This window comes from Streptomyces rubellomurinus, assembly GCF_000961885.1.
GTDB classification, from domain to species: domain Bacteria; phylum Actinomycetota; class Actinomycetes; order Streptomycetales; family Streptomycetaceae; genus Kitasatospora; species Kitasatospora rubellomurina.
Genome location: NZ_JZKH01000027.1, coordinates 1 through 57,671, shown reverse-complemented (window position 1 = coordinate 57,671; position 57,671 = coordinate 1). Strand labels below are relative to the sequence as shown.

Annotated in this window: 45 protein-coding genes and 3 tRNA genes (1 of these 48 running past the window's edge); 37 read left to right on the top strand and 11 right to left on the bottom strand. The window is 73.4% G+C overall.

The features are described 5' to 3' along the window. Together VM95_RS15420 and VM95_RS15415 are read right to left on the bottom strand one after the other, a co-directional pair. Nucleotides 1-336 carry the 5' portion of a hypothetical protein gene (locus VM95_RS15420; protein ID WP_045696863.1) on the bottom strand. It extends 441 nt beyond the left edge of the window, so the window shows 336 of its 777 coding nt (coding positions 1-336); it begins with the start codon at nucleotides 334-336; its stop codon lies beyond the left edge, outside the window. Between the two features lie 24 nt (nucleotides 337-360). After that, a complete protein-coding gene (locus VM95_RS15415; protein WP_045696862.1) occupies nucleotides 361-1,164 on the bottom strand; it encodes a flagellar basal body-associated FliL family protein in 804 nt (267 codons plus the stop codon). A 191-nt stretch (nucleotides 1,165-1,355) separates the two neighbouring features. On the opposite strand from VM95_RS15415, the gene VM95_RS15410 reads away from it, so the two are divergent. Together VM95_RS15410 and VM95_RS15405 are read left to right on the top strand one after the other, a co-directional pair. Then, complete coding sequence (locus VM95_RS15410) at nucleotides 1,356-3,995, top strand: valine--tRNA ligase (RefSeq protein WP_045696861.1); 2,640 nt, start codon at nucleotides 1,356-1,358, stop codon at nucleotides 3,993-3,995. 301 nt (nucleotides 3,996-4,296) lie between these two features. Next, nucleotides 4,297-4,821, top strand: coding sequence for a hypothetical protein (locus tag VM95_RS15405; RefSeq protein ID WP_045696859.1), 525 nt, complete (start codon nucleotides 4,297-4,299; stop codon nucleotides 4,819-4,821). Between the two features lie 22 nt (nucleotides 4,822-4,843). Here VM95_RS15405 and VM95_RS15400 read toward each other — a convergent pair whose 3' ends face one another. The 3 genes from VM95_RS15400 to VM95_RS15390 form a co-directional block, all read right to left on the bottom strand. Continuing rightward, on the bottom strand, nucleotides 4,844-6,382 hold the full coding sequence (locus VM95_RS15400) for a chitinase (RefSeq protein ID WP_045696857.1): 1,539 nt from the start codon (nucleotides 6,380-6,382) through the stop codon (nucleotides 4,844-4,846). Nucleotides 6,383-6,562: 180 nt separating this feature from the next. Further along, complete coding sequence (wecB, locus tag VM95_RS15395) at nucleotides 6,563-7,702, bottom strand: non-hydrolyzing UDP-N-acetylglucosamine 2-epimerase (RefSeq protein ID WP_045696855.1); 1,140 nt, start codon at nucleotides 7,700-7,702, stop codon at nucleotides 6,563-6,565. Nucleotides 7,703-7,737: 35 nt separating this feature from the next. Then, on the bottom strand, nucleotides 7,738-9,171 hold the full coding sequence (locus VM95_RS15390; RefSeq protein WP_244178779.1) for an XrtP-associated glycosyltransferase: 1,434 nt from the start codon (nucleotides 9,169-9,171) through the stop codon (nucleotides 7,738-7,740). A 184-nt stretch (nucleotides 9,172-9,355) separates the two neighbouring features. Between VM95_RS15390 and folC the strand changes: the two genes are divergently transcribed. From folC to rodA, 8 genes are all read left to right on the top strand, one after another. After that, nucleotides 9,356-10,747, top strand: a complete 1,392-nt coding sequence (folC, locus tag VM95_RS15385) for a bifunctional tetrahydrofolate synthase/dihydrofolate synthase (protein ID WP_045696923.1) — start codon at nucleotides 9,356-9,358, stop codon at nucleotides 10,745-10,747. A 1-nt stretch (nucleotide 10,748) separates the two neighbouring features. Then, on the top strand, nucleotides 10,749-11,105 hold the full coding sequence (locus tag VM95_RS15380; protein ID WP_045696853.1) for a DUF4233 domain-containing protein: 357 nt from the start codon (nucleotides 10,749-10,751) through the stop codon (nucleotides 11,103-11,105). Between the two features lie 110 nt (nucleotides 11,106-11,215). Beyond that, complete coding sequence (ndk, locus tag VM95_RS15375) at nucleotides 11,216-11,629, top strand: nucleoside-diphosphate kinase (RefSeq protein WP_045696851.1); 414 nt, start codon at nucleotides 11,216-11,218, stop codon at nucleotides 11,627-11,629. A 323-nt stretch (nucleotides 11,630-11,952) separates the two neighbouring features. Beyond that, a complete protein-coding gene (locus VM95_RS15370; protein ID WP_045696920.1) occupies nucleotides 11,953-12,978 on the top strand; it encodes a rod shape-determining protein in 1,026 nt (341 codons plus the stop codon). Nucleotides 12,979-13,076: 98 nt separating this feature from the next. Then, complete coding sequence (gene mreC, locus VM95_RS15365) at nucleotides 13,077-14,030, top strand: rod shape-determining protein MreC (protein ID WP_078859940.1); 954 nt, start codon at nucleotides 13,077-13,079, stop codon at nucleotides 14,028-14,030. 3 nt (nucleotides 14,031-14,033) lie between these two features. After that, a complete protein-coding gene (mreD, locus tag VM95_RS15360) occupies nucleotides 14,034-14,678 on the top strand; it encodes a rod shape-determining protein MreD (RefSeq protein ID WP_045696848.1) in 645 nt (214 codons plus the stop codon). Nucleotides 14,679-14,723: 45 nt separating this feature from the next. Beyond that, the gene (gene mrdA, locus VM95_RS15355; protein WP_045696845.1) at nucleotides 14,724-17,027 is read left to right on the top strand and encodes a penicillin-binding protein 2; all 2,304 of its coding nucleotides are present in this window, start codon (nucleotides 14,724-14,726) and stop codon (nucleotides 17,025-17,027) included. Then, on the top strand, nucleotides 17,024-18,223 hold the full coding sequence (gene rodA / locus VM95_RS15350) for a rod shape-determining protein RodA (protein WP_045696843.1): 1,200 nt from the start codon (nucleotides 17,024-17,026) through the stop codon (nucleotides 18,221-18,223). The genes mrdA and rodA overlap by 4 nt, the downstream gene beginning before the upstream one ends. A gap of 92 nt (nucleotides 18,224-18,315) precedes the next feature. Here the strand turns inward: rodA and VM95_RS15345 are convergent, their stop codons facing one another. Next, nucleotides 18,316-19,602, bottom strand: coding sequence for a M14 family zinc carboxypeptidase (locus VM95_RS15345; RefSeq protein WP_045696841.1), 1,287 nt, complete (start codon nucleotides 19,600-19,602; stop codon nucleotides 18,316-18,318). A gap of 446 nt (nucleotides 19,603-20,048) precedes the next feature. Here VM95_RS15345 and VM95_RS15340 point away from each other — a divergent pair, with 446 nt between their 5' ends. After that, nucleotides 20,049-21,992: a TIGR03960 family B12-binding radical SAM protein gene (locus tag VM95_RS15340; protein WP_045696839.1), complete on the top strand. Its 1,944-nt coding sequence runs from the start codon at nucleotides 20,049-20,051 to the stop codon at nucleotides 21,990-21,992. Between the two features lie 153 nt (nucleotides 21,993-22,145). Here the strand turns inward: VM95_RS15340 and VM95_RS15335 are convergent, their stop codons facing one another. After that, nucleotides 22,146-22,565 (bottom strand): hypothetical protein, encoded by a 420-nt coding sequence (locus VM95_RS15335; protein WP_045696837.1) that lies wholly within the window; start codon nucleotides 22,563-22,565, stop codon nucleotides 22,146-22,148. A 142-nt stretch (nucleotides 22,566-22,707) separates the two neighbouring features. Then, complete coding sequence (locus tag VM95_RS15330) at nucleotides 22,708-24,270, bottom strand: glycosyltransferase family 39 protein (RefSeq protein WP_167352926.1); 1,563 nt, start codon at nucleotides 24,268-24,270, stop codon at nucleotides 22,708-22,710. A 386-nt stretch (nucleotides 24,271-24,656) separates the two neighbouring features. Here VM95_RS15330 and VM95_RS15325 point away from each other — a divergent pair, with 386 nt between their 5' ends. The 5 genes from VM95_RS15325 to obgE all read left to right on the top strand — a co-directional run bounded on the left by VM95_RS15325 (nucleotide 24,657) and on the right by obgE (nucleotide 31,834). Continuing rightward, nucleotides 24,657-25,457: a TIGR03936 family radical SAM-associated protein gene (locus VM95_RS15325; RefSeq protein ID WP_045696833.1), complete on the top strand. Its 801-nt coding sequence runs from the start codon at nucleotides 24,657-24,659 to the stop codon at nucleotides 25,455-25,457. Nucleotides 25,458-25,854: 397 nt separating this feature from the next. Then, nucleotides 25,855-29,415 carry an Rne/Rng family ribonuclease gene (locus VM95_RS15320; RefSeq protein ID WP_045696830.1) on the top strand — a complete coding sequence of 1,187 codons (3,561 nt, stop codon included), beginning with the start codon at nucleotides 25,855-25,857 and terminating at the stop codon, nucleotides 29,413-29,415. Between the two features lie 229 nt (nucleotides 29,416-29,644). Continuing rightward, nucleotides 29,645-29,962, top strand: a complete 318-nt coding sequence (gene rplU, locus VM95_RS15315) for a 50S ribosomal protein L21 (RefSeq protein WP_045696828.1) — start codon at nucleotides 29,645-29,647, stop codon at nucleotides 29,960-29,962. A gap of 14 nt (nucleotides 29,963-29,976) precedes the next feature. After that, a complete protein-coding gene (rpmA, locus tag VM95_RS15310) occupies nucleotides 29,977-30,234 on the top strand; it encodes a 50S ribosomal protein L27 (protein WP_030058248.1) in 258 nt (85 codons plus the stop codon). A gap of 121 nt (nucleotides 30,235-30,355) precedes the next feature. Next, on the top strand, nucleotides 30,356-31,834 hold the full coding sequence (obgE, locus tag VM95_RS15305; RefSeq protein WP_045696824.1) for a GTPase ObgE: 1,479 nt from the start codon (nucleotides 30,356-30,358) through the stop codon (nucleotides 31,832-31,834). A gap of 107 nt (nucleotides 31,835-31,941) precedes the next feature. On the opposite strand, the gene VM95_RS43725 is transcribed toward obgE, so the two are convergent. Next, nucleotides 31,942-32,694 (bottom strand): hypothetical protein, encoded by a 753-nt coding sequence (locus VM95_RS43725; protein WP_208615459.1) that lies wholly within the window; start codon nucleotides 32,692-32,694, stop codon nucleotides 31,942-31,944. A gap of 294 nt (nucleotides 32,695-32,988) precedes the next feature. Here VM95_RS43725 and proB point away from each other — a divergent pair, with 294 nt between their 5' ends. The 5 genes from proB to VM95_RS15275 all read left to right on the top strand — a co-directional run bounded on the left by proB (nucleotide 32,989) and on the right by VM95_RS15275 (nucleotide 38,104). Continuing rightward, complete coding sequence (gene proB / locus VM95_RS15295; RefSeq protein ID WP_045696820.1) at nucleotides 32,989-34,125, top strand: glutamate 5-kinase; 1,137 nt, start codon at nucleotides 32,989-32,991, stop codon at nucleotides 34,123-34,125. A gap of 189 nt (nucleotides 34,126-34,314) precedes the next feature. Next, nucleotides 34,315-34,833, top strand: a complete 519-nt coding sequence (locus VM95_RS15290) for a hypothetical protein (RefSeq protein WP_045696818.1) — start codon at nucleotides 34,315-34,317, stop codon at nucleotides 34,831-34,833. 101 nt (nucleotides 34,834-34,934) lie between these two features. Then, a complete protein-coding gene (locus VM95_RS15285) occupies nucleotides 34,935-36,257 on the top strand; it encodes a glutamate-5-semialdehyde dehydrogenase (protein WP_045696816.1) in 1,323 nt (440 codons plus the stop codon). A gap of 101 nt (nucleotides 36,258-36,358) precedes the next feature. Next, nucleotides 36,359-36,931 (top strand): SCO2584 family spore wall biosynthesis protein, encoded by a 573-nt coding sequence (locus tag VM95_RS15280; RefSeq protein ID WP_244178782.1) that lies wholly within the window; start codon nucleotides 36,359-36,361, stop codon nucleotides 36,929-36,931. Between the two features lie 102 nt (nucleotides 36,932-37,033). Next, nucleotides 37,034-38,104 (top strand): SCO2583 family membrane protein, encoded by a 1,071-nt coding sequence (locus VM95_RS15275; protein ID WP_045696812.1) that lies wholly within the window; start codon nucleotides 37,034-37,036, stop codon nucleotides 38,102-38,104. Nucleotides 38,105-38,225: 121 nt separating this feature from the next. On the opposite strand, the gene VM95_RS15270 is transcribed toward VM95_RS15275, so the two are convergent. After that, on the bottom strand, nucleotides 38,226-39,293 hold the full coding sequence (locus tag VM95_RS15270) for a M48 family metallopeptidase (protein ID WP_045696810.1): 1,068 nt from the start codon (nucleotides 39,291-39,293) through the stop codon (nucleotides 38,226-38,228). A gap of 349 nt (nucleotides 39,294-39,642) precedes the next feature. On the opposite strand from VM95_RS15270, the gene VM95_RS42575 reads away from it, so the two are divergent. From VM95_RS42575 to VM95_RS15240, 8 genes are all read left to right on the top strand, one after another. After that, the gene (locus VM95_RS42575; RefSeq protein ID WP_157882112.1) at nucleotides 39,643-39,789 is read left to right on the top strand and encodes a hypothetical protein; all 147 of its coding nucleotides are present in this window, start codon (nucleotides 39,643-39,645) and stop codon (nucleotides 39,787-39,789) included. A gap of 164 nt (nucleotides 39,790-39,953) precedes the next feature. Next, nucleotides 39,954-40,109, top strand: coding sequence for a hypothetical protein (locus VM95_RS43270; RefSeq protein ID WP_167352925.1), 156 nt, complete (start codon nucleotides 39,954-39,956; stop codon nucleotides 40,107-40,109). 124 nt (nucleotides 40,110-40,233) lie between these two features. Continuing rightward, entirely contained in the window at nucleotides 40,234-40,866 is a 633-nt protein-coding gene (nadD, locus tag VM95_RS15265) for a nicotinate-nucleotide adenylyltransferase (protein ID WP_045696808.1), read from the top strand. A 15-nt stretch (nucleotides 40,867-40,881) separates the two neighbouring features. After that, complete coding sequence (locus tag VM95_RS15260) at nucleotides 40,882-42,756, top strand: LytR C-terminal domain-containing protein (RefSeq protein ID WP_045696805.1); 1,875 nt, start codon at nucleotides 40,882-40,884, stop codon at nucleotides 42,754-42,756. A gap of 180 nt (nucleotides 42,757-42,936) precedes the next feature. Continuing rightward, nucleotides 42,937-43,395: a ribosome silencing factor gene (gene rsfS, locus VM95_RS15255; protein WP_045696802.1), complete on the top strand. Its 459-nt coding sequence runs from the start codon at nucleotides 42,937-42,939 to the stop codon at nucleotides 43,393-43,395. Continuing rightward, nucleotides 43,392-44,039, top strand: a complete 648-nt coding sequence (locus VM95_RS15250) for a histidine phosphatase family protein (protein WP_045696801.1) — start codon at nucleotides 43,392-43,394, stop codon at nucleotides 44,037-44,039. Before rsfS ends, VM95_RS15250 begins: the two co-directional genes overlap by 4 nt. A gap of 182 nt (nucleotides 44,040-44,221) precedes the next feature. Further along, nucleotides 44,222-44,294: transfer RNA gene (locus tag VM95_RS15245), tRNA-Ala, on the top strand. A 51-nt stretch (nucleotides 44,295-44,345) separates the two neighbouring features. After that, nucleotides 44,346-44,418: transfer RNA gene (locus tag VM95_RS15240), tRNA-Ala, on the top strand. Between the two features lie 100 nt (nucleotides 44,419-44,518). Here the strand turns inward: VM95_RS15240 and VM95_RS15235 are convergent. Next, entirely contained in the window at nucleotides 44,519-45,418 is a 900-nt protein-coding gene (locus VM95_RS15235) for a helix-turn-helix transcriptional regulator (RefSeq protein WP_045696798.1), read from the bottom strand. A gap of 103 nt (nucleotides 45,419-45,521) precedes the next feature. Between VM95_RS15235 and VM95_RS15230 the strand changes: the two genes are divergently transcribed. The 8 genes from VM95_RS15230 to VM95_RS15195 all read left to right on the top strand — a co-directional run. Beyond that, nucleotides 45,522-46,997: an MFS transporter gene (locus tag VM95_RS15230; RefSeq protein WP_052707385.1), complete on the top strand. Its 1,476-nt coding sequence runs from the start codon at nucleotides 45,522-45,524 to the stop codon at nucleotides 46,995-46,997. A 137-nt stretch (nucleotides 46,998-47,134) separates the two neighbouring features. After that, a tRNA-Ala gene (locus tag VM95_RS15225) sits at nucleotides 47,135-47,207 on the top strand. A 108-nt stretch (nucleotides 47,208-47,315) separates the two neighbouring features. Then, nucleotides 47,316-48,608, top strand: a complete 1,293-nt coding sequence (locus VM95_RS15220; protein ID WP_045696796.1) for an NsdA family TPR-like regulatory protein — start codon at nucleotides 47,316-47,318, stop codon at nucleotides 48,606-48,608. Between the two features lie 289 nt (nucleotides 48,609-48,897). Next, the gene (gene leuS, locus VM95_RS15215) at nucleotides 48,898-51,780 is read left to right on the top strand and encodes a leucine--tRNA ligase (protein WP_045696794.1); all 2,883 of its coding nucleotides are present in this window, start codon (nucleotides 48,898-48,900) and stop codon (nucleotides 51,778-51,780) included. A 344-nt stretch (nucleotides 51,781-52,124) separates the two neighbouring features. Next, a complete protein-coding gene (locus VM95_RS15210) occupies nucleotides 52,125-52,907 on the top strand; it encodes a hypothetical protein (RefSeq protein ID WP_045696792.1) in 783 nt (260 codons plus the stop codon). Between the two features lie 90 nt (nucleotides 52,908-52,997). Next, the gene (locus VM95_RS15205) at nucleotides 52,998-53,843 is read left to right on the top strand and encodes a DegV family protein (protein ID WP_045696790.1); all 846 of its coding nucleotides are present in this window, start codon (nucleotides 52,998-53,000) and stop codon (nucleotides 53,841-53,843) included. 141 nt (nucleotides 53,844-53,984) lie between these two features. Then, the gene (locus tag VM95_RS15200) at nucleotides 53,985-54,959 is read left to right on the top strand and encodes a ComEA family DNA-binding protein (protein WP_244178778.1); all 975 of its coding nucleotides are present in this window, start codon (nucleotides 53,985-53,987) and stop codon (nucleotides 54,957-54,959) included. A gap of 93 nt (nucleotides 54,960-55,052) precedes the next feature. Next, a partial coding sequence (locus tag VM95_RS15195) for a ComEC/Rec2 family competence protein (protein WP_052707384.1) occupies nucleotides 55,053-57,671 on the top strand: 2,619 nt, incomplete at its 3' end.

Sequence of the window (57,671 nt, the reverse complement as noted above, 5' to 3'; positions counted from 1 at the left end):
GCGGGTGGTGTCCTTGAAGTTCGCCGGGAGGACGATCTTCTGGGTGCCCGCGTTGCTGGTGGCGTCGTAGACGAAGTACGCCAGCGCCCCGCCGCCGATCACCACCACGGCCCCGATGGTGCCGAGCGTGATCCACAGGCCCTTGCGGGACCGCTTCGGCGGCGGCACCGGGGCGTACGCGCCGCCGTAGCCGGGGTAGGCACCCGGGTAGCCGGGCTGCTGCGCGGCGTCGTAGCCCGGCTGGGCCGGAACGCCACCGTAACCGGGAGCGGCCGGCGGCGGGGTCGCCGGGTACCCCGGCTGCTGGGGCGCGCCGTAGGGGTTCTGCTCGGACACGGGTGTCCCTTTCTGGGTGACGGGTTACTTCGCGACCTTCATGGCGTCGCGGATGGCCCGGGTCTTGTCCGCGGCCTGGGCGGCGGTGAGGCCCTGGCCGCCGGCGCTCTTGGAGAAGCTGACCCGGCCGTAGGTGGAGTTGTCGGCCCAGACGCAGATGGTCGGGCCGGGCTTGCCGATCACGCTGGTGACGCCGCAGGCGAGCCGCCCGGACGAGCTCTTGTCGTCGTTCGCCGGGAAGTCGGTGAGCGGGGTGGACCAGGTGACCGCGGTGGAGGAGTCCTTGCGCGACTGGTCGATCAGCTGGCCCGGGTCGTTGAGCTCGCCGTAGATGCCGGCCACCGAGATGAAGTCGAGCGCGTCCGAGCCCTTGTTGTAGCTGGCGCCGAGGGCGTGCAGGTCCTTGCCGAACTTCGCCGCCTCGGGCTTGCTCTGGTCGACCGGCTTCTCCTCGAAGGACTTCTGGGTGTACCCGTCCGGCAGCGACTGCGGGGCGGTGAGCTTGTACGCGCCGGCCTTGTCCGAGCCGCCGAGGAACTTCCACGCGGCGAACCCGCCGCCGCCGAGCACCAGCGCGCCGATCACCAGGCCGGCCACCAGGCCCCCCTTGCCCTTGCGGGGCGGCTCGGCGTAGCCCGGGTAGCCGCCGTACGGCTGCTGCTGCGGGGCGCCGTACGGCTGCTGGGGCGCGCCGTAGGGCTGCTGCTGCGGGTAGCCGTACTGGGGCTGCTGCGCGCCGTACGGCGGCTGCGGCTGCGGCGGCCCGTACGGGGGCTGTCCCCCGTACGGCTGCTGTCCCTGCGGGTACTGCTGGCCCTGGCCGTACATGTGCGTGTGCTCCCCCGCCGCCCCCGCGGCCTGTACCGGTGTGGTGTCTCGCTCCGTGCACGTCCCGACGTGCGGGCGAGTGCCGTGGAACGCTACCGCACGGGGCCGACCGCGAACCCCGTCGTACCAGCGTGGGAACCGTTCCGAAAGCGGTTCGTAACCCGCCCCCCCGGTTACGTAAACTGTGCGTCGTGACCGACACGACGAACCAGCGCCCCGAGAGCACCTCCGCCGGGGACGACGCGGCAACCCTCCCGACGACCTACACCCCCGCGGACGTAGAGGGCGAGCTGTACGAGCGCTGGGTAGACCGTGGCTACTTCACCGCCGACGCGAACAGCGACAAGCCCGCGTACACCATCGTCATCCCGCCGCCGAACGTGACCGGCGCCCTGCACCTGGGCCACGCCTTCCAGCACACGCTGATGGACGCGCTGACCCGCCGCAAGCGCATGCAGGGCTTCGAGACGCTCTGGCTGCCCGGGATGGACCACGCCGGCATCGCCACCCAGAACAAGGTCGAGCAGCAGCTCGCCGAGTCCGGCCTGTCCCGCCACGACCTGGGCCGCGAGGCCTTCGTGGAGAAGGTCTGGGAGTGGAAGCGCAACTACGGCGGCCGGATCCTCGGCCAGATGCGCCGCCTCGGCGACGGCGTCGACTGGTCGCGCGAGCGCTTCACCATGGACGAGGGCCTGTCCCAGTCCGTCCAGACCATCTTCAAGCGGCTCTTCGACGACGGCCTGATCTACCGCGCCGAGCGCATCATCAACTGGTGCCCGCGCTGCCTCACCGCGCTGTCCGACATCGAGGTGGAGCACGAGGAGACGCCGGGCGAGCTGGTCTCGATCCGCTACGGCGACGGCGAGGACTCGATCGTCGTGGCCACCACCCGGGCCGAGACGATGTTGGGCGACACCGCGGTGGCCGTCCACCCCGAGGACGAGCGGTACCGGCACCTGGTCGGCCGGACCATCAAGCTGCCGCTGACCGACCGCGAGATCCCGGTCGTCGCGGACGAGCACGTCGACCCGGAGTTCGGCACCGGCGCCGTCAAGGTGACGCCCGCGCACGACCCGAACGACTTCGCCATCGGCCAGCGCCACGACCTGCCGAACCTGACCGTCATGGACGAGCACGGCGCGATCACCGTGCACGGCCCGTTCCTCGGCATGGACCGGCTGGAGGCCCGCTCGGCCGTCGTCGGCGCGCTGCGCGAGCAGGGCCGGATCGTCGCCGAGAAGCGCCCGTACATGCACGCCGTGGGCCACTGCTCGCGCTGCCACACCGTGGTCGAGCCGCGGCTGTCGCTGCAGTGGTGGGTCAAGGTCGAGCCGCTGGCCAAGGCCGCCGGCGACGCGGTGCGCGACGGCAAGGTGGAGATCCACCCGAAGGAGCTGGAGCGCCGCTACTTCGACTGGGTCGACAACATGTACGACTGGTGCATCTCGCGCCAGCTCTGGTGGGGCCACCGGATCCCGGTCTGGTACGGCCCCGAGGGCGAGGTCGTCTGCGTCGGACCGGACGAGCAGCCGCCGACCGGCGAGGGCTGGCACCAGGACCCGGACGTCCTGGACACCTGGTTCTCCTCCGGCCTGTGGCCGTTCTCCACGCTCGGCTGGCCGGAGAAGACCGCCGACCTGGAGAAGTTCTATCCGACCGACGTCCTGGTGACCGGCCACGACATCATCTTCTTCTGGGTCGCCCGGATGATGATGTTCGGCCTGTACGCGATGGACGGCGAGGCGCCGTTCAAGACCGTGGCGCTGACCGGCCTGGTCCGCGACGAGTTCGGCAAGAAGATGTCGAAGTCCTCCGGCACCGCCGTCGACCCGCTGGACTGGATGGACGCCTACGGCGCCGACGCCGTCCGCTTCACCCTGGCCCGCGGCGCCAACCCGGGCGCCGACGTGCCGATCGGCGAGGACTGGGTCAAGGGCTCGCGCAACTTCTGCAACAAGATCTGGAACGCGACCCGCTTCGCGCTGATGAACGGCGCCACCGTCGAGGGCCCGCTGCCCGCGCCGGAGGAGATGACGGCGGCCGACCGCTGGATCCTGTCGCGGCTGAACGCCACCGTCGCCCAGGTGGACGCGCTGTACGACGACTACGAGTTCGCCAAGGTCTCGGACGCGCTGTACCACTTCGCCTGGGACGAGGTCTTCGACTGGTACGTCGAGCTGTCCAAGACCACCCTGGCCAAGGGCGACGCGCAGGCCGACGCCTCGCGCCGGGTCCTGGGCGAGGTCCTGGACGTCACCCTGCGGCTGCTGCACCCGGTCGTCCCGTTCGTCACCGAGACGCTGTGGACCACGCTCACCGGCGCCGAGTCGCTGGTCGTCACCGACTGGCCGAAGGACAGCGGCTTCCGCGACGGCGCGGCCGAGGCCGAGATCGCCACGCTGCAGCAGGTGGTCACCGAGGTCCGCCGGTTCCGTACCGACCAGGGCCTGCAGGACCGCCAGCGCGTCCCGGCCGCCCTGGAGCTGGGCGGCACCGCGCTGGTCGCCCACGAGGACGCCATCCGCTCGCTGCTGCGGCTGACCGCCCCCGAGGAGGGCTTCACGGCCACCGCCTCGCTGCCGGTGGCCGGTGCCACCGTCGCGCTGGACCTCTCCGGCACCATCGACGTCGCGGCGGAGCGCAAGCGCCTCGCCAAGGACCTCGCGGCCGCCGAGAAGGAGAAGGCCCAGACCGCCGCCAAGCTCGGCAACGAGGCCTTCCTGGCCAAGGCGCCGGACGAGGTCGTCGCCAAGATCCGGGGCCGCCAGGAGGCCGCCGAGGCCGACATCGCCCGGATCACCGCCCAGCTCGCGGCGCTGCCGCAGGGCTGAGCCTCCCGGGGCCTCCGAGGGGCCGCACTCCGCTTCGCGCGGGGTGCGGCCCCTCGGGCGTTTTCACGGGCGGCGGTGCCGGTGCGGTTTCCGTTCGCCCGATTAGCTCAGCAACATTGCTCCCTTCCGGCGAATATTCATCCTGGACCGGGTGAGGTCTTATTCCGAGCGAATTGATTCCGGTCTTGCCCGCGCGCGTTCGCGGAAGTTTCCAGGTCGGCTGTGTACGGTGTGCTCGGAGTTTCCGCGGCGGGATTATTCCGCGGAGCGTTCTGCTGGGCGACGGACGGGAGGGCACGGCGTGGTGGTGACCGAGGAGTTGGCCGACGAACTGCCTGCCGAGGCGGTCGAGGAGGCCAAGGCCAGGGCGGCGACGCTGCTGCTCGCCTTCCGGCACGGGAACCAGCTCGCGTTCGACCACGAGCTGGACCTGCTGATCGCCGAGCACGCCGAGCGCGAGGTGACCACGCTGCTCACCTGGATCGCCGCGGAGGCCGTCCGCAAGGCGTACGCCCCCGAGGTCGGCGACCGGGTGCTGCGGGCGATGGCGCGACGGGCCCCGGCCGACACCGGCGCGGTGGCGGTGGACGAGGAGACCGCCGACGCCGCCCGGCTGATCGAGGCGGTGGCGGCCGGCGAAGTGGCCGAGGTGCGCGGGCTGGTCGCCTCCACCGCCGACACCACCTTCCTGCTGGGTGGCCTGCTGCAGGGCGTCGCGATGATGCTGCCGCTGCTGCCGGAGGGCGAACTGGCCGAGATCACCGCCGAGTTGCGCCGCCGCGGCGGCGTCGTCGCGCAGGTCCCGGAGGCCCGGGCCGGGGTCTGACGGCCCGGGCCTGCCCGGTCGGTCACGGCATGGCGTGCAGGTGGGCGCCGATGGTGTTCGAGACCGGGTTGCCGGCGCCGGCGTCCCAGTTGGTGGACCAGGTCATCGCGCCGCCGATGCCCGGCCAGGTGGCGTCGGGCTTGTAACTGCCGCAGTTGGTGCCGCTCGCCAGGCAGTCCAGCGCGTTGTTCACCACGTTCGGGCTGACGTACCCGCCGCCCGCCGCACTGGTCGAGGCCGGCACCCCGAGCCCGACCTGGTCGGGCCGCAGCCCGCCCTTGAGCTGGATGCAGGCCAGCGCGGTGAGGAAGTTCTCGGTGCCCTGCGAGTAGACGTTGCCGTCGCAGCCGTTCATCGCGCCGGAGTTGTAGTACTGCATGTTGACGATGGTGAGGACGTCCTTCACGTTCAGCGCCAGCTTGAAGTACTCCGTGCCGGTCGACTGCATGTCGATCGTCTGCGGCGCCATGGTGAGGACGAACCCGCTGCCCGCCTTCGCCGCCAGCGCGTGCAGCGCCTGGCCCAGGTAGGCGGAGTCGATCCCGTTCTCCAGGTCGATGTCGATCCCGTCGAAGCCGTAGTTCTGGATCAGCGACCAGGCGCTGTCGGTGAAGGCGGCGGCGGAGGAGGAGTCGCCGACCCACACCGTGCCGTTCTGCCCGCCGATGGAGAGCACGACCTTCTTCCCGGCGGCCTTCTTGGCCGCGATGTCGGCCTTGAACTGGGCGTCGGTGTAGCCGCCGAGCCGGGAGGAGAGCTTCGGGTCGAGGGTGAAGCTCAGGGCGCCGCGGGTGGCGGTGGCGTCGGCGAAGGCGACCGCGATGATGTCGTACGCGGCCGGGACGTCGCCGATCCGCTGGACGGCGGCGCCGTTGTCGAAGTTCTGCCAGTAGCCGGTGAGCAGGTGCCTGGGCAGGCCGGGCGGCTTGGTCGGCGTCGCGGTGGCCGTGGCCGTCGCGGTGGGGCTGGGTGAGCCGGTGGCCGTCGCGGTGGGGCTGGGTGAGCCGGTGGCGGTGGCGGTCGGGCTCGGGGAGGGCGGGGTGCCGCCGGGGCCGAGCAGGGAGACGTCGTCGGCGAGGAAGGCCGGCTGCCCGTACCAGCCGTGCAGGTAGACCGTGATGCTGGTGGTGTTCGGGCCGGTGGTGAAGTCGGTGCTCAGCTGGGTCCAGCCGCCGGAGCTCGTCCAGGTGCTCGGGTCGGCGCCGCCGGTGCCGCGGGCGCCGAGGTAGACGTACGAGCCCTGCACCCAGGCGCTCAGGTGGTAGCCGGCGGAGGGCTTCACGGCGACGGTCTGGGTGCACTCGCCGGTGTCGCCGCCGCCCGGGGTGGACTGCAGGGCGTACCTGCCGGTGTGCGCGGTGGTGCTCTGGACGGTGCCGCCGGTGCAGGTCCAGCCGCTCGGGTCGCCGGTCTCGAAGCCGCCGTTGGCGATCAGTTCACCGTCGGCGGCGTGCGCGCCGGTGCCGGCGACGGCGAGCCCGGCCAGGCCGATGACGAGCGCGCTCGCCCCGGCCAGCAGGGAGTGGACGGCGCGCGGGCGCCGGTGTCGGGCAGGTGGCATGACTCCATCTCCAGTGGGGGAGGCCCGGCGGCGCCCGGGTGGGGGTGGAGCGCCGTCCGGGGTGTCGATGGTGCGCGTGCGGGAGCTACCGACAACTCAAGTCCCGCTCGGGGAAGGGGACTTGCCTCACAAGGTGGAGTAGACCAATCCGGCTGTCAAGAGGGAGCGGCCGCCCCGGTGTCAGGCCGCCCGCAGGAACGCCCCGGCGGGCTCGGCGAGTTCGGCGGTCAGCGCGGCGATCCGGGCCGAGGCCAGGCCGTCGCCGTACGGGCTCGGGGTGGCCGTGAGGCGCGCCAGCCGCTCGGGGGTGTCGGACAGCCACGCGCGGGCGAGCGCGCCCAGTTCCTCGCCGGGCCGCACCAGCGCGGCGAAGCCGGCCGCCATCGCCTCGGGGCGCTCGGTGGAGCGGCGCACCACCAGCAGCGGGCGGCCGAGCACGGTGCACTCCTCCTGCACGCCGCCGGAGTCGGAGACCAGGAGCGCGGCGTGGTTCGCCAGGCCCAGGAAGTCGCCGTAGCCGATCGGTTCGGTGACGGCCAGGTGCGCCAGCAGGCCGTCCAGGGCGAAGCGTTCGACGGCCGCCCGGGTGCGCGGGTGCATCGGGAACAGCACCGGGGTGCCGGCGCGGGCGATCCGGTCCAGTTCGGCGAGGACGGCGCCGAGCGCCTCGGCGGTGTCGGTGTTCTCCGGGCGGTGCACGGTGGCCAGCACGTACGCGTCGGGGCGCAGCCCGTGCGCGGCGAGCAGGGCGGCGCGGGCGGTCTCGTCCGGCAGCCGGCGGCGGACCACCTCGACGACGGTGTTGCCGGTGAGGGCGATCCGCTCCTCGGCGAGCGCCTCGGCGCGCAGGTTGGCGACGTTGTCGCCGGTGGCGGCGCAGAGCAGGTCGGAGACGTGGTCGACCATGACGCGGTTGTGCTCCTCGGGCATGGCCCGGTCGTGGCTGCGCAGCCCGGCCTCGACGTGCACCAGCGGGATCTCCCGGGCGTTGGCGGCGAGCGCGCCGGCGAGGGTGGCGTTGGTGTCGCCCTGGACGACGACGGCGGCGGGGCGGTCCTCGGCGAAGGCGGCGTCGAGCTGGGCGAGGGACTGGGCGATCTGGCCGGCCCGGGGGCGGCCGCCGACGCCGGTGAGCAGTTCGGGCCGGGGCAGGTCGAGGTCGCGCAGGAAGCGGCCGGACATCGCCTCGTCCCAGTGCTGGCCGGTGTGCACCAGGCGGGTGGCGTCGCCGAGCTCGTGGATCAGCGGGGCGAGCTTGACCAGCTCGGGGCGGGTGCCGAGGACGACGGCGACGCTGGACGGGGGCAGGCACGTGCTCATGGGGGTGCTCCGGAGGTGCGGGTGGGGGAGGGGGCTCAGGATTCGAGGGCAGTGGGGGCGCCCACGGTGACCTTCTCGGCGTTGCGCCGGGTCTTGGCCCAGCCGTTGCGGCCGAGCAGCATCCGGGCGGCGGCGCGGGTCGCGACCACGAAGAGGTGGTAGGCGTACAGCCAGACCAGGACGCCCCAGAGCAGCCCGGTGAGCCGGCTGCGGTCGGGGTGGACGTGCCTGCGGTAGGCGAGGCCCCAGAACACCATCGGCAGCGTGGCGAGCACGAAGGCGAGCAGCATCCACGGCCCGTACCGGAGCTGGAAGTCGGCGGTCTCGGCGGGGAAGAGCACCAGTCCGGCGGCGGTGATGGCGAGCGAGAGGGGGAGGAGCAGGACGAGCAGCACGCAGACGACCGGCTGCAGGAAGGTGTACATCACCTCGGCCTTGCCGGCCGGGGTGTAGTGCGGGGAGCGCAGCACCCGGCCGGTGTAGCGCAGGCACTGCATGTTGCCCTGGGCCCAGCGGGTGCGCTGGGTGAGGAAGCGGCGCACCGAGATCAGGCCCTCCTGGGAGACGTTGGTCTCGGTGACGTGGGTGAGCCGCCAGCCGGCCAGGCGCAGGTCGAGGCCGGACTCGTAGTCCTCCAGCAGGGCGCGCTCGGGCCAGGGGCGGCCGGCCCGGCCCTCCTCGACGGTGAGCGAGTCGAGGGCGGTGAGCCGGACGAACTGGCCGTTGCCGCCGAGGCCGACGCTGCCGGTGCGGCGGCGCAGCAGCTGCATGCCGGCGTTGTTGGCCCGGAACTCGACGTCCTGCATCCGGACGAGGGCGCGGGCCAGGGCGTTGGCGGCGCGGCCGCGGCCGGGCAGCGGGAGTTCGTCGTCGGCGTTGCGCATCCGGACGCCGATCTGGACGGCGCCGGTGTCCTCGCGGCCGAGGGCCTTGGGATTGCAGACCTGGCCGAGGGTGCCGGGTTCGAGCTGTCCGTCGGCGTCGACGACGCCGATCACCACGCGGGAGCGGTCGGCGGAGGGCGGCAGCCAGGCGGAGATCTCGCGGTAGGCGGCGTTGAGGGCGGCGCCCTTGCCGATCCGGGCGTGCGGGCGGCGGCGCTGGACGAGGTGGACGCGCGGGTCGCGGTCGGCGGCGGCGAGGACGAGGTCGCGGGTGGTGTCCTCGCTGTCGTCGTCGATGACCCACAGGTGGGCCTCGGGGGCGGCGGCGCGCAGGCCGTCGAGGGTCTGGGTGACCACGGCCTCCTCGTCGCGGCAGGGGATGACCAGGTGCCACTGGAAGGCGGCGGGGTCGCCGGGTTCGGCGGGCGCGTTGTGCCGGTAGGCGTGCCGGGAGCCGGCCCAGTAGACGAGGAAGCGGCCGAAGACGAAGACCATGTAGCCGACGAGGGCCAGGGAGATCAGTGAGGCGAACCGGACCACGGTCTCCTGGCGGAGGACGATCCAGTCGTGCAGAGCGTCGGGCATGGCGCGGTTCTCCTCGTGATCAAAGGTCTGCGGCTCCTCGTGGTTGCGAATCGATGCTTTCTAGTGGCTCAAATCGCTGGATCGATAGTAAATCGGGCAAACTGGGAGCACCAGGCAAAGGCTGGGCAAAGTGGTGCGTCTCACCCCGTGGGGACACGCCGCCGACGCTCCGTAGACTGTGGTCGTGAGCGACAAGGCCGACCCGAACCCGTACACCCTTCGCCCCGCGGACGGCTCCGCCGGCGACGCCCTGCGCGACGTCGAGGTGGAACTCTCCAAGCGCTGGCCGGAGAACAAGCTGGAGCCCTCGCTCGATCGGATCGAGGCGCTGATGGACATCCTGGGCCAGCCCCAGCGGTCCTTCCCCTCCATCCACATCACCGGCACCAACGGCAAGACCTCCACCGCCCGGATGATCGAGCAGCTGCTCAACACCTTCGAGCTGCGCAGCGGCCGCTACACCAGCCCGCACGTGGAGTCCGTCACCGAGCGGATCAGCCTGGACGGCGCCCCGATCACCCCGGAGCGCTTCGTCGAGGTCTACCGCGACATCGAGCCGTACGTGCGGATGGTCGACGCGGCGCAGCCGGTGCCGATGTCCTTCTTCGAGGTGCTGACCGGCATGGCCTACGCGGCCTTCGCCGACGCCCCGGTGGACGTCGCCGTGGTCGAGGTCGGCATGGGCGGCTCGTGGGACGCCACCAACGTCATCGACGCCGCCGTCTCGGTGATCACCCCGATCGGCCTGGACCACACCGACAAGCTCGGCGAGACCACCGGCGAGATCGCGGTCGAGAAGTCCGGGATCATCAAGTCCGGCGCCGTCGCCGTCGTCGCCCAGCAGCAGCTGGACGCCGCCCAGGTCATCCTGCGCCGGGCCGTCGAGGTCGACGCCACCGTCGCCCGCGAGGGCATGGAGTTCGGCGTGATCCGCCGCGAGCTCGCGGTCGGCGGCCAGCTGGTGACGCTGCGCGGGCTCGGCGGCGCGGAGTACGAGGACGTCTTCATCCCGCTGCACGGCGAGTACCAGGCACAGAACGCCGCCCTCGCGCTGGCGGCCGTCGAGGCCTTCTTCGGCGTCGGCGGCGCCCGCGGCGGGCAGCTCGACGTGGACAAGATCCGCCAGGGCTTCGCCGGCGTCTCCTCCCCGGGCCGCCTGGAGGTCGTGCGCCGCAGCCCCACAATCCTCCTGGACGCCGCGCACAACCCGCACGGCGCCCAGGCCACCGTCTCCGCGCTCACCGAGTCCTTCGGCTTCACCCGGCTGGTCGGTGTGATCGGCACCTCGGGGGACAAGGACGTGGCCGGCCTGCTGGAGGCCTTCGAGCCGATCCTGGCCGAGGTCGTCATCACCCAGAACTCCACCCACCGCGCGATGGACGTCGACGCGCTCGCCGCGCTGGCCGTCGACGTCTTCGGCGAGGACCGGGTGCAGGTCGAGCCGCGGCTCGACGACGCCATCGCGGCCGCCGTCACCCTCGCCGAGGAGGAGGGCGACCTCGGCGGCGCCGGGGTGCTGGTCACCGGTTCGGTCATCACGGTGGGCGAGGCCCGCCTGCTGCTCGGGAGGAAGTGACATGAGGACGCTCTGTTCCTCGACGCTGATCGGCGAAGCGCTCCTGGTCATGTTCGCGGCGCTGGTCGCGATGCGGCTCACCGACGTGTCCACCGGCACGATCTGGCTGGTCAGCGGCATCGCGATGGCCCTGTGCATCGCGCTCTGCGGCATGATCAACCGCCCCGGCGCGGTGCCGCTCGGCTGGGCGCTGCAGATCGGCCTGATCGCCAGCGGCTTCCTGCTGCCGACCATGTTCGGGCTCGGCGTCGTCTTCGCCGGCCTGTGGTGGTGCTCGGTGCACTACGGCCGCAAGGTCGACGAGTTCAAGGCCGCCCGCGCCGCCGCCGAGGCCGCGTACGCCGCCGCCCGCGCCTAGTGGTGTAGACCGGCAAGCCGACACGCCGTGCACGCAAGGTAACCTCTGCCGTGTCGGCTCCCGCCCGTCGGCCCGACCGCCCGCCGTACCGAATCCCCAGGAGACGCACCGTGTCCCAGCGCACTCTCGTCCTGCTCAAGCCCGACGCCGTCCGCCGCGGCCTGGCCGGCGAGATCATCAGCCGCATCGAGCGCAAGGCCGGCTGGCGGCTGGCCGCCGTCGAGCTGCGCACCTTCGACCGGGAGATCCTGGAGCAGCACTACGCCGAGCACGTCGGCCGCCCGTTCTACGAGCCGCTGCTGGAGTTCATGACCTCCGGCCCGTCGATCGCGCTGATCGTCGAGGGCGAGGAGGTCGTGAAGGGCATCCGCATGCTCGCCGGCGCCACCAACCCGCTGGAGGCCGGCGCCGGCACCATCCGCGGCGACTACGCGACGATCACCCGCGAGAACCTGATCCACGCCTCCGACTCCCCGGAGTCCGCCGAGCGCGAGATCAAGATCTTCTTCCCGGCGCACGCCTGAGCCGCGGACCCGGCGACACACCCGGGTGACCTTCGGCATGCCCCGGTCGGGACCATTGGCCCGGCCGGGGCATTCTTATCGTGAAATAAGCAACCACGGGCGCCGACACGGCGTCCCAATGCTCGGAGAAGCGATCACGCTCCGGACAATGGACGGTATGCCCCACCTCGCCGTCCGTACCGCACGGCGTGACTACGATGGACGCGACTCGAGGGCCCGGTAACGCAGCTCAGCTGGTCTCCGGCCAAGCGTGGGCGCACGCATTCGTCCACCCTCCAAGAACTCCGAGCCCGGGAAGGCACCCACACCCCATGGCGAGCAACCTGTCGTTCATCGGCCGCGACTTGGCGATCGACCTCGGAACTGCCAACACGCTGGTGTACGTCAGGGGCAAGGGGATCGTCCTCAACGAGCCGTCCGTCGTCGCGGTCAACACCAACACCGGCGGCATCCTCGCGGTCGGCGCCGAGGCCAAGAAGATGATCGGCCGCACCCCCGGCAACATCGTCGCCATCCGCCCGCTCAAGGACGGCGTGATCGCCGACTTCGAGATCACCGAGCGGATGCTGCGCTACTTCATCCTCAAGATCCACCGCCGCCGCTACCTCGCCCGCCCGCGCGTCGTGGTCTGCGTGCCCTCCGGCATCACCGGCGTCGAGCGCCGCGCCGTCATCGAGGCCTCCTCGCAGGCCGGCGCGCGCCAGGTGCACATCATCGAGGAGCCGATGGCCGCCGCCATCGGCGCCGGCCTACCCGTCCACGAGGCCACCGGCAACATGGTCGTCGACATCGGCGGCGGCACCACCGAGGTCGCCGTCATCTCCCTCGGCGGCATCGTCACCGCCCAGTCCATCCGGGTGGCCGGCGACGAACTGGACAACGCCATCGTCCAGCACATCAAGAAGGAGTACTCCCTCCTCCTGGGCGAGCGCAGCGCCGAGCAGATCAAGATGAGCATCGGCAGCGCCTACGGCCTGGAGGGCGAGAAGGACGAGCACGCCGAGATCCGCGGCCGCGACCTCGTCAGCGGCCTGCCCAAGACCGTCGTCATCTCCGCCGCCGAGGTCCGCGAGGCCATCGACGAGCCGGTCAACTCGATCATCGACGCGGTCAAGACCACCCTCGACCAGTGCCCGCCCGAGCTCGCCGGCGACGTCATGGACCGCGGCATCGTGCTCACCGGCGGCGGCGCCCTGCTGCGCGGCCTGGACGAGCGGCTGCGCCGCGAGACCGGCATGCCGATCCACATCGCCGAGAACCCGCTCGACTCCGTCGCACTCGGCTCCGGCAAGTGCGTCGAGGAGTTCGAGGCGCTCCAGCAGGTACTGGACGCCTCGCCGCGCCGTTAGTACCACGACGACACCCGACACCGACTCAACTGAACGGGCCGCCGCCCCGGGCCCACAGCCCGGGCGGCCGCCAGGTACGAAGGGGCAGTACCAGCACCGTGAGGGACACACGAGAGAGCCGGCTACTGCTCATCCTGCTGGTGGCCGTCGCCTTCGCGCTCATCACCGTGGACATCAAGGGCGGTGAGGACTCCCCGCTCGGCGGCGCCCGGCACGCCGCCGCGAGCCTCCTCGGCCCCGTCGAGCGCGGCGCCGCCACCGTCGTCGACCCCGTCGCCGACACCGTCCGCGCCTTCCGCGACGCCGCCACCGACAGCGGCCGCAGCGACCAACTCGCCCGCGAGAACACCGAACTGCGGCAGAAGCTCGCCTCCTCCGACATGGCCGCCGGCCGCACCAAGCAGCTCGACGACCTGCTGCGCACCGCCGGCGCCGGCGGCTACACCATCAAGGCCGCCCAGGTCATCGCGATCGGCCCGGCCCAGGGCTTCTCCTGGACCATCACCATCGACGCCGGCGGCGACGACGGCCTCACCCGCGACATGACGGTCGTCAACGGCCAGGGCCTGGTCGGCCGGATCACCACCGTCGCCCCGACCACCGCCACCGTGCTGCTCGCCTCCGACCCCGGCTTCTCGGCCGGCACCCGGCTGGAGGGCACCGGCGAGATCGGCTTCGCCTCCGGCGGCGGCGACAGCCCGATGAAGGTCTCGCTGCTCAACGGCAAGGCCCAGGTCAAGGCCGGAGACCGGCTGGTCACCTTCGGCTCGCAGAGCGGCCGCCCGTTCGTGCCCGGCGTGCCGGTCGGCAAGGTCACCGAGGTCCAGGCCAACGCCGGACAGCTCACCAAGACCGTCCTGGTCGAGCCCTTCGTCCAGTTCACCCGGCTCGACCTGGTCGGCGTCGTGGTCGTGCCGCCGCGCACCGACCCGCGCGACGCCGTCCTGCCGCCCGCCGCCGCCCCCGGGCAGCCGCAGGCCCCGGCCGCCCCCGCCCAGCCGCAGGCCACCGCGCCCGCCGCCCCGCCCGCCAAGCCCACCGGGGGGAACTGAGCCATGCGCCTCGCCCGCATCCCCGTCTCCGCCGTGCTGACCCTGCTCGGCCTGATCCTCCAGGTCAGCGTCTTCGGCCGGCTCCAGCTCCCGGGCGCCACCCCGGACATACTGCTGCTCGTCGTGGTCGGCCTGGCCATGGTCTACGGGCCGACCGGCGGCTGCCTGGTCGGCTTCTCGGCCGGCCTGCTCGCCGACCTCGCCCCGCCCTCCGACCACGCGATCGGCCGCTACGCCCTGGTGCTCTGCCTGATGGGCTACGCGGCCGGACTGCTGCGCCCCGAGCACGGCCGCCAGCGCTCCGTCTCCAGCGCGCTGCTGGTGGTCGGCGCCGCCGCGATCGCCTCCACCCTGCTGTACGCGATGGTCGGCGCGCTGGTCGGCGACACCGCCGCCCGGCACGTCGGCCTCGGCGGCCTGGTGATCAGCGCCCTGCTGTACGACCTGCTGCTGGCCCCGTTCGTGGTGCCGCTGGTGATGCTGCTCGGCCGCCGCTTCGGGCGCGACCCGGTGGCCGCCGCCAGCGGCGACGACGACACCGGCGGCCCGGGCCTGGGCTCGCTCGCCCGCTACCGCACCACCCGCGACGTGTCGGCCGGCCCGACGTACAAGAAGCGGCGCGTGCCCGGCTTCGCCCGCCGCCCGTAACCCCGAACTCTTCCCGCACCTCCCGCACCCTGGAGCGCACGAGACGTGAGCAACATCCCCGAGACCGGCCGTACCCGGCGGGTGACGATCCGTCTGGTGGTGCTGCAGATCCTGGTGCTGTCGCTGCTCGCCACCCTCGGCGGACGGCTGTGGTACCTGCAGATCCGCAACGCCAAGGAGTACACCGCCAAGGCGACCGGCAACCACATCCGCGAGGTGGTCGAGCCGGCCGTGCGCGGCGAGATCCTGGACGCCTCCGGGCGCATCCTCGCCGGCAACGAGGCCCGGCTGGTGGTGTCCGTCAGCCGCACCTCGCTGCTGCAGCAGAAGGACGGCGGCAAGGCGGTGCTCGGCCGGCTGGCCGGCGTGCTCGGGATGCCCGCCAAGGACGTGCAGGAGAAGGTCCGGCTCTGCGACGCCAAGACCCAGCAGCCCTGCTGGAACGGTTCGCCGTACCAGCCGATCCCGGTCACCAAGGAGGCGACCACCCAGCAGGCGATGCAGATAATGGAGCGCCGCGAGGATTTCCCCGGGGTCACCGCGCAGCCCACCGCCGTGCGCCGCTACACCGGCATCGAGGGCGCCAACCTCGCCCAGGTGCTCGGCTACCTCTCCCCGGTCACCGACGACGAGGTCAGCAAGACCGCCGACAAGAAGGGCCTCGACCGCTACCTGCCCGCCGACCAGATCGGCCGGGCCGGCCTGGAGTCGGTGTACGACCGCGACCTGCGCGGCACCGCCGGCATCACCCAGCTGGAGGTCGACAACCTCGGCCGGGTGATCGGCACCGCCGGGACCGTCGCCCCGCAGGCCGGCGACAACCTGGTCACCAGCATCGACGCCCGGGTGCAGAAGGTCGTCGAGGACAACCTGGTGCAGGCCATGAACGACGCCCGGAACACCTTCGACAAGGTCACCAACCGCAACTACGAGGCCGACTCCGGCGCCGCCGTCGTGATGGACGTGCACACCGGGCGGATCGTCGCGATGGCCAGCGCGCCCACCTACGACCCCAACCTCTGGGTCGGCGGCATCAGCGGCAAGGACTACCAGGCACTGACCAGCAAGGACTCCAACTTCCCGCTGCTGAACCGCGCCATACAGGGTCAGTCCGCCCCCGGCTCGACCTTCAAGGTCATCTCCACCACCGCCGCCGTGCAGGCCGGCTACTCGCTGGACGGCCACTACGACTGCCCGAAGAGCATGACCATCGGCGGCCGCGAGTTCAAGAACTTCGAGAGCGAGAACTTCGGCGCGATCTCCCTGGAGAAGGCGCTGGAGGTCTCCTGCGACACCGTCTTCTACGGCCTGGCGTACGACCAGTGGATGAAGGACGGCGGCATCAAGCCGAAGAAGGACCCGGGCGACTGGTTCTTCAAGACCGCCCACCAGTTCGGCCTCGGCGCCAAGACCGGCATCGACCTGCCGGCCGAGGTCCCCGGCCGGGTGCCCGACCGGCAGTGGAAGCAGTCCTTCTACGACAACAACAAGGACGCCTGGTGCGCGCAGGCGCAGAAGGGCGGCAACAGCTTCTCCGACCAGATCGCCCGCGAGAACTGCGTCGACGGCTACCAGATGCGCGCCGGTGACGCCGTCAACTTCGCGATCGGCCAGGGCGACACGCTCGTCACCCCGGTCCAGATGGCCCGGATCTACTCGGCGCTCGCCAACGGCGGCACCTTCTACCGGCCGACCATCGCCAAGGCCGTGATAAGCCCGAGCGGCCAGCTCGTCCGCGACATCGCCCCGCACGAGGACGCCAAGTTCCCCGGCGACCAGAAGCTGCTCAGCTACATCGACCAGGCCACCGCCGGCGTCATCACCAGCGGCACCGCCGCCTGGAAGTTCGCCGGGGCCGGCTGGCCGCAGGGCAAGATCGAGCTGCACGCCAAGACCGGCACCGCCGAGGTCGAGGGCAAGCAGACCACCTCCTGGCTGACCACGTACAGCAAGGACTACGCGGTCGTCATGACGATAAGCCAGGGCGGCACCGGCTCCGGCGGCTCCGGCGACGCCGTCCGGCGGATCTACCAGGCGCTGTACGGCGTGGACGACAAGGGCAACGTGGACAACGGCAAGGCGCTGCTGCCCGCGCCGCAGACCGAGCTGCCCAAGTTCAACCCGGACGGCACCGCGATCATCAAGCCGGTCGCGTACCCCGGCACCGCGGCCGGCGCCTCCGCCGGCACCGCGCCCGGCACCCTGCTCGCTCCGGTGGCCGCCGGTGCCGAAGAGGTGCAGCCGCTGACGTTCCTCGACCCGGCGCAGCCCACCGGCACCCCGGTGCCGTACGCCGCCGCCGACACCGCGCTGGAACCGACCCGAAGCACCGGAAGGGGGCGGGCGTGACCTCCTACGGCTCCTACCGGCAGCTGCGGCTGACCCCGCAGCGCACCGGCGTCTCCAAGGCCCTGGCCAAGGACTCCCCGCTGTGGCGGCTCGACTGGATACTGCTGCTGGCCGGGCTGGCGCTCTCGATGTGCGGCTCGCTGCTGGTCTGGTCGGCCACCCGCGGGCGCGACAACCTCACCCACGGGGACCCGCAGTACTTCCTGTACCGGCACCTGACCAACTTCGTGATCGGCCTGGTGCTGTGCGCCGTGGTGATAGCGATAGGAGCCCGGCGCTTCCGCACCCTGGTGCCCTTCGTCTACGTCGCCGTCATCCTCATGCTGCTCGCGACGCTCAGCCCGCTCGGCTCGACCGTCAACGGCGCGCACTCGTGGATCCAGCTCGGCGGCGGGTTCTCCATCCAGCCCGCCGAGTTCGCCAAGCTCGGGATCCTGCTGTCGATGGCGGTCGTGCTCTCCGACCAGGTGGACGCGGGGGAGCGGGAGTTCCCCTCGCACCGGGCCGTGTTCCGCGGCCTGATCTGGGCCTGCCTGCCGATGGGCCTGGTGCTGCTGATGCCCGACGCCGGCTCGACCATGGTGATGTCGGCGATCGTGCTGGGCATCCTGCTCGGCTCCGGGGCGGCCAACCGCTGGGTGCTCGGCATCCTGGCGGCCGGCGTCGCCGGCAGCATCGCAGTGTGGAAGCTCGGGCTGCTGAGCAAGTACCAGATCGACCGCTTCGCGGCCTTCGCCAACCCGCAGCTCGACCCCAACGGCGTCGGCTACAACACCGCGCAGGCCCGGATCGCGATCGGCTCGGGCGGGCTGACCGGCAAGGGGCTGTTCCACGGCACCCAGACCATAGGGCAGTTCGTGCCGGAGCAGCAGACCGACTTCGTGTTCACCGTCGCGGGCGAGGAACTGGGCTTCGTCGGGGCGCTGGCGATAATCCTGCTGGTCGGCGTGATCCTGTGGCGGGCCTGCCGGATCGCCCGGCAGGCGACCGACCTGTACGGCACGATCGTGGCGGCCGGGATCATCGCCTGGTTCTCCTTCCAGGCGTTCGAGAACATCGGGATGTGCCTGGGCATCATGCCGGTGGCGGGCATCCCGCTGCCGTTCGTCTCGTACGGCGGCTCGTCGATGTTCGCGGTGTGGATCGCGATCGGGCTGCTGCAGGCGGTGCGCAGCCAGCGGCCGATAGCGGCGTAGCGGCAAAGCGGCATAACGGTAGAGCGGCAAAGCGGCCCGGGAGTCGCGGGGTCCCCGAGGGCCGGTCCGTACGGGCCGGCCCTCGTGCCGTGTCAGAGCAGCAGGTCGGCGGTGCTCAGCACCGCGCGGGTCTGGTGGGCCAGCTGCTCCTGGACGGGCACCCAGCGGGCGCCGAAGCGGTGGCGCAGCTGGTCCAGGCTGTCCGAGACGACGGCGCGGGCGCGCTCCCGGGCGGCCTGGGCGCCCGGGCCGCGGGCGCCGGCGAGCAGCCGCAGCAGCAGCGAGGCCACCCGCAGCGGGAGCCGGGCCGCGACCAGGCCGGCGGTGGTGACCCGGGCGACGGTGAGCGGCTGCGCGGGCCAGCGCTCCAGCCACTCGTCGGCCATCCCGGGGCCGACCGCGAGGTTGAACTCGGCGGTGCGCAGCAGCGGCGCGTGCTCGTCCCGGGCCCGGGGCGGGATGTACGGGAGCAGGGCGGACAGCTCCTCGGCGCGCGCCTTGAGGGCCCGGGCGGCGGCGCCGACCGCCTGGGCGGCGGCCGGGTGCGGGCGGGCGTCGCCGACCGCGTCGACGGCCCACATCGGGACCTCCAGGACGGCGGTGACCGCGCCGTACCGCGCGGCGTAGGACCAGGTGGACAGCTCGGGTTCGTCCGGCAGCGCCTGCGGGCCGCTGCCGGGCTCGGGCATCAGGTAGGTGCCGGGGGCGGGGCTGGGCCAGCCGATCGCGTCGTAGCAGTCCAGGTCGAGCGGCAGGCCGGCCCGTTCGGCGGAGCGCGCGAGGCGCTCGGACAGGCCGGGGACGGGGCCGGTGAGCTGGACGAAGGCGCCGCCGAAGTCGACCCCGTGCAGCGAGCACTGCAGGAACGGGCGCAGCTCGTCGATCAGGTCGGTGAGCGCCCGGCTCTCCGGCATCGGCGGGCGGCCGGAGTCGGGGGCGGGCAGCAGTTCGGGCTGCTCCTCGAAGGAGGGGCGGAAGAAGTGCTCGTAGTGGCGGCCCATGGTGAGTGGGCCGTCGAGCCAGCCGGCGCCGAGCGCGGCGCCGTCCGGGTCCAGGCAGAGCAGCAGGTGCCAGGACAGGCCGGGGCGGGCGGGCCGGTCGAGCAGCACCTCGGCCAGCCGCAGGGCGCCGGCGGTGCCGATCGGTTCGTTGGGGTGCGGGCCGCCGACCACCAGCGCGGCGCGCGGGCCGCGGTCGACGGAGAGCAGCAGCAGGGGGCGGCCGGCCCGGGATCGGCCCACTTCGCGCAGCCGGCAGCGGTCCGGGTGGCGCAGGGCGAGCCGCCGGGCGGCGGCCTCGGCCTGGGCCTGCGTGGGGTAGCGGGCCGGCCGGGTGTCGAGGGTCCGCAGCGGGCGGATCCGCCGACCGGTGTCGGTCATGGTTCTCCTTGCGCAGGGCGCGCGGCCGCGTGGGAGCGGTGGGCACCGGGGGACGGGCGTTGCCGAGGGCGGGCGTTGCCGGGGACGGGGTGCGGGGAGACGGCCGGTACCGGGGACGGGTGGTACCGGGGGCGGGTGCTACCGGGGTTGCGGGGACGGGGAGCCGGGACTACCGGCGCGGGGCCGAGCGTACGACTCAACTCGGGTGTCGGGAAGGGGCGCAGAGTTGTCTGACGGGGCCCTGCCAGGACGGTGGCGGCGCTCCGGGCGCGCGTCGGCGGCGGCCGGCGGGCCGTCCCGCTCCGGCGTCGGGTCCGGTCCGGGGCCGGCGTCGGTCCGGCGTCGGTCCGGCCCGACGGGCCGTTCCCCGGATTGGGCTACCCTTGAGGGTCACCCCTCCCGTGCCGGCTCGCGGCACCGAATCACGTCGTAAGGGTTCCTAGTACATGACTGTCGAATCGGTCTTCCCACGCCTGGAGGCCCTCCTCCCGCACGTCCAGAAGCCGATCCAGTACGTCGGCGGCGAGCTCAACTCGACCGTCAAGGACTGGGACGCCTGCGACGTCCGCTGGGCGTTGATGTATCCCGACGCCTACGAGGTCGGCCTGCCCAACCAGGGCGTCATGATCCTCTACGAGGTGCTGAACGAGCGCGAGGGCGTGCTGGCCGAGCGCACCTACAGCGTCTGGCCGGACCTCGAGGCGCTGATGCGCGAGCACGACGTCCCGCAGTTCACCGTCGACGCCCACCGCCCGGTGAAGGCCTTCGACGTGTTCGGCCTGTCGTTCTCCACCGAGCTCGGCTACACCAACATGCTCACCGCGCTCGACCTGGCCGGCATCCCGCTGGAGGCCAAGGACCGCACCGACGAGGACCCGATCGTCCTCGCCGGCGGCCACGCCGCCTTCAACCCGGAGCCGATCGCGGACTTCCTGGACTGCGCGGTCGTCGGCGACGGCGAGCAGGCCGTCCTCGACATGACCGAGATCATCCGCGCCTGGAAGGCCGAGGGCCGCCCCGGCGGGCGCGACGAGGTGCTGCTGCGCCTGGCCCGCACCGGCGGGTTCTACGTGCCGAAGTTCTACGACGTGGAGTACCTGGCCGACGGCCGGATCGCCCGCGTCGTGCCGAACGCCCCCGGCGTGCCGTGGCGGGTGTCCAAGCACACCGTCATGGACCTCGACGAGTGGCCCTACCCCAAGCAGCCGCTCGTCCCGCTCGCCGAGACCGTGCACGAGCGGATGTCCGTCGAGATCTTCCGCGGCTGCACCCGCGGCTGCCGCTTCTGCCAGGCCGGCATGATCACGCGCCCCGTGCGGGAGCGAAGCATCACCGGCATCGGCGAGATGGTCGAGCGCGGCCTCAAGGCGACCGGCTTCGAGGAGGTCGGCCTGCTGTCGCTGTCCAGCGCCGACCACACCGAGATCGGCGACATCGCCAAGGGCCTGGCCGACCGCTACAGCGAGGACAAGATCGGACTGTCGCTGCCGTCCACCCGCGTCGACGCCTTCAACATCGACCTCGCCAACGAGCTGTCCCGCAACGGGCGCCGCTCGGGCCTCACCTTCGCCCCCGAGGGCGGCAGCGAGCGCATGCGCAAGGTGATCAACAAGATGGTGTCGGAGGAGGACCTGATCCGCACCGTCGCCACCGCCTACGGCAACGGCTGGCGCCAGGTGAAGCTGTACTTCATGTGCGGCCTGCCCACCGAGACCGACGAGGACGTGCTCCAGATCGGCGAGATGGCGAAGAACGTCATCCAGAAGGGCCGCGAGGTCACCGGCCAGAACGACATCCGCTGCACCGTCTCCATCGGCGGGTTCGTGCCCAAGCCGCACACCCCGTTCCAGTGGGCCCCGCAGCTGTCCGCCGAGGCCACCGACGCCCGCCTCGCCAAGCTGCGCGACTCCATCCGCGGCGACCGCAAGTACGGCAAGAACATCGGCTACCGCTACCACGACGGCAAGCCCGGCATCATCGAGGGCCTGCTCTCCCGCGGCGACCGCCGCGTCGGCGCCGTCATCCGCGCCGTCTACGACGACGGCGGCCGCTTCGACGGCTGGCGCGAGCACTTCTCGTACGACCGCTGGATGGCCTGCGCCGAGAAGGGCCTCGCCGGCACCGGCGTCGACGTCGACTGGTACACCACCCGCGAGCGCAGCTACGAGGAGGTGCTGCCCTGGGACCACCTGGACAGCGGCCTCGACAAGGACTGGCTCTGGGAGGACTGGCAGGACGCCCTGGAGGAGGTCGAGGTCGACGACTGCCGCTGGACCCCGTGCTTCGATTGTGGCGTGTGCCCCCAGATGCAGACCGCCATCCAGATCGGGCCCACCGGCAAGAAGCTGCTCCCGCTGACCGTCGTCGGCGGCGCGGACCAGCAGAAGTAGGCGTCCATCGAGTCCTCGATCGAGTGGGTCTGACCCCTTGAGCGACGCGCAGGAGCCCTCCCCGACTTCGGTCGGGGAGGGCTCCTGCGCGTGGGTGCCCGTCCGTCGCGGCAGATCCGGGGACCAGCCAGTCGTACGGGCTGGGCTGAGCGGTCAGTCCGCCGTGCAGCCCCAGTACGCGATCTCGGCCGGTTCGTCGGCGCGGTACAGCACCGTGCACCGGCCGGTTCCTCGGCCGACAGGGGTCAGGAGTTGCGGTAGCGCGTCCTCCCACTGCGCGCGGGTGGGGCGGCCGTTGGGAGCCCAGCTGCGGACCTCGTCCACGGTCAGCGGGCGCATCATGGCGACGTCGTCGTCGGCTTCGGCGTCGATCAGCGCGTAGAAGTCGAGCACGGTGCCGGTGCCTCCCGTCAGGATGTACTCCTGCCAGTCCTCGTCCCGCCACAGCTCACGGATGCTCTGCCCCGGAAAGCCGTGATCGTCCTTCGCCAGCTCCTGTGCCTGAGCCAGACGGAATGCCGCTCCCAGATCCTTCTGGTACGGCCCGGTTTCCGCCCATCCACTGCCACCCACGCAAAACCCTCCCTGGTCACCCGTTTCCCGACTGCGCCGCACGCTAGCGGTCGCCGCTGACAGGACCGGTAGCTGGACCTGCCACCAGCCTCTCGAACACAGCTGGCCCGGCTCCGGCGGTTCGGGGCTCACCGCCGGGGTGTCAGCGGGTGGCGCAGCGGATGACGGTCCACTGGTGGTGCTTGGCGAGCGTGTCGGTGCGGGCGCACTTGCGTTGTTCGTCGCCGCGGAGCACCGCCAGGTAGCTGGGGGCGGCGTCCAGTGACGTCTCGTTGCTGGAGAAGTAGTAGTGCCGGTAGTTGCGCACCTGGTAGACCCCGTCGACGAGGCGGCTCTCGGTGTTCGCCCGGAAGTCCTTCGGGTCCGTCCGCAGGTAGAAGAGGGTCTCCATGTAGTTGAGCGGGAACCGGTCGGAGATGTAGATCGGCTCGTTCGCGTGCTGCGCCCCGTTGGCCGACTTCAGCGCGTCGTCGAAGCCCTTGCCGAAGGGGGCGGCGATCCTGTCGGGGTAGCGGGTCGTGTAGTCGTGGAAGAAGAGCGCGCCGTAGCCGAGTGCGGTGGCCATGACGACCGCGACGACCGCCCGGCCGGTTTTCCGGTCGGACAGGGCGCGGTACAGGCCGCCGATGCCGATCGCGGTGAAGGCGATCAGGGGGATGAACAGCGCGTTGGCCCGGTTGCCGTTGGCCGGCACCACGAACAGCAGGATGACCGCGCCGATCAGCCAGAAGGTGAACAGGTTCGTTTCGGGGCTGCGGGTGCGGACCGCGAAGTAGACGCCCAGGGCGACCAGGGGAAATCCGATCACGCCCAGTGCCAGGAAGCCGGTGGGGACGGTCCACAGGTAGCCGTCGCCGAAGCCGCCGGTCACGAAGTGGGTGTTCAGCTCGGCCAGGTCCTGGCCGTTGGTGATCTGGTCCAGCCGCGAGGAGATGTTCGGCACGGTGAACGGCAGGGAGGAAACGAAATGCGGAACGTGGTGCAGGACGTTGTTGACCAGCACGAACAGCAGCAGCGGCCCGGCGACGACCAGGAATACCAGCACGCTCGAACCGACCAGGACCGGGTGCTTGAGAACCGTGCGGTACCGGGTGCAGAAATAGAGTCCGATGACCACCGGCACCACGAAGATCGCCACCCCGTAGGCGTACAGGGAGAGTGCCAGGAATACCAGTGAGAAGGGGATCAGGATCCGGGAGCGCGACGAGGTGTACGCATATCCCAGGGTGGTGACCCCGGCGAGCAGGAAGAACGGCAGGATGTTCGACTCCAGCGCCCACCGGGACGCGGTGACGTGCCACGGGGTGACGGCGAGCAGGCCCGCCCCGACCAGGGCCGTGGGGACGTCCACGAAACGCCGCAGGGCGGCGTGGAGCAGCGGGACGGCGCCGATGCCCAGGAGCACCGGGACCAGTCGCACGGAGAAGACGGTCAGGCCGAACAGTCCGACGAACGGCACGCTCAGGTAGGAGAGCAGGACGTTCTGTCCGGAACCCCAGCTGGGGAAGTAGACCGGCCAGGCGTTGCCCCACCGGTCCGTGCCGTCGGTCAGCAGGGCTAAGGATTCGTATCCGGCGCTGGCTTCGTCCTGATTGAGGCCGCCGGGCAGATCCGGAAAACGCCACAGTCTGAGGATCGCTGCGACCACGGTGATGACGGTGATCGCGATGGTGCTCTTCCGGGGAGTTGCGAATCGCCTGATCACGATGGTATTCGCACCGTCGCAGAAGGAATGAGGAGAGGCGCCGCGCATTCCATTGTCGAGATTGTTCCTTTCTTTATCGGCAGGCTTTCGTGCGTTGCCGATGAATGAGGAAGGATACTACCGGCCGACTGTCCGTCAGTCGGCGGGCCGTGCAGTCGCTTTTCGACCGCTTTTGCCTCTCGATGCCCTATCTTTCCCGTCCCGGGGCCGCGCTCCGGCGGTCTCCGGGGGGCGGGGGCCGGGCGGGGCGGGGCGAGCGGACGGGTGGGGCGCGTACCCTTGCTGGTGACAGATGTCCGGTGCAGTAACCCGGACGGGGACCACTGATGAAGGACTGAGCGACCCTGGCACGCCGTACGCCCGACGGTCCGCCGCCCGCGCCGACGGTGCAGCGGATTCGCCTCCGTTACACCAAGCGCGGCCGGCTCCGGTTCACCAGCCACCGTGACTTCCAGCGCGCCTTCGAGCGCGCCCTGCGCCGGTCCGCCGTTCCGATGGCCTATTCGGCCGGTTTCACGCCGCACCCGAAGGTCTCCTACGCCAACGCCGCCCCGACCGGGGTGGCGAGCGAGGCGGAGTACCTGGAGATCGGCCTGGCCGCGCACCGCGACCCGGAGGCGCTGCGGGCGCAGCTGGACGAGTCGCTGCCGAAGGGCCTGGACGTGATCGACGCCGTCGAGGTCCGGACGCCGAACTTCGTGGAGCGCCTGGAGGCCTCCGAGTGGCTGGTCCGGCTGGACGGGGTCGAGGAGGACGAGGCGGCCCGCGCGGTCGCCGTGTTCCTGGCCGAGGAGCGGGTCGAGGTCGAACGCCTCACCAAGAACGGCCTGCGGGTCTTCGACGCGCGCGGTGCCGTGGCGGCGCTGGAGCTCGTCCCGCCGCAGGTCGGCGACGGTGCGGAGCCGGGTGCCGGGACGGGGCGCGATGTTCGGACCGGCCGTCCCTGTGCGATACTGCGCCTGGTAGTACGACACGCCACACCCGCCGTACGACCCGACGACGTATTGTCCGGTCTCCGTGCGACGGCCGACCTGGCGCCGCCGGTCCCCGCAGAGGTGACCAGGCTGGCGCAGGGGCCGCTCGACGAGGGGGCCGGCACGGTGACCGACCCGCTGGCGCTCGACCGCGCCGCGGCCCCGACCGGCTCGGAGCCGGCTGCCGGGCCGCGCGCTTCCGCGTCCGCCTAGCGGGCGGAGGCCGGGGTCCAGTGCCTCACTGGGCCCCGAAGGTCCTCCGGGGTTCCCGCGGCTCCCCAGGGGAGCGAACGTCGTCGCAGCACAGGCCGGCCACTCGGGGCCGCCGACCAGGACGGTCGGCGAGCCCGGGGCCCCGTCCGGGAGCCACCCGGGACCGGGGACGGCGCAGCTTGGGAAAACCTCAGAAGACTGGTCAGACCAGAAGACTTTCGACACCCCGCCGACGCGCGGGGCGCCGAGCGAGACTACGAGCCCCTGTGCGGCTTCGTGTCCGCGCGGTGGCACCGTGAAAGGGTCCGGCCCGAGCATCCTTGCGATGCCGGCCGCCCACCGGTGCCGTGCCGTGCCCGGACGTGGAGCCCGGGGGCCTGACGGGAGATCCACCCGCATGCTCGAGAACACCGATCCGCAGCAGTCTGCGGCCACGGAACAGAACGAGACCGCCGCGACCGGCGAGGGCACGGCCGCAGCGCCGCCGCGCCGCCGTCGCCGGGCGGTGTCCCGCCCGGCCGGTGCGCCGCTGGGCGCGGCCGCCGAGACGGCCGAGACGGTCGTCCCCGCCGAGGCGCCCGCCGAGCGGGCTCCGGAGGCGGAGCCGGCCCAGGCGGCCGAGAAGCCGGTCCGGGCCCGCCGGACCCGCAAGCGTGCCGAGGCCCCGGCCGGGGCGCCGGAGGCGACCGCGATCGTGGTCACCGGGCCGGAAGCCGCCGAGAAGCCGGCCGAGGAGAAGAACGAGAAGGCCGAGAAGGCCGAGGAGAAGAGCGAGGAGAAGGCGGAGAAGCCCGTGCGGGCCCGCCGGACCCGCAAGCGGGCCGAGGCCCCGGTCGTCGCGGCCGAGGAGCCCGCCGCCCCCGCCGTCGAGGAGCCCGCCGCGCCCGCCCCCGCCGCCGAGCCGGTGGCCGAGGAGGCCCCGGCCGCTCCGGCGCGCCGCGCCCGTCGCCGTCGCGTGGTCGAGGCCGCGCCGGTCGTGGAGCCGGTCGTCGAGGAGCCGGTGGCCGAGGAGCCCGCCGTCGAGGAGGAGTCCGAGGAGGAGGCCGCCGCCGAGCAGCCCGCCCCGGCCGCCGCCGCCCCCGCCGTCGAGGCCGAGCCGCCGCACCGCACGCGCCGCCGCGCCGTCCGCCCGGCCACCGCGGTCTTCCAGGCCCCGGTGTTCCAGGAGCCGGCTCCGTTCACCGCCGCGCCCGCCGCCCCGGCCGCGCCGCAGCAGGCCGCCGCCCCGGCCCCGGCCCAGGCCCAGGCCCCGGTCGAGGCGGAGGCCCCGGTCGCCGCCGCCGGCCGCGAGGACGAGGACGAGTACGAGTACAGCGGTGTCGGCCGCCGCCGCCGGGTCCGCACCCGGGTGGAGACGGGCCGCCGCAAGCGGGGCGCCGAGGCGCCCGTCGAGGCCCCCGCCGCGAAGGCCCCGGCCGCGAAGGCCCCCGCGGCCAAGGCCCCGGCCGTGAAGGCGCCGGCGGCCGAGGCGCCCGCCGTCGAGGCCGTGGTCGAGGCCCCCGCCGCCGGTCCGGAGACCGAGGACGAGTGGGAGGACGGCCGTCCGTCGCGCCGCCGCCGCCGGGGCGGCCGCCGCCGCCGCCGTGGCGAGGCCGAGGAGTTCGAGGCCGCCGAGACCGTCGAGCAGCCCGCCGCGGAGGAGCCGGCCGAGGGCTTCGAGGAGGAAGGCGAGGAGGACGACGACCTGGCCGCCGGCCTGTCCTCGTCCCGCCGTCGCCGCCGCCGTCGCCGCCGCAGCGGTGAGGCCGGCGCCGTCGAGACCGCCGAGACCACCGAGGACGGCGTCCGCACGGTGGTGAAGGTGCGCGAGCCGCGCCGCCGCTCCACCGAGCCGTCGTTCGACCCGGACGAGGTGCAGTCCATCAAGGGCTCGACCCGTCTGGAGGCGAAGAAGCAGCGCCGCCGCGAGGGCCGCGAGCTGGGCCGCCGCCGGGTGCCGATCATCACCGAGGCCGAGTTCCTGGCCCGCCGCGAGTCCGTCGAGCGCGTCATGGTGGTGCGCCAGAACGGCCAGCGCACCCAGATCGGCGTCCTGGAGGACGGCGTGCTCGTCGAGCACTACGTCAACAAGGAGCAGGCCACCTCGTACGTCGGCAACGTCTACCTGGGCAAGGTCCAGAACGTGCTGCCGTCGATGGAGGCCGCGTTCGTCGACATCGGCAAGGGCCGCAACGCCGTGCTGTACGCCGGCGAGGTCAACTTCGGCGCGCTGGGCCACGGCGGCCCGCGCCGGATCGAGTCGGTGCTGAAGTCCGGCCAGTCCGTGCTGGTGCAGGTCTCCAAGGACCCGATCGGCCACAAGGGCGCCCGCCTGACCAGCCAGATCTCGCTGCCCGGCCGCTACCTGGTGTACGTGCCCGAGGGCTCGATGACCGGCATCTCGCGCAAGCTCCCCGAGAACGAGCGCGCGCGCCTGAAGCAGATCCTCAAGAAGATCGTCCCGGACGACGCGGGCGTCATCGTGCGCACCGCCGCCGAGGGCGCCTCCGAGGAGGAGCTGACCCGGGACGTCCAGCGGCTGCAGCAGCAGTGGGAGGACATCCAGAAGAAGGCCGCGACGGGCAACGCCCCGGCGCTGCTGTACGGCGAGCCGGACATGACCGTCCGGGTCGTCCGCGACATCTTCAACGAGGACTTCACCAAGGTCATCGTCTCCGGCGACGAGGCGTGGACGACCATCCACGAGTACGTCTCCAACGTGGCCCCGGACCTCGCCGAGCGGCTCCAGCGGTGGACCTCCGAGGTGGACGTGTTCGCCACCTACCGGATCGACGAGCAGCTGATGAAGGCGCTGGACCGCAAGGTCTGGCTGCCCAGCGGCGGTTCGCTGGTGATCGACCGCACCGAGGCGATGGTCGTCATCGACGTCAACACCGGGAAGTTCGTCGGCCAGGGCGGCAACCTGGAGGAGACGGTCACCCGGAACAACATCGAGGCGGCCGAGGAGATCGTGCGCCAGCTGCGGCTGCGCGACCTCGGCGGCATCATCGTGATCGACTTCATCGACATGGTGCTGGAGTCCAACCGGGACCTGGTGCTGCGCCGCCTGCTGGAGTGCCTGGGCCGGGACCGGACCAAGCACCAGGTGGCCGAGGTCACCTCGCTGGGCCTGGTCCAGATGACCCGCAAGCGGGTCGGCCAGGGCCTGCTGGAGTCCTTCTCCGAGTCCTGCGTGCACTGCAACGGGCGCGGCGTGATCGTGCACATGGAGCAGCCGAGCGCCCACCACCACGCCCCGGCCGCGGTCGAGGCGGGCTCGGGCGGCGGCAAGCGCCGCCGCCGGGGCAAGGGCGGGGCGGGCCACGAGGAGCCGCAGGCCGTCGAGGCCGCGGTGGCCGAGGCCGTCGAGACCTTCGAGGTCGTCGAGACCGAGGCGGGGATCGAGGCCGCGGAGCCGGTGCGCGAGGAGATCGAGGGCCAGCTGGCCCTGGAGGTCCCGGGTGTCGAGGTTCCGACCACCGAGGCGCCGGCCGCCGAGGCCGTCGTCGAGGCCGTGGTCGAGGCGCCCGCCGAGCCGGCGGCCGCTCCGGCCGCCCGGCCCCGCCGCCGCGCGGTGCGCAAGGCGACGGCTCCGGCCGGTTCGCCGCAGGGCGCCGAGATCGTGGTGCTGCAGGCGAAGGCCGACGCGGCGCTGGAGGCGGCCCTGCAGGCCGCCGAGGGCGCCGTCGAGGCCGCGGAGACCGCCGAGGAGCCGGCCGAGCCGGTCGTGGTCGCGGAGGCCGTGGTCGTCGGGACGGAGGCCGAGGCTCCCGTCGAGGCCGCCGCCGAGGAGGCCCCGGCCGAGGAGGCGCCGGCCCCGAAGAAGCGGGCCGCCCGCAAGACCGCCGCGAAGAAGACCGCCGCCAAGAAGACCACCGCGGCGGCCAAGAAGACCACCGCCCGCAAGACCGCGACCAAGCGGACGAGCGCGGCGGCCAAGAAGGCCGCGGCCGCCGAGGGTGATACGGCGGCCGAGTAGTGCCCACGCCCGGGGCGGAACCGCTTCCGCCCCGGGCCGTACGGGCCGGTTTGCCCCTCGGGCGGCCGGTCCGTATTCTTGACCATCGGCGTGTCTACGCCATGCTCCCGAGCACATCACCTTCCCGAGAGCCGCGCGCTCGCGCGCAGCGATCGGGAGGAGGCCCCTGTGTCCGTACCCAGGCGGCTGGCGTCGGGAGGTCCGACCGAGTTAGGAAAGTAGGTACCGCATGTACGCGATCGTTCGCGCAGGCGGCCGCCAGCACAAGGTCGCCGTCGGCGACGTGCTGGAGATCGACCGTATCGAGGCCAAGCCGGGCGACTCGGTGGAGCTCTCGACCATCCTGGTCGTCGACGGTGACGCCGTCACCTCCGACCCGTGGGTCCTGGCCGGCGTGAAGGCTCACGCCGAGGTGGTCGACCAGACCAAGGGCGACAAGATCGTCATCCTGCGCTACAAGAACAAGACCGGCTACCGCCGTCGCCAGGGTCACCGTCAGCAGCACACCGCGGTGCGCATCACGAGCATCGACTCGGTCAGCAAGTAAGGGGATAGCGAAAAATGGCACACAAGAAGGGCGCAAGCTCTACTCGTAACGGCCGTGACTCGAACGCCCAGCGCCTCGGCGTGAAGCGCTTCGGTGGCCAGGTCGTCTCCGCCGGCGAGATCCTCGTCCGCCAGCGCGGCACCCACTTCCACCCGGGTGCCGGTGTCGGCCGTGGTGGCGACGACACCCTGTTCGCGCTGACCGCCGGTGCGGTTCAGTTCGGCAACCGTCGCGGCCGCAAGGTCGTCAACATCGTGGCCGTTGAGGCCTGAGTCCCCGCGGACTCCCGAGTCGTCTGACGACTCACACTGAAGGGTGGGCCGGAATTCTCCGGTCCACCCTTCGCGCTTTACGCAGGTAGCAAGCAGACTCTCGCGCACTGGAGGCACACCCATGACCACCTTCGTGGACCGCGTCGAACTTCACGTCGCCGCGGGTAACGGGGGCCACGGCTGCGCCTCCGTGCACCGCGAGAAGTTCAAGCCGCTCGGCGGCCCGGACGGCGGCAACGGCGGGGAGGGCGGCAGCGTCATCCTCACCGTCGACTCGCAGGTCACCACCCTGCTGGAGTACCACCACTCGCCCAAGCGCAAGGCCACCAACGGCAAGCCCGGCGCGGGCGGCAACCGCACCGGCGCGGACGGCGAGGACCTCGTCCTGCTGGTGCCGGACGGCACCGTCGTGCTGGACCGCAAGGGCAACGTGCTCGCCGACCTCGTCGGCCACGGCACCAGCTTCGTCGCCGCCCAGGGCGGCCGCGGCGGCCTCGGCAACGCCGCGCTCGCCTCCGCCCGCCGCAAGGCCCCCGGCTTCGCCCTGCTCGGCGAGCCCGGCGAGGCCCGCGACATCGTGATGGAGCTCAAGTCCGTCGCCGACGTCGCGCTGGTCGGCTACCCGAGCGCCGGCAAGTCCTCGCTGATCTCGGTGCTCTCCGCAGCCAAGCCGAAGATCGCGGACTACCCGTTCACCACCCTGATCCCCAACCTGGGCGTGGTCACCGCCGGCGACACCGTCTACACCATCGCCGACGTGCCCGGCCTGATCCCGGGCGCCAGCCAGGGCCGCGGCCTCGGCCTGGAGTTCCTGCGGCACGTCGAGCGCTGCTCGGTGCTGGTGCACGTGCTGGACTGCGCCACCCTGGAGCCCGGCCGCGACCCGCTGAGCGACCTGGAGACCATCGAGGCCGAGCTCGCCGAGTACGGCGGCCTGGACGACCGCCCGCGCCTGGTCGCGCTCAACAAGGTGGACGTGCCGGACGGCCAGGACATCGCCGACCTCACCCGCGCCTCGCTGGAGGAGCGCGGCTACCGGGTGTTCGAGGTGTCCGCCGCCTCCCGCAAGGGCCTGCGCGAGCTGAGCTTCGCGCTGGCCGGGATCGTCGCCGAGGCGCGCGCCGCCAAGCCGGTCGAGGAGTCCACCCGGATCGTGCTGCGGCCCACCGCCGTCGACGACGCGGGCTTCACCATCGAGGAGGAGGACGGCGCCTACCGCATCCGCGGCGTCAAGCCGGAGCGCTGGGTCCGCCAGACCGACTTCTCCAACGACGAGGCGGTCGGCTACCTCGCCGACCGGCTGGCCCGCCTCGGTGTCGAGGAGCGGCTGTGGAAGGTCGGGGCGCACGAGGGCGACACCGTCATCATCGGCCCCGACGAGAACGCCGTCGTCTTCGACTGGGAGCCGACCATGGCCGCCGGCGCCGAGATGCTCGGCCGCCGCGGTGAGGACCACCGGTTCGAGAACCCCCGCCCGGCGGTCGACCGCCGCCGCGAGAAGCAGAAGGGCCGGGATGCGGCCGAGGCCGAGTTCCTCGCCTTCGAGGCGCTCTCCAGCGGCCGGCAGGCCGAGGTCGAGGGCGACGACGAGGACTACTGAGCGGGCGAGTAACGGAACGGCCCGGAGGCGAGCGGGCGAGTAGCGGAACGGCCCCGCCACCTGAAGAAGGTGGCGGGGCCGTTCGTCGTTTCCGTGGTGACTGGGTGTCACTTCGTCCAGGCGGCCTGGACCTTGGTCGGGTCGTTGGAGTCGCCGTAGCCGACGAAGGCCGGGGTGGCGCCCGCGGCGAAGGTGACGACGTCGCAGCCCTTGAAGGCGACGCCCTTGGTGGCGCCGGACCAGCTCGGGGTGGCGCACTTGGCGATCGGCGTCGAGCTGGTCGGGTTGTTGAACATGCCCAGGTTGCCGCCGGCGTCCATCACCCTGAACTTGGAGTCCGGGGCGCTGAAGGTCAGCTTGGAGTCCCCGAGGTTCTTGACCGTCCAGCTGACGTAGAAGATCGCGCGGCCGTCCAGACCGGCGGTGGGGGCCTTGGCGTCCTGGAAGTCCTTGAGCGAGCCGGGCTGGACGCCGGTGACGGTGATCTCCAGCTTGGCGGCGGCGTTGGAGGTCTTGTCGGCGAAGTCCACGGTGGCCGGCTGGCCGAACTTCACCGAGGTGGCGGCCTGCGGCAGCTTGCCGCCGCCACCGGCGGCCCCGGCGCCGCCGCCCGCCGTGCCGGCCGTACCGGCGCCGCCCGCCGCGGCACCGCCGGTGGCCGCGCCCGAGGGGGCCGCGGTCGAGCCGCCGGCCGCACCGCCGGCGGTCGCGCCCGGGGCCGCGCTGGTCGGCGCCGGGGCCGCCGCGGTCGAGCCGCCGCCGGCCGGGGCGTCCGAGTTGTCCGGGCCGCAGGCCGCGAGCGAGAGGGCGGTGGCCGCCGCCAGGGCGGCGACGGTCAGCTTCGTGGTGTACGAACGCATGGTGCGCATTTCTCCTGGGCGCGTCCGCGAACCGTCTCCGGCCTGCCCAGTGCGGCGCCGCCCGATGGCAGGAACGTCGAAGACGATGGGTCCAGCGGGCAAGAAGCCGTCCCCCGACTTGGCTTTCGGTCAGGGACCATACCAGTCGGCCGGATTGGTGTTCGGATCCTTTCCGGGCGAGTCCGGCGGCTGGAACACCCCGGCGGCGACCTGCGCGGATCGCGTAGATTTCGGTGACGGCGGCCGGGCCGGGGCCGGCCGTACCCGCACCACACCGGAAGGGCGAGCAACGAGATGAGCGAGGACGCACTGCGGCAGGAGGTGCTGACCGCACGGCGGATCGTCGTCAAGGTCGGCTCCTCCTCACTGACCACGGCCGCCGGCGGGCTGGACGCCGACCGGGTCGACGCCCTGGTCGACGCGCTCGCCAAGGTCCGCGCCCGCCCGGACGCGCCCGAGGTGGTGCTCGTCTCCTCCGGCGCCATCGCCGCCGGGCTCGCCCCGCTCGGCCTGGACAAGCGCCCGAAGGACCTCGCCCGCCAGCAGGCCGCCGCCAGCGTCGGCCAGGGCCTGCTGGTCGCCCGCTACACCGCCTCCTTCGCCCGGTACGGCCTGCGCGTCGGCCAGGTGTTGCTCACCGCCGAGGACGCCAGCCGGCGCGCCCACTACCGCAACGCCTACCGGACGCTCGACCAGCTGCTGGCGATGGGCGCGATGCCGATCGTCAACGAGAACGACACCGTCGCCACCGCCGAAATCAAGTTCGGGGACAACGACCGGCTGGCCGCGCTCGTCGCCCACCTCGTCCGGGCCGACCTGCTCGTCCTGCTCTCCGACGTGGACGGCCTCTACGACGGCGACCCGTCCCGCCCCGGCACCAGCCGGATCGAGCGGGTGAGCGGCCCGCACGACCTCGACGGCATCGAGATCGGCAGCGCCGGCAAGGCGGGCGTCGGCACCGGCGGCATGGTCACCAAGGTCGAGGCGGCCCGGATCGCCACCGGCGCGGGCATCCCGGTGGTGCTCACCGCCGCCAGCCAGGCCGCCGACGCGCTGGCCGGCCGGCCCACCGGCACGCTGTTCCTGCGCACCGGCAGCCGCGGCTCCGACCGGATGCTCTGGCTGGCCCACGCGAGCAGCCCGCGCGGCGCCCTGCACCTGGACGCGGGCGCCGTCGCGGCGGTCGTCTCCGGCGGCGCCTCGCTGCTGCCCGCCGGGGTCGTCAAGGTCGACGGGGACTTCACCGCGGGTGATCCGGTGGACCTTCTTGCCGAAAACGGCCACATCGTGGCTCGCGGACTGGTCAACTTTGATGCGAGGGAGTTGCCCCGCCTGCTCGGCCGGTCCACCCACGACCTGGCCCAGGAGTTCGGCGCCGCGTACGAGCGCGAGGTCGTCCACCGCGACGACCTGGTCGTTCTGCGCGGCTGACCGGCCGGCGGGCCGGCTGCGCGGCCGATCGGCCTGCTGTGGCCCGCCGATCGGCGACGACCGGCCGGCGGTCCGCCCCGTACGGGAGCGGCCCGGCCGCGGGCGAGGAGGGGCGCAGCCGTACCGGTCGGCCGAGGTCCGGCGGGCCGGCGCGGAGACGACACGAGATCGCCGAACAGGAGGCCGCCGGTGGAACGCAGGCGCGACGCGGTGCTGACCGCAGGGGCGGGCCGACGGCTGACCAGCATCGCCGGCGGGCGCGGGGACGGGCCCGCCGAGCCGGCCGGTCCGCCGCAGGGCCCCGCCGGGGTGCGCGGGCCGCGGCCGCGGCAGGCGGACGCGGCGCAGCCGCCCGGTGTGCCCGAGCAGGCCCGGCTGTGGCACGTGGTGCTGAGCGTGGCCGGGCAGGCGACCCCGCTGCCGTCGCTGCGCGCCTCGCTGGAGCGGCTGGCGCACGACCACTCGTTCTTCCTGACCGCCCGCTACGCGGCCGACCACGCCGAGATCCGCTACTGGGAGCAGGCCCGGGACCTGCACGACGCGGCGGCGATCGCGCTGCGGCTGTGGGGCGAGCACAAGGTGACCGCGAGCCTGCCGCCGTGGGAGATCGTCGGGCTGGAGGTGGTCGACCGGGCGACGTACCACAAGCGGGTGGCGGAGGGCTTCGGCGATCCGCCGCCGCAGCTGGGCGGCGTGCACCCGTACTGAGTCGCTTCCACTGAGTCGCTTTCACTGAGTCGCGTCCGAGGGACGTCTCAGCGGACGAAATGGCAGTTCGGCGGGCCCGGTGCAGTCGCTACCCTGGGCGCATGACCAGCGACCTCGCCCCCGCCGACAGTCCCGTCCTCGCCGCCGCGCGCCGTGCCCGTACGGCGGCCGCCGTGCTCGCCCCGCTGCCGCGCCGGGCGAAGGACGCCGCGCTGCTGGCCGTCGCGGACGCCCTGGTGGCCCGCGGCGCGGAGATCGTCGCCGCGAACGCCGAGGACGTGGCCCGAGCCCGCGAGGCCGGTACGCCCGAGTCGGTGATCGACCGGCTGACGCTGACCGCCGAGCGGATCGCCGCGATCGCCTCCGACGTGCGCGACGTGGCCGGCCTGCCCGACCCGGTGGGCGAGGTGCTGCGCGGCTACACCCTGCCGAACGGCCTGGACGTGCGGCAGGTGCGGGTGCCGCTCGGTGTGGTCGGCATCATCTACGAGGCCCGGCCGAACGTCACCGTGGACGCCGCCGCGCTCTGCCTGAAGTCCGGCAACGCGGTGCTGCTGCGCGGCTCCGCCTCCGCCTACCGTTCGAACACCGCGCTGGTCGCGGTGCTGCGGGACGCCGTGGCCGGGGCCGGGCTGCCCGCCGACGCGGTCCAGCTGGTGCCGGGGGAGAGCCGCGACTCCGTGCAGGAGCTGATGCGTGCCCGCGGCCTGGTCGACGTGCTGATCCCGCGCGGCGGCGCCTCGCTGATCCGCACCGTCGTCGAGGGTTCGACGGTGCCGGTGATCGAGACCGGCACCGGCAACTGCCACGTGTACGTGGACGCGCAGACGGACCTGGCGATGGCGGTCGGCATCCTGCTGAACTCCAAGGCGCAGCGGGTCAGCGTCTGCAACGCGGCCGAGACGCTGCTGGTCCACCAGGACGTCGCGGACGCGTTCCTGCCGCTCGCGCTGGCGGCGCTGGCCGAGGCCGGGGTGACGGTGCACGGTGACGAGGCGGTGCTCAAGGCCGCCGAGGGCGGCGCCGCCACGGTGGTGCCGGCCACCGACGAGGACTGGGGCGCCGAGTACCTCTCGCTGGACCTGGCCGCGGCCGTGGTGCCCTCGCTGGACGCCGCCGTCGAGCACATCCGCCGCTGGTCCTCCGGCCACACCGAGGCGATCGTGACCACCTCGCAGGCCGCCGCCCGGCGCTTCACCCAGCTGGTCGACTCGACCACGGTGGCCGTCAACGCCTCGACCCGGTTCACCGACGGCGGTGAGTTCGGCTTCGGCGCGGAGATCGGCATCTCCACCCAGAAGCTGCACGCCCGCGGCCCGATGGGCTTGCCGGAGCTGACCAGCACCAAGTACATCGTCACTGGTGACGGGCACGTCCGGGGCGAGGCGACGCAGACCGTGGGCGGGGGCGCGGACGCCCGCTGAGCGGGGCCGCGGGGGCGGCCGTCACACGTGTGACGGACCAACTGCGATGAGCCACAGACAAATCGCCCGGCCGGTAATACGCTGAATCCGTGGCTGAGGATGTGGGGGGCTTGCCGTACCCCGACGGCGCCGACCACGGTGGTGCGGACGACGAGTTCGCCACCGTGGTCTTCGATGAGGCCTTCGTCCGGTCCGCCGCCGTGCACGAGCCGACCGCCAAGGAGCGGCAACTCGCCGCCGCCGAGGCCCGGTTCGAGCCGGACACGGCGGGCCCGGGCTGGGGCTGTGACGTCACCGCAGCGGACGGGCTGCCGCTGGAGCTGCGCCCGTACCCGAGCGGACTCGACGAGGACCACTTCTACCCCGACCCGTGGTCGGGCCCGGGCCGGGCGACCGGCGGGCGGGCCAGGCGCTGGGGGCGGCGCGGCTATGATCCGGCGCGCGCCCGGGGCCGGTACGTGGCCCAGCAGCGGTGGCACCGGCCGGTGGCCTGGGTGCTGGCGGTGATCATGGGCGTGAGCCTGGTGGCGGTCGCGGTGGCGGCGGTGTACCAGGGCGTGGGCGGCTCCTCGGGGACGCCCCGGCGCCCGGAGTCCGGCAGCAGCAGTGCGGGGGTGGATCCGCGGCCCGCTCCGGCCGAGCCGACGCCGGCGGTCACCGCCCCGGCGGGTTGATCCGCGGGACGGGCGTACGCCCGGGGCGGGTGGTCACGGAGTGTTCCGACCAATCGCTCCGGGGCCCTGTGGCGGCGCCGGTGCACGGCCTACCCTGGTGGTATGGGTGACCCGCGCGAGCCTCCCGAGGGTGTGCCCGAGGGCGGTTCCGGCAACGAGGACGAGTACCGGTCCGTCGTGTTCGACGAATCGTTCGTCCGGGCTGCCCGGATCCAGGAGCTGTCGGCCCGCGAGCGGTTGTCGGGCGCGTTCGGCCGGGCCACCCGGCCGCGGGTGCGGCTCGGCCCGCTGGGCACCGTGCCCCGGCAGGCGCTCGCCCTGCTGCTGGTCGTGCTGCTGGCCTTCGGGGCCGCCGTGTACTTCGGCGTCAGCTCGCCGAAGGGCCTCCCGGCCCGGCCCGAGGGCAGCCAACTGACCGTCAGTCTGGTCGCGTTGAGCCCGGCTTCGGCGGTGCGGCCGGTGGCCGACCCGGCGAGCCCGTTCGCGGCGCTGCCGACCGGGTACGGCGACGGGACGCTCGGGCTGAACACCCCGGCGGCGGCCGCCACCGAGCACTTCAGCCGGGTCGAGGTGAGCAAGGCGCTCGACACCGTCCAGCGCTACCTGGTCGCCTCCTCGCTGGCGCCGGCCGCGCTCGTCCAGGGCGTCACGGCGGACGTCCGGGCCTTCGTCACGCCCGGCGAGCAGGCCCAGTTCGACAGCAGCACGGCGCAGCCGGTGGACGACCGGCACCACGCGCTGACCGGCTGGGTGGTGCGCTTCGACCCGGCGCGGGTCGCGCTGGCCTCCGGCGTCGTGAAGGTGGTCGGGGCGATGCGGGTCGACGAGGCGGACAGCGGCACGCTGCAGGTCACCACCGACCACACCTTCGTCTACGCGCTGAAGCCGGCCGGTGCCCCGGCGGCGGCGCCGGTCACCCTGGAGTCGGTGCGCCGGCAGCTGACCTTCGAGTTCGACCGGGTCGACCTCGCCCAGGCGCAGCTGCGGCTGGTGGACTCGGTGCTGCAGGCCGGGCCGCAGTCCTGCGCGAGCTCGATGGCGGGCTTCCTGCAGCCGGTGCTGGCCGACCCGCAGGGCGGCGCGGGCGCGCCCGCCGTGCCGCCGTCGCCGGTCGACCCGGGTGACCACGGGCACCCGGCCTGGCAGGTGTGCGGGGTGCTGGCGGGGAGCTGAGGCGGTGCGGGACGCGCCGTGCGGACGCGCCGTGCGGACGTGACGTGCGGACGCGATGTGCGGACACGACGACGGCCGGCGCCCGGGGCGGGGCGCCGGCCGTTCTCGTGTCCGGCGGGTGCTACTTGTCGTCGTGGTCGGACGGGCGGTCGGACGAGCCGCCCCGGGCGCCGCCACCGGTGAAGGTGTCGCGCAGCTTGCCGCCGACGCTCGCGGCGCCGCCCGCGACGTCCCGCAGCAGGCCCATCAGCGGGTCCTTGCTCTCCTTCACCGAGGTCGTGTAGTGCTCGGCGGCGGCCTTCCACTGCTCGGAGACGGAGGCGTTCGGGTCGTCCGTGCGGCGCGGGTAGGCGCCGGCCAGGATCGAGCGGTACTCGTCGCTCTCCGCCCACTTCTTCAGCTGGGCGACCCGTACCACCGCGAACGGGTGCGTCTGCGGCAGCAGTTGGAGCAGCTTGAGGACGCCGTCGCGCAGGTCCCCGGCCTTCTCGTACTCCTCGGCCTGCTCCAGGAACGCGTCCACGTTCATCTGGGCCAGGTTGTGCCCGCCGGCCAGCTTCATCAGGGCCCGCATCGACGCGTGGAGGTCCTGCCCGGCGAGCAGACCGGCCCGGTCGCTGGACAGCTCCGCCTTGCGGAACCACTCCTTGAGCGCGGTGGTGATCGCGGTGATGGCCAGGTTGCCGAGCGGCACCCAGGCGATCCGGGTGGCGATGTTGGTGAGGATCAGCAGCATCGTCCGGTAGACGGCGTGGCCGGACATCGCGTGGCCGACCTCGTGGCCGATGACCGAGCGCAGCTCCTCCTCGTCGAGCAGCTCGACCAGGCCGCTGGTCACCACGATGATCGGGGTGTCGATGCCGATGGTGAACGCGTTGACGGCCGGGTCCTGGCTGACGTACAGGTCCGGGACCTGGTCGAGGTCGAGCACGTAGGCGGCGTCGCGGACCATGTCGTACAGCTCGGGGAACTGCCGCTCGGAGGTCTTCACGGCGGTCGCCAGGAACATCAGCCGGATCGCCCGCTCGGAGACCAGCCCGGCCAGCTTCTTGAGCACGTCGTCGAAACCGGTCAGCCTGCGCAGCGCGACCAGGGCGGAGCGGTCGGCGGGGTGCTCCCAGGCCCGGGTGGAGATCTCGGGGAAGCGCTGGCGGCGCCGGCTCGGGGTCTTCTCGAAACTGTGGGTCATGGTCTGAGTACCTCCTGGTCGACGGCGGCCCCGGCCGGACGGCCGGCCCCCGCTGCTCTTCGCCTGTGACGACTGTCCGTACAACGCGCGTGGTTGCGTACTCGTCCCCGGGGCCGGCGTACGCGCGGGGCGGCGGCCGGGCCGGGGGCGGCCGGCGGGTGTGCGGAGCGTGCGTGGGGAGGACGCGGGGAGGACGCGGGGAGGGGGACGGGAGGCGGCGGGCCGGCGGGCGGGAGGCGGCGCGCAGGGGCCGGTGGGAGGCTGGGGTGTGAGGCCGGTTTACCCTGATTGCCCTGGAGAACCGAGACCGGACCCGGCCGCGGTACCGAGAGTTCGAGGAGCCCCGCAGATGTCCACCGACGCGCTTGTCAGCCTGGCCGCGCCCATCTCCGACGAGGCCGGGCCGGGCCTGTTCCTGCGGATCATCGTGATCTCGTCCTTCGTCGGGATCGGCCTGCTGGTCTGGATCATGGCCAAGGCCTTCCGCGGCAACTGAGGCCCGCCCCCCGGATCCCCGCCGGGCGCGCGGCTCACGTCCGGTCAGCGGCGGTGGGCCGCCGAGCGGTTGCCGTGTGACCCCCCGTACGATGACGGTGGGCCCTCACCGGCCCGGAGCAACCCCCAGGCCAGTTCCCCCGAGCCGAGAAGGTCCCGCCGACCATGAACACTGCCGCACTCCCCGTCCTGAACCTGCTCGCCGAGGGTGGCGAGGGGGGCAACCACGACAGCCTGAACCCGGCGCTGACGGGTGGCGCCGCGCTGTTCATCCTGCTGCTCCTGCTCTTCATCGTCACCCGCTTCAACCGGGACCGCTGAACCGGCCCCAGGAGCCTCTCGGGGAGCGCCCGGCCGGTGGCCGGCCGCTCCCTCGCGCGTGCCGGGACGGCCCCCGACCCCGGCGCTGCCGCCCCGTAACGGGCGTCGCGTAAGGTGTGTCGGCATGGGAGAGCAGGCCGGGAATCCCGGCGGACCGGAACCGGTGAAGAAGCGCCTCGGCGTGATGGGCGGCACCTTCGACCCGATCCACCACGGCCACCTGGTCGCCGCCAGTGAGGTGGCGAGCGCGTTCCACCTGGACGAGGTGATCTTCGTCCCCACCGGGCAGCCCTGGCAGAAGAGCGACCGGCAGGTCACCCCGGCCGAGGACCGCTACCTGATGACGGTCATCGCCACCGCGGAGAACCCGCAGTTCTCGGTCAGCCGGATCGACATCGACCGCGACGGCCCGACCTACACCGTCGACACCCTGCGCGACCTGCACGCCATGCACCCGGACGCCGACCTGTTCTTCATCACCGGCGCCGACGCGCTCGCCCAGATCCTCTCCTGGCGCGACTCCGACGAACTGTTCTCGCTGGCCCACTTCATCGGATGCACCCGCCCGGGGCACACTCTCTCGGACGCCGGGCTTCCGGTGGGCGGGGTCTCCCTGGTGGAGGTCCCGGCGCTGGCCATCTCCTCCACGGACTGCCGCAACCGGGTCGCCAAGGGCGAGCCGGTCTGGTACCTCGTCCCGGACGGCGTGGTCCGCTACATCGACAAGCGGGCGCTGTACGCCCCGCACGGGACCTGACCCAGGAGCGGGCGCATGAGTGATCGCAACGGCGGCCACCAGCCGCAGGACTGGTCCACCGGGCAGTACCAGCAGCCCTACCAGGGGTACCAGCAGCAGCCGCAGGAGCAGTACGAGCAGTACGACCAGTACGGGCAGCCGGTGTACGGGCAGGGCTCGTACACCGGCGGCTACCAGGAGCACGGTCACCAGGAGCAGGGCTACCAGGGCCGCGGTCACCAGGAGCAGGGCTACCAGGGGCAGGCCCACCAGCAGGCGTACGAGCAGCAGGGGTACCCGCAACAGGGGTACGAGCAGCAGCCGTACGAGCAGTACGACCAGTACGGGCAGCCGGTGCAGCAGGCGTACCAGCAGGGCGGGTACGGGTACCAGGAGCAGACCTACGGCTACGAGGGCTACCAGCAGCCGTACCAGGCCGCTCCGGCGGCTCCGGTCGCTCCGGTCGAGCCCGTCGCCCCGGTGGTCGCCGAGCCCGAACCCGAGCCGCGGCCCGTCCCGGTCGCGCCGGCCGCTCCCGCCGCCGTGCCGCCGTCGCGCCGCGGCGCGGCCCGGCCGGCCGCCGAGGCGCCGGCGGCCAAGGCCGAGCCGCCGTCCGAGCAGGTCGCCGGGGCGCGCGGCGGCAAGGGTGCCGGGAGCAGGGCGCCCAAGGACTCGTACGCCACGGGCGAGTTCACCTTCGTCGACGAGGAGACGGAGGAGTCCGAGGACGTCATCGACTGGATGAAGTTCACCGAGTCCCGGGGCGAGGTGCGCGCCGAGCGACGCCGCAAGCTGCGCAACCGGCTGATCGCCCTCGGCGTGGTGCTCGGGCTCGCGGCCGCCGGCACCGGCGGCTACCTGTGGTTCTCCGGCGACCAGCCGACCGCGGCGGCCGCGGCCGGCGGGCGCCAGGTCAACGTCGTCCACCTGCGCGACCTTCAGGGCAAGGTGTCCAGCGCGCTGCTGGTCGACGACACCGGCGGCAAGAAGGGCACCGTGCTGCTGCTGCCCGACAACCTGCGGCTGCCCGGCCCCGGCGACCCGCCGGTGACCACGGTCGGCCAGGCCATGGACAGCATCGGCGCCTCGGCGACCCGCGACGGCCTGTCCACCGTGCTCGGCGCCCCGGTCGCCGGCACCTGGCGGCTGGACACCCCGTACCTGGAACTGCTGGTCTCCCAGCTCGGCGGCATCCGGGTCGACACCAACGCCGAGACCAAGGACGCCGCGGGCAAGCAGCTGTCCCCGGCGGGCAAGAACGTCCTGCTCAGCGGCAAGGCCGCGGTCGCGTACGCCACCCTGCAGGCGCCGGGCGAGAACCGGGACGCCCAGCTGGCCCGGTTCGGGCAGGTCATGGACGCGGTGGTGCGCACCATGCCGACCGAGTTCAAGGACGCCAAGGACGACGTGCACCGGATGAACGCGGTGCTCGACCCCTCGCTGCCCGAGGACGCCCTCGCCGGGGTGCTCGTGCAACTCGCCCAGCAGGCCAAGGACGGCCACTTCGGCACCGCCGCGCTGACCGTCAAGCCGGACGGCGGGCTGGACGAGGCCACCGCGGGCAAGCAGGTCAAGGACGTGCTCGGCGGCACCGTGAAGTCCGCGGGCGCCGGCGACTCCGCCCCGGCCCGGGTCTCGATCCAGGACGCCACCGGCAACGACCAGGCGGCGGCCGCCGCCCAGGTCCAGGTCGTCAACGCCGGCCTGACCTTCATCCCCGGCGGATCCAGGACCGCGCCGCAGGCCACCAGTGAGATCCGCTACACCGACGACGCCCGGCAGGCCGCGGCGAAGTCGCTGGCGGCCAGCCTGGGGCTGCCGGATACGGCGGCGAAGAAGGTCGGCGACGCGCAGAACGCGGACCTGGTGGTCGTGCTCGGCAAGGACTACCAGCCGCCGAAGAACCAGTAGGCCGGTGCCCGGCCGGGCGGCCGCGGGCCGCCCGGTCGTCCGGCGGCCCGCCCGGCCGACCGGTCCGGCGCCGGTGCCCGGCGCAAAAGCGTTCCGGGGGCGCCCGGGCGGCGTGAGATCCTGGAAGGCGACCCCCGGCCGCGTGCCGGGGCGCCCCAAGCCGCCGACCGGAAGAACACCGTGACCGTCACCGACCACAGCCAGCAGCTCATCACCGTCGCCGCCCAGGCGGCGGCCGACAAGCTCGCGCACAACATCATCGCCTTCGACGTCAGCGAGGTGCTGTCGATCACCGACGCCTTCCTGATCGCCTCCGCGAACAACGACCGCCAGGTCCGCTCGATCGCCGAGGAGATCGAGGACCAGCTGCGCGAGCAGCTGGACATCAAGCCGGTGCGCCGCGAGGGCGAGCGCGAGGGCCGCTGGATCCTGCTCGACTACCTGGACATCGTCGTGCACGTCCAGCACTCCGAGGAGCGCTCCTTCTACTCGCTGGACCGCCTCTGGAAGGACTGCCCCGAGCTTCCGCTGCCCGCCGACGCCATGGAGTCGCGCAACCGCCCCGACGCCCACTCCGACGAGGCCGGCAACGCCGTCGCCCCCGCCGACGACTTCGGCAAGCCCGAGGACCTGCACTGAGCCGGGCCGCGCGGGGCCCGCGCATCGTCTTCTGGCGGCACGGTCAGACCTCCTGGAACCTCGAATCGCGGTTCCAGGGCACGACCGACATCGAGCTGACCGAGCAGGGCGTCGAGCAGGCCCGGCGGGCGGCCCGGCTGCTCTCCGGGCTCCGCCCCGACCTGCTGATCTCCTCGGACCTCCAGCGCGCCCGGCGCACCGCCGCGGAGCTCGCGGCGGTCACCGGGCTGGACGTGCAGCACCACGAGGGCCTGCGCGAGACGTACGCGGGCTCCTGGCAGGGCCTGACCAACGCCGAGATCCGCGCCCGCTACCCCGAGGAGTACGCGGCCTGGGCGGCCGGCGAGCCGGTGCGGCGCGGCGGCGGCGAGCTGGCGACCGAGGTCGCCGACCGCTCGGTGCCGGTGGTGCTGGAGGCCGTCGAGAAGCTGCCGGACGACGGCACGCTCGTCGTGGTCAGCCACGGCGGGACGATCCGCACCATGCTCGGGCGGCTGCTCGACCTGGAGGCGCCCGTGTGGGAGCGCTTCGGCGGGCTGTCGAACTGCTGCTGGTCGGTGCTCGGCCGCGGCGCGCGCGGCTGGCGGCTGCTGGAGCACAACGCGGGCACGCTGCCGCAGCCGGTCATCGGCGACGACACCTGAGCGGTGGCACCCGAGCGGTGGCGCCCGGACGGTGTCGCCCACGTGGCGGCGGGGGCGCGACAGGGGTGGAGCGGGGGCCCGGGGGAGCGGATTTCGCAGTTCCGGCCCTGACCAGCTAGAGTCTTCCTCGTTCGCAGGGAAGGAACGCGGCCCGGAAGGGAAGCGGGAGATCCGGTGAGTGCGGGGCTATAGCTCAGTTGGTAGAGCGCTTGCATGGCATGCAAGAGGTCTGGGGTTCAATTCCCCATAGCTCCACTCCGCATCGGCGGTCGTGGAAGTCGGTAGGTCCAGGGTCGCCCGCGTCGCGGGGCTATAGCTCAGTTGGTAGAGCGCTTGCATGGCATGCAAGAGGTCTGGGGTTCAATTCCCCATAGCTCCACAGCAGTTCGGAAGGCCGTCACCCAACGGGTGGCGGCCTTCCGGCGTTTCGGGGCGGCGGACGGACGGCCCGGTCGCTCCGGGCCCCGGGGCCCCGCCGCTCAGCCCTCGCAGGTGTGCGTCCAGCCGCCCGGCGCCAGCGAGTCGAGCCGCTCGACCAGCTCCCGGTCGCAGGGGCGCTCCGGGACGTACACGACGATGTAGCACTCCGGCACGCCCGGCATCGTCAGGTACGTCGCGTTCAGCCGCATCACCCCGAGCACCGGGTGGCGGAAGATCCGCAGCAGGGTGTGCGGCGGCGCCACCTCCTGGCGGTCCCACAGCTCCCGGAACACCTCGCTGCGCGCCGACAGCCGCCGCACGTGGGCCTCCCAGGCCGGCTCGCCGACGTGCTTGCCGTACGCCGAGCGCAGCACCGCCACCATCCGGGGCAGCGTCTCCTCCGGGTTCTCACACGGGTTGCAGCACTCCGGCGAGGTCAGCATGCACCAGAGGCTGTTGAAGTAGACGCCGTGCGCCGGGCGCATCCGCTCGGTGCCGAACAGCGAGCGGTACGGCCGGTTGAAACTCAGCACGTCGAACCGGGTGTTGGAGACCGCCGCCGGCAGCGGCGCGAGCGAGTCCAGGATCACCTGGATCGACGGGCTCAGCTCCGGCGCGTCCGGCTGCGCGAGCGGTGAGGGCTCCAGCCCGGCCAGCCGGAACAGGTGCTGCCGCTCGGTGCCGTCAAGCCGCAGCGCCCGGGCCACCGCCAGCAGCACCTGCTCGCTCGCGTTGATCGGCCGCCCCTGCTCCAACCACGTGTACCAGGTGACCCCGACCCCGGCCAGCTGCGCGACCTCCTCGCGCCGCAGCCCCGGGGTGCGGCGGCGCAGCCCGGGCGGCAGGCCGACGTCCTCGGGCGTGACCCGCGCCCGGCAGGCCTTCAGGAAACGGGCCAGCTCGGTGCGACGGTGCCCGCGGCCGGCCGTCGCGGCGGGGAGCTCCTCCAGGACGGTCATGGGCTCCATCGTGCCGCAGGGCGCGCGGGCGATACAGGTGCTGGCAGTACCAGGATCAGCAGGCTCTAACCACTGGTACCGGCACGCCCCCAGGCTGGTCGCCATGACCGACCTCCAGACCCGGCCCGCCGCGGCGGCGGGCACCGGCGCCGCCCCGCCCGTACGGCCCGGGCTGCTCCTCGCGCTCGTCCTGTGCGGGCAGTTCATGGCCGTGCTCGACGGCTCCATCGTCAACGTCGCGGTGCCGACCATCCGCACCGACCTGGGCGCCTCCGGCGCCGCCCTGCAACTCGTGGTCGCCGGATACTCCATCGCCTACGCGGTGCTGCTCATCACCGGCGCCCGGCTCGGCGCCCGGTTCGGGTACAGCCGGCTGTTCCAGGCGGGCCTGGCTGGCTTCACCGCCACCTCGCTGGCCTGCGGCCTCGCCCCGGGCACCGGCTGGCTGATCGCCTTCCGGCTGCTCCAGGGCGCGGGGGCGGCGGTGATGGTCCCGCAGGTGATGAGCCTGCTCCAGCGCACCTTCACCGGCGCCGCCCGCACCCGGGCGATCGGCCTCTACTCGGCGGTGCTGGCGGTGGCCGTCGCGGCCGGGCAGGTGCTCGGCGGAGTGCTGGTCAGCGCCGACCTGTTCGGCACCGGGTGGCGGCCGGTGTTCCTGGTCAACGTGCCGATCGGGCTGGTGCTGCTGGCGGCCGGTGCCCGGCTGCTGCCGCGGCTGCCCGGCGACGCCCCGCGCGGCTTCGACCTCCCCGGCCTGCTGGCGCTCGCCGTGGCGCTCGGCCTGCTGGTGGTGCCGCTGGTGCTCGGCCGCGAGCTCGGCTGGCCGCACTGGTGCTGGGCGGCGCTCGCGGGCAGCGTGCCGGTGTTCGTCCTCTTCGTGGCGGTCGAGCGCGGCGTCGCCCGGCGCGGTGGGCAGCCGCTGATCCCCGGGCGGGTGCTGCGGGCCCCCGGCCTGCGCCCGGCCCTGGCCGCGCTGTTCACGGTCATGGCCGCCTACGCGGGCTTCATGTTCACCTTCGCCCTGCACCAGCAGGCGGCCCTCGGCCACAGCGCGCTGAAGGCCGGGCTCTGCTCGGCGCCCGTCGCGATCGGCTTCGGCCTGGGGAGCCTGCGCTGGCACAAGCTGCCGGGCCGGCTGCACGGGGTGCTGCCGCTGCTCGCCGGGGTGCTGCTCGGCGGCGGCTACCTGCTGCTGGGGGTGCTGCTCGGCGGCGGCGCCGAACTCGGGCCGGTGGTGCTGGCGGAGACCGGCGCGCTCGGCTTCGTCGCCGGCTGCACGTACGCGCCGCTGTTCGCCCGGGCGCTCGCGCACGTGGCGCCGCAGGACGCGGCCGACGCCAGCGGGGTGACGGTGACCGTCCTCCAGCTCGGGCAGGTGGTCGGGGTCGCGGCGCTCGGCTCGCTGTTCCTCGGGCAGGTGGACCTGCCGGCGCCGGCCGCCGACTCGGGGCACGCGGTGCTGGTCACCCTGGCGGTGAACGCCGTCATGGTGCTCGTGGGGGTCGGCTTCGCCGCGCGCACCCGGCGGGCGGGCGCGGCGGGTGCGACGGGTGCGGCAGGCGCGGCGAGGGGGTGACGCGCGGGCCGGGCCGGGTCGTGGCCCGGCCGCGGGAAACGGATTTCAGGAGCACGCCCGGGACCGTGTAAAGTAGTCGATGTCGCCGAGGGAAACGGACGGAAACGAACCGGAACCACGGTGACATCGCAGGTCAAGGGGCTATAGCTCAGTTGGTAGAGCGCTTGCATGGCATGCAAGAGGTCTGGGGTTCAATTCCCCATAGCTCCACAGTGGTTGAAGAGCCGCCTCCCGATGTGGGAGGCGGCTCTTCGCCGTTGTGTCCCAGAGTGTGCATGCCACCGGCGGCCCGGGCGCGAATCCCGCTACCGTCGTCCCATGGCCGATCTGCAGCGAAGGCGGAACGAGGAGCTGGCCCGGATACTGCACCAGCTCGGCTGGAGCCCGGAACGGCTGGCCCGCGAGGTCAGCCTGGCCCTGCCGCCGGGCCTGGCGATCAGCTCCACCGCCCCGTACAAGTGGCGCGACCGCGGCATGGTGCCGCGCAGCCCGCACGACCAGGCGGTCTGCGAGGTGCTCAGCCGCACCCTCGGCATCGCCGTCACCTACGAGCAGTTGTGGGGCCGGATGGGCGGCCACCGCGGCGCCAAGATCCTCTCGCCCGGGCTGCTCACCGACGCGTGGACCGCCGACACCGCGCAGACCGCGCTGCGCGAGGCCGCCACCGACGCCGGGCCCGTCCGGCTCACCGACCTGTTCCGCAGCGCCGACCTCGACCAGGCCGCCGAACGCCTCAGCACCCCGCCCCCGCCGGTCGGCGGCGGCGAGGGCGCGCTGCGCGTCGACCCCGCGCTGGTCGGCGACCTCGGACTGTCCTACCGCAGCAAGCAGCGGCTCGAACGCTCCTGCGGCGGCGGCCTCGTCCTCGGCCCCACCCGGGCCGAACTCGCCATGCTGGCCAAGCTGCTGGAACTCGGCGCGTACGACGAACGGCTCGGCCGCGAGCTGTACGGCACGGCCAGCCGGTTCGCCCGGCTGGCCGGCTGGGCCGCCTACGACCTCGGCCACGACGCCGCCGCCCAGCGGGCCTTCGTCGCCGCGCTGCGCGCCGCGCACGTCAGCGGCGACGTCCGGCTCGGGGTCGCCGTCCTCGGCGCGCTGGTCGTCCTCGCCACCCAGGGCGCCGGCGGACGCGGCCTGGACGCCGTCTCCGCGCTCAGCGCCGCCCTCGACAGCCACGGCGAGGCGCTCAGCCCCGGCGGCCGGGCCCGCCAGCTCGGCCGGATCGCCCGCGCGCACGGCCGCCGGGGCGAGGCCGAGCCGGCCGAGGACGCCGCCGCCCGGGCCTTCGCCGAACTGGACGGGGTGCCCGGCGCCGAGGAGGCCCGGGCCTGCCTGGCCGGGATGGTGGGGGAGGCGCGGCTCGCGCTCGGGCGGCACCGGATGGCCAAGGCGCAGCTCGCCGAGGCCGTCGCCGGGCTCGGGCCGGGGCGGGCGCGGACCAAGGCGCTGCTGATGGTGCGCCTCGCGGAGACCCACCGGCGGCTCGGCGACCGGCGGGAGGCGGCGCGCACGGCGGAGCTGGCGCGGGCCCTGGCGGCGGGCATGCAGTCCGAGCGGCTGGCCCGGGCGCTGCGGGACTTCGACGCGGCGGGGCGGGTGGGGGCGTAGGCGTAGGCGTAGGCAGGGGTGGGGGCAGGGGCGGCGGCGTGCCGCGTGCGGCCGAGGGAACGCCCGGGAGGGCGTCGAGCCGCTTGCGGTACCCTGAGCCCATGCGAACCGTGCGCCTGCTCCTTAGCCGGCCGCGCTGACCAGGACCGGCTGAGCCCACGGGCGGTGCCGGAGTCGGCGTGGCGTCCCCTCCTGCGAGGGGCTTTTTTGTTTTCCGCCCCGTGCCCTCGTTCCGCGCCCGGCCGCGCCGCGCGGTTCGCCCACTGACATCGATGGAGCTTGAAGGACCATGAGCGAGACGACCCCTGCGTCCGGCGCGGCCGAGGCCGCCACCGAGCCGTTCCGGTACAGCGCCGCGCTGGCGGCGGAGATCGAGTCCCGCTGGCAGGACATCTGGGAGAAGGAGGGCACCTTCCACGTGCCCAACCCGGTCGGGCCGCTGGCCGACCCGTCCGCCGGTGACGTCGCCGCGAAGCCGCACAGCTTCATCATGGACATGTTCCCGTACCCCTCGGGCGCGGGCCTGCACGTCGGCCACCCGCTGGGCTACATCGCCACCGACGTCTTCGCCCGCTACCAGCGGATGACCGGCCACAACGTCCTGCACACCCTGGGCTACGACGCCTTCGGCCTGCCCGCCGAGCAGTACGCCGTCCAGACCGGCACCCATCCGCGGGTCTCCACCGAGGCCAACATCGCCAACATGCGCCGCCAGCTGCGCCGGCTGGGCCTGGGCCACGACCCGCGCCGCTCGTTCTCCACGATCGACCCGGAGTACTACCGCTGGACGCAGTGGATCTTCCTGCAGATCTTCAACTCCTGGTACGACGCCGACGCCGCCAAGGCCCGCCCGATCGCCGAGCTGGTCCAGCAGTTCGCGGACGGCACGCGCGAGGTGCCGGGCGGCCGGGCCTGGGCGTCCCTGACGGCCGGCGAGCGCGACGAGGTGCTGGCCGAGTACCGGCTGGCCTACGCCAAGGAGGTGCCGGTCAACTGGTGCCCCGGCCTGGGCACCGTGCTGGCCAACGAGGAGGTCACCGCGGACGGCCGCTCCGAGCGCGGCAACTTCCCGGTGTTCAAGTCCAACCTGCGCCAGTGGATGATGCGCATCACCGCGTACTCGGACCGGCTGATCAACGACCTGGACATGCTGGACTGGCCCGAGGCCATCAAGCTGCAGCAGCGCAACTGGATCGGGCGCTCCGAAGGCGCCCGGGTCGACTTCGCCGTCGACGGCGAGAAGATCACCGTCTTCACCACCCGCCCCGACACCCTGTTCGGCGCCACCTACATGGTGCTGGCGCCCGAGCACGACCTGGTCGACGCCATCGTCCCCGCCGCCTGGCCCGAGGGCGTCCCCGCCGAGTGGACCGGCGGCGCCGCCACCCCCGCCGAGGCCGTCGCCGCCTACCGCGCCGCGGCCGCCGCCAAGTCGGACGTCGAGCGGCAGGTCGAGGCCAAGGTCAAGACCGGCGTCTTCACCGGCGCGCACGCCGTCAACCCCGTCAGCGGCGAGTCCGTCCCCGTGTTCATCGCCGACTACGTGCTGATGGGCTACGGCACCGGCGCCATCATGGCCGTCCCCGCCCACGACCACCGCGACTTCGCGTTCGCCCGCGCCTTCGGCCTGCCGATGCGCTGCGTCGTCGAGCCGACCGACGGCCGCGGCGCCGACCCGGCGCAGTGGGACGACGCCTTCGACACGTACGACTCGGTCATCGTCAACTCCGTGCGGGACGGCGAGCTGTCCCTGGACGGGCTGAGCGTCGTCGACGCCAAGGCCCACGTCACGGCCTGGCTGGCCGAGCGCGGCATCGGCGAAGGCACCGTCAACTACCGCCTGCGCGACTGGCTGTTCAGCCGCCAGCGGTACTGGGGCGAGCCCTTCCCGATCGTCTACGACGAGGACGGCGTCATGCACGCGCTGCCCGACTCGATGCTGCCCGTCGAGGTCCCCGAGGTCGACGACTACTCGCCGCGCACCTTCGACCCGTTCGACGCCTCCTCCTCGCCGGAGACCCCGCTGTCCCGCAACGAGGCCTGGGTCAACGTCGAACTGGACCTGGGCGACGGCGTCAAGAAGTACCGCCGCGAGACCAACACCATGCCCAACTGGGCCGGCTCCTGCTGGTACGAGCTGCGCTACGTCGACCCGTCGAACACCTCGGCCGTCGCCGACCCCGCCAACGAGCGCTACTGGCTGGGCCCCACCGACACCAAGCCGGCCGGCGGCGCCGACCTGTACGTCGGCGGTGCCGAGCACGCCGTGCTGCACCTGCTGTACGCGCGCTTCTGGCACAAGGTGCTGCACGACCTGGGCCACGTCTCCTCCGTCGAGCCGTTCCACAAGCTGTTCAACCAGGGCATGATCACCGCCGACGTCTACCGCGACGAGCGCGGCTTCCCGGTGCCCGCCGCCGAGGTCGAGGAGCGCGACGGCGGCTACTTCTGGGAGGGCGAGCCGGTCAAGCGCGAGGCCGGCAAGATGGGCAAGTCCCTGAAGAACGCCGTCGCCCCGGACGACATCTCCGACGAGTACGGCGCCGACACGCTGCGCCTGTACGAGATGTCCATGGGCCCGCTGGACGTCTCCCGCCCCTGGGACACCCGCGCCGTCGTCGGCCCGTACCGCTTCCTGCAGCGGCTGTGGCGCAACATTGTCTCGGAGACGACGGGCGAGCTGGTCGTCACCGACGAGCAGCCCGACGAGGCCACGCTGCGCGTCCTGCACAAGGCGATCGACGGCATCCGCGGCGACATGGCGGCGCTGCGCTTCAACACGGCCGTCGCCAAGGCGATCGAGCTGAACAACTACCTGGTCAAGCGCGGCTCCACGCCGCGCGAGGTGGCCGAGCAGCTGGTGCTGATGGTCGCGCCGCTGGCCCCGCACGTCGCCGAGGAGCTGTGGCGCCGGCTGGGCCACACCGAGTCGCTGGCGCACGCCGACTACCCGGTCGCGGACCCGGCGTACGTGGTGGACGAGTCGGTCACCTGCGTCGTGCAGATCAAGGGCAAGGTGAAGGCGCGGCTGGAGGTCGCGCCCGGCATCACCGACGCCGAGCTGGAGACGCTGGCGCTGGCCGAGCCGGCGGTCGTCGCGGCGATCGGGGACGCGGCGGTGCGCAAGGTGATCGTGCGGGCGCCGAAGCTGGTGAACATCGTCACGGGCTGAGTGGGCTGAGTGGGCTGAGTTCGGCCGTTGTGGGTCGGGCCCGGTCCGGCTCGTTCTCGGGCGGGCGTCCTTCGGGGCGCCCGCCCGGGCGTTTTCGGGGGCCTGCGGGGGCGTTCCGGGCCTCGGGGGCGGGGTGTTCGGGCCCTCGGGGTCGGGGCGTTCCGGGCCCTCGGGGTCGAGGCGTTCGGGCCCTCGGGGAGATCCCGGATCTGTCCCTGATCTCCGGCCGCCGGGCCCGTTCGGCCCGCCCCGGGAGGGGACCGGCGGCTACCGTGGAACCCACGGCGATGCGGCCCTCGTTGGGCCTGCGTGGGGGCCGAACTGGTAGCGGAAGGTGACGCTCGATGGACGTGTTCGGCGTGATGATCGGCCTGGTCATGCTCTTCGGGATCGCGGTGCTGGTGCTGGCCGTGGTCGGCACGGTCAAGGCCGCCAAGGCCGTCGCCGCGAAGGTCGAGCGGCACGAGGCCAACGCCCGGCGCGTCGTCGAGAACGCCACGCTCAAGGCCAGGACGTACACCAAGGTCGGCCCGCCCGCGCAGATCGCCGCCGTCCGGCTGGGGCTCCGCACCGCGCTCGACGGCACCCGGCAGGTGCTGGAGGGCGGCGTCGAGCAGGACGGGCAGCTCGGCGAGGCGCTCGCCCTGCTCACCCGGCTCGACGCCCACGCGGCTGAACTCGACGGCGAACTGCGGATGTTGGAGCGTGAGCCGGACACCGGGCGGATCGCCGCCAAGCTGCCGGAGCTGCGGGAGCGGGCCGAACGGATCACGCACTCGGCGGAGACCATGCGGTGGGCGGCGCAGGACCGGATGCACCGGTTCGCGGACGACGAGCTGAGCCGGCTGAGCCAGGAGTGCGAGAGCGAGGCGGGGGCGCTGCGGCACTGGGACGGGGCTTCGGCTGCTTCGTCTGCTGCTTCGGCGTCGTCGTCCTCGTCGGATTCTCGGGCGGGTGCTGCGGGGTCCGGGGCTACGCGGCGGGCCGGGATCACGGACGGGAAGGGGCGGCCGAGCGCCGAGGACCTGCTCGGGCTCGCCGATCCGCTGGCCAAGCTGGCGCAGCGGCTGCGCAAGCCGTCCGCCGGGCCCTCGGCGGGGCCGTCCACGGGGTCCTCCACGAGCTGATGAGCCGATCTTCGGGTCTTCGGGGCGGTGCGGCGGCGCTGCGCGTCGGGGCGCTGTCCTCACGAACGAACGGGGAGTAACCTCCGCCTCATGCCCTCCGACCTCGCACTTGTCACCGATTCCACGGCCTATCTGTCGCAGGAGTCCCTGGACCGGCACGGGATCACGGTGGTTCCGCTGAGCGTCGCGGTCGGCGACTCGGTCCTCAGCGAGGGCGTCGAGATCTCCCCGAAGGACGTCGCGGAGGCGCTGCGGGCCAAGCAGCGGGTGACCACCTCCATGCCCAACCCGGACGCGTTCGCCGCCGCCTACCGGGCCGCCGCCGAGGCCGGGGCCGAAGGAATCGTCTCCGTGCACATCTCGGGCGAACTGTCCGGCACCGTCGAGGCGGCCCGGCTGGCCGCCGCCGAGGCGCCCGTCCCCGTACGGGTGGTCGACAGCCGGCTGGTCGCCATGGCGCTCGGGTACAGCGTGCTCGCGGCCGCCGAGGCCATCGCGGCCGGGCGGGGACTGGCGGAGGCCGCCGAGGCGGCGGACCGGCGGGCGGCCGTCACCAGCGGGTTCTTCTACGTCGACACCCTGGAGTACCTGCGCCGGGGCGGGCGGATCGGGGCCGCGCAGGCGCTGCTCGGCTCGGCGCTGGCGGTCAAGCCGCTGCTGCACCTGGACGGGGGGCGGATCCAGCCGCTGGAGAAGGTGCGCACGGCGTCGCGGGCCATCGCCCGGCTGGAGGAGATCGCGGTCGAGCACTCCGGGGAGGGCGAGGTCGACATCACCGTGCACCACCTGGCCGCCGAGGACCGGGCCGAGCCGCTCGCGGAGCGGCTGCGGGCGCGGGTGCCGGGGCTGCGGGAGCTGTACGTGGGGGAGGTGGGGGCGGTCATCGGCGCGCACGTCGGGCCGGGGCTGCTCGCGGTGGTGGTCGCGCCGCGCTGAGACGGGCGTTTCGGCCGCTGCGTCAGTTTCGGAGGGGCCGCATCACTCGTGTGAGTGACGCTTTTATCCACAACCCCTGAGTTATCCACAGGTTTCCGCAAATTTCCGCGTGTTCGGCGGCGGACTCCTACCGTCCTCGCCATGACGACCTTGGGCCTGGGCGCGGCGAAGAAGCGCCATGTGATCAACGAGACGGTACGGCTGCGGATGGCGGCGCTGCTGCCGGAGGGGGAGACGGGCGCCTCGGCGGCGGCGGTGGCCGAGCCGGGGGGCGGGGTGGAGCCCGTGGTGTCGGTCGAGCCTGCGGCGCCGGTGGATGCGGCGGGGCCGGTGGTGTCGGCGGGGCCGGTGGTTCCGTCGGACCCGGTGGGGGTGGCCGATCGGACGGGTGGCGTCGGGACGCGGCTGCGGTTCGCCTCGGCGCTGGCGCTCGACCGGCGGGCGGTGGCCGGGCTGGCCGTCCTGCTGCTGTTCGCGGTCGGCTACGCCGTCCAGCACTTCTGGCTGGGCAGGCCGGAGGCGGTCGCCGTCCCCGCGCTGGCCTCCGCCTCGCTACCGGCCGCAGCGGTGTCGGCGGGGGTGCCGGCCGAGGCCGTACCGGCAGCCGGGCCCGGAGCGCCGTCCGGGGCGGCGGCCGGCCCGCCGGAAGGCCCGGCCGCGTCCGGCGCCGAGGCCGCCGTCGTGGTCGACGTCGGCGGCCGGGTCCGCTCGCCCGGCCTGCACACCCTGCCGGGCGGCTCGCGGGTGGCCGACGCCGTCCGGGCGGCGGGCGGCGCGCTGCCGGAGACCGACACCAGGAGCCTCAACCTCGCCCGGGTGCTCACGGACGGCGAGCAGATCGTCGTCGGTGATCCGACGCCCGCCCCCGCGCTGGTGGCGGCCCCCGCCTCCGGCGCCGGACCGCCCGGGGCCGCCGCACCCCGGCCACCCGTCAACCTCAACCGCGCCACGCTCGAACAGCTCGACGCCCTGCCCGGCGTCGGCCCGACCCTCGCCCAGCGCATCCTCGCCTACCGCGCCGCGCACGGCTCCTTCCGCTCCGTCGACCAGCTCCGGCAGGTCAGCGGCATCGGGGTCCGTACGTTCGCGGAGCTGCGTCCGCTGCTCACCCTCTGACGTTCCGTCCGCCCGTCTGTCCGCCTGTCCGCCCGCCCGCCCGTCCCGCCGTCGCCGGCCGCCGTCCGCTGTCCGCCGAAGGGAGGTACCGCCATGTCCGCCGTCGTCAACGCGCCGGTGTCGCCAGCCCGTTCTGCGGGCAGCGACTTCCGGCTGTGCTTCCCCGCCGTCTCGGCCTGGGTGGTCACCGCGGCGCTGCTGCGGCTGGAGCCGGGTCACGAACCCCTCGTCCTCGGGGCGGCCGTGACCGCCGCCCTCGCGGCCGTCCTGCTGCTCACCCGGCCCGGGCTCCGGCGCCGGCACGGAGCCGTGGCGACGCTCGCCGCCGTCCTGCTCACCTCGGCGGCGGCCGCCATCGCGACGCCGCTGCACACCGCCGACCTGCACCGGGGCCCGCTGCCGGAGCTCGTCCGCGCGGCCGAGCGCGCCCCGGGCGCGGGGGCGCCGGCGGTGGAGGTGGAGCTCACCGTCACGGGGGACCCGAAGGCCCATGACGTCCAGGGCGGCACCGGCGGCGGGCAGACGCTGCTGACCGTCGCCGCGGTGGCCGACCGGATCACCGTCCTGCCGGACGGCGGCACCACCCGGACCAGCACGCCCGTGACGGTCATGGCCCGGGGTGCGGAGAGCGCGCCGTGGCAGCGGCTGCTGCCGTCCGCGCGGCTGGCGGCCGAGGCCGACGTCCGGCCGCCGGGGGAGGGCCGGGACACGGAGTCCGCGGCACTGCTGGTCGTCCACGGCCCGCCGCGGCTCCTCGCGCCGCCCGACCTCGCCCAGCGGATCGCCGGGCGGCTGCGCGAGGGCCTGCGCACGGCCACCGACGGGCTGCCGCCGGACGCGCGGGGGCTGCTCCCCGGCCTGGTCGTCGGCGACGTGTCGCGGCTGCCCGACGACCTCGACGAGGCCTTCCGGGCCACCGACCTGGTGCACCTGGTGGCGGTCAGCGGGGCCAACCTGGCGATCGTCCTCGGCGTGCTGCTGGGCGCCCCCGGGCTGGCCGGGAGCGCGGAACGGCGCGGGCTGGCACCGGTGTTGGGGATTCCCCTGCGCACCAGCGCGCTGCTCGGTACGGCGCTGACGCTGGCCTTCGTCACCATCTGCCGGCCCGAGCCCAGCGTGCTGCGGGCGGCGGGCACGGGGCTGATCGGCATGCTGGCCCTGGCCACCGGCCGTCCTCGACAGGCGGTGCCCGCGCTCGCCGGTGCCGTCCTGGTGCTGGTCCTGCTCGACCCGTTCCTGGCCCGGTCCTTCGGCTTCCTGCTCTCGGTGCTCGCCACGGCCGGGCTGCTCGTCCTCGCCCCGCACTGGGCCGAGGCCCTGCGCGCCCGGGGCTGGCCGCACCACCTGGCCGGCGCCTTCGCGGCGGCGGCCGCCGCCCAGGCGCTGTGCGCGCCGGTGACGGTGGTGCTCTCCGGGCACATCAGCCTGGTCGGGATCCCGTGCAACCTGCTCGCGGAGCTGGCGGTGGCCCCGGCCACGCTGCTCGGCTTCGGGGTCCTCGCGCTGCAGCCGGTCCTTCCCGGCGCGGCCCGGCTGCTGGCGGAGCCGGCCGGGGTGCCGGCCACCTGGCTCGCTCAGGTGGCGCGCCGCGGTGCGGAGCTCCCGGGTGGCCAACTTGCCTGGCCGGGCGGCTGGTTCGGGACGGTGACGGTCGCGCTCGGGGTGCTGGCCGCCTGCTGGGCGGCGCCGCTCCTGCTGCCGCGCCGGGCCGAGCCCGGCCGCCCGGTACGGGCCCGCCGCCGGTGGGTGCGCGCGCTGGTGACCGGGGTGCTGCTGATCGTGCTGCTCGGCGTGCTGCTGCGGCCGCCGCAGCTCACCCGGATCGCCACCGGCTGGCCGCCGCCGGGGTGGCGGCTGGTGATGTGCGACGTGGGGCAGGGTGACATGGTGGTCCTGTCCGCGGGTGCGTCGGGCAGTGCGATCGTGGTCGACACCGGTCCGGAGCCGGCCGCCGCTGATCGGTGCCTGCGCGAGCTGGGGGTGACGGAGGTCCCGCTGCTGGTGCTGACGCACTTCCACGCGGACCACGTGGAGGGTGTGCCGGGGGTCTTGCGAGGGCGTCGGGTCGGTGCTGTCGAGGGCACGACGGCGGACGATCCACCGGGCGAGGCCGCCCGGGTGGCGGCGTGGGCGGCGGGTGCCGGCGTCCCGCTGCTGCGAGCGGGTCGGGGTGAACGGCGCTCGGCCGGTGCGGGGCTGTCCTGGGAGGTGCTGTGGCCTGACCCGGGGGCGGCGGCCGAGGCGCCGGGTGCGAACAACGCGAGCGTGGCGCTGGCGGTGACCTTGGCGGGCGGCCTCCGGATGGCGCTGCTCGGAGACCTCGAACCTCCTGCCCAGGCGGCGTTGTCGGGGCGGGTGGGGCGGGTGGACGTGCTGAAGGTCGCCCATCACGGTTCGGCCTATCAGGACTGGGACTTGGCCGGTGCGTTGCGGCCCCGGCTGGCGTTGATCTCCTGCGGCGAGGGAAATGCGTACGGGCATCCGTCCGGGCGGACGGTCGACCACCTGCGCGCGCTCGGTGCCACGGTGCTGCGGACGGACCGGGCCGGCGACATCGCGGTGACCGGGGACTCCCCGGCAGCTCTCGGGGTGTCCGTGCACGCGTCGACGGGCACGCACGGGGCGCGCAAGCCGCACCCCCGGGTGACTGCCACTGGTTCGGGGCATGCCGCGGCGTTGGCCACTGGTATCAGGGCTGCCACCGTCCCCGCT

Coding starts and splice junctions, on each gene's coding strand:
- VM95_RS15415 (WP_045696862.1), bottom strand. CDS start 1,164: ATGTACGGCCAGGGCCAGCAGTACCCGCAGGGACAGCAGCCGTACGGG.
- VM95_RS15400 (WP_045696857.1), bottom strand. CDS start 6,382: ATGCCACCTGCCCGACACCGGCGCCCGCGCGCCGTCCACTCCCTGCTG.
- wecB (WP_045696855.1), bottom strand. CDS start 7,702: ATGAGCACGTGCCTGCCCCCGTCCAGCGTCGCCGTCGTCCTCGGCACC.
- VM95_RS15390 (WP_244178779.1), bottom strand. CDS start 9,171: ATGCCCGACGCTCTGCACGACTGGATCGTCCTCCGCCAGGAGACCGTG.
- VM95_RS15380 (WP_045696853.1), top strand. CDS start 10,749: ATGAGGACGCTCTGTTCCTCGACGCTGATCGGCGAAGCGCTCCTGGTC.
- mreD (WP_045696848.1), top strand. CDS start 14,034: ATGCGCCTCGCCCGCATCCCCGTCTCCGCCGTGCTGACCCTGCTCGGC.
- VM95_RS15345 (WP_045696841.1), bottom strand. CDS start 19,602: ATGACCGACACCGGTCGGCGGATCCGCCCGCTGCGGACCCTCGACACC.
- VM95_RS15340 (WP_045696839.1), top strand. CDS start 20,049: ATGACTGTCGAATCGGTCTTCCCACGCCTGGAGGCCCTCCTCCCGCAC.
- VM95_RS15320 (WP_045696830.1), top strand. CDS start 25,855: ATGCTCGAGAACACCGATCCGCAGCAGTCTGCGGCCACGGAACAGAAC.
- rplU (WP_045696828.1), top strand. CDS start 29,645: ATGTACGCGATCGTTCGCGCAGGCGGCCGCCAGCACAAGGTCGCCGTC.
- rpmA (WP_030058248.1), top strand. CDS start 29,977: ATGGCACACAAGAAGGGCGCAAGCTCTACTCGTAACGGCCGTGACTCG.
- obgE (WP_045696824.1), top strand. CDS start 30,356: ATGACCACCTTCGTGGACCGCGTCGAACTTCACGTCGCCGCGGGTAAC.
- VM95_RS43725 (WP_208615459.1), bottom strand. CDS start 32,694: ATGCGTTCGTACACCACGAAGCTGACCGTCGCCGCCCTGGCGGCGGCC.
- proB (WP_045696820.1), top strand. CDS start 32,989: ATGAGCGAGGACGCACTGCGGCAGGAGGTGCTGACCGCACGGCGGATC.
- VM95_RS15285 (WP_045696816.1), top strand. CDS start 34,935: ATGACCAGCGACCTCGCCCCCGCCGACAGTCCCGTCCTCGCCGCCGCG.
- VM95_RS15275 (WP_045696812.1), top strand. CDS start 37,034: ATGGGTGACCCGCGCGAGCCTCCCGAGGGTGTGCCCGAGGGCGGTTCC.
- VM95_RS15270 (WP_045696810.1), bottom strand. CDS start 39,293: ATGACCCACAGTTTCGAGAAGACCCCGAGCCGGCGCCGCCAGCGCTTC.
- VM95_RS42575 (WP_157882112.1), top strand. CDS start 39,643: ATGTCCACCGACGCGCTTGTCAGCCTGGCCGCGCCCATCTCCGACGAG.
- VM95_RS43270 (WP_167352925.1), top strand. CDS start 39,954: ATGAACACTGCCGCACTCCCCGTCCTGAACCTGCTCGCCGAGGGTGGC.
- nadD (WP_045696808.1), top strand. CDS start 40,234: ATGGGAGAGCAGGCCGGGAATCCCGGCGGACCGGAACCGGTGAAGAAG.
- VM95_RS15260 (WP_045696805.1), top strand. CDS start 40,882: ATGAGTGATCGCAACGGCGGCCACCAGCCGCAGGACTGGTCCACCGGG.
- VM95_RS15235 (WP_045696798.1), bottom strand. CDS start 45,418: ATGACCGTCCTGGAGGAGCTCCCCGCCGCGACGGCCGGCCGCGGGCAC.
- VM95_RS15230 (WP_052707385.1), top strand. CDS start 45,522: ATGACCGACCTCCAGACCCGGCCCGCCGCGGCGGCGGGCACCGGCGCC.
- VM95_RS15220 (WP_045696796.1), top strand. CDS start 47,316: ATGGCCGATCTGCAGCGAAGGCGGAACGAGGAGCTGGCCCGGATACTG.
- leuS (WP_045696794.1), top strand. CDS start 48,898: ATGAGCGAGACGACCCCTGCGTCCGGCGCGGCCGAGGCCGCCACCGAG.
- VM95_RS15210 (WP_045696792.1), top strand. CDS start 52,125: ATGGACGTGTTCGGCGTGATGATCGGCCTGGTCATGCTCTTCGGGATC.
- VM95_RS15205 (WP_045696790.1), top strand. CDS start 52,998: ATGCCCTCCGACCTCGCACTTGTCACCGATTCCACGGCCTATCTGTCG.
- VM95_RS15200 (WP_244178778.1), top strand. CDS start 53,985: ATGACGACCTTGGGCCTGGGCGCGGCGAAGAAGCGCCATGTGATCAAC.